This is a genomic window from Geothermobacter ehrlichii, assembly GCF_008124615.1.
Classification (GTDB): domain Bacteria; phylum Desulfobacterota; class Desulfuromonadia; order Desulfuromonadales; family Geothermobacteraceae; genus Geothermobacter; species Geothermobacter ehrlichii.
Genome location: NZ_VNIB01000003.1, coordinates 56,697 through 111,835 on the forward strand (window position 1 = coordinate 56,697; position 55,139 = coordinate 111,835).

The 55,139-nt window shown below is 64.2% G+C and carries 56 protein-coding genes (2 of these 56 cut by a window edge); 37 read left to right on the forward strand and 19 right to left on the reverse strand.

Annotated features, from left to right (window positions below; genetic code table 11):
• The 5 genes from EDC39_RS04245 to EDC39_RS04260 all read left to right on the forward strand — a co-directional run.
• Positions 1–102: the final stretch of a GxxExxY protein gene (locus tag EDC39_RS04245; RefSeq protein WP_148895134.1), read on the forward strand. 282 nt of this gene lie to the left of the window's left edge; only the last 102 of its 384 coding nucleotides appear in the window; the start codon falls outside the window, past its left edge; the stop codon is at positions 100–102.
• Positions 103–160: 58 nt separating this feature from the next.
• Positions 161–568 carry a methylmalonyl-CoA epimerase gene (gene mce / locus EDC39_RS04250; RefSeq protein WP_148895135.1) on the forward strand — a complete coding sequence of 136 codons (408 nt, stop codon included), beginning with the start codon at positions 161–163 and terminating at the stop codon, positions 566–568.
• Positions 569–1,265: 697 nt separating this feature from the next.
• Positions 1,266–1,409: a hypothetical protein gene (locus EDC39_RS15285; RefSeq protein WP_187426643.1), complete on the forward strand. Its 144-nt coding sequence runs from the start codon at positions 1,266–1,268 to the stop codon at positions 1,407–1,409.
• 122 nt (positions 1,410–1,531) lie between these two features.
• On the forward strand, positions 1,532–2,854 hold the full coding sequence (locus EDC39_RS04255) for a hypothetical protein (protein WP_148895136.1): 1,323 nt from the start codon (positions 1,532–1,534) through the stop codon (positions 2,852–2,854).
• Positions 2,855–3,134: 280 nt separating this feature from the next.
• Positions 3,135–4,856, forward strand: coding sequence for an FG-GAP repeat domain-containing protein (locus tag EDC39_RS04260; RefSeq protein WP_148895137.1), 1,722 nt, complete (start codon positions 3,135–3,137; stop codon positions 4,854–4,856).
• 175 nt (positions 4,857–5,031) lie between these two features.
• Here the strand turns inward: EDC39_RS04260 and EDC39_RS04265 are convergent, their stop codons facing one another.
• From EDC39_RS04265 to EDC39_RS04280, 4 genes are read right to left on the reverse strand one after another with little or no spacing between them, the layout of a single operon-like run.
• On the reverse strand, positions 5,032–5,535 hold the full coding sequence (locus tag EDC39_RS04265) for a DUF3106 domain-containing protein (RefSeq protein ID WP_148895138.1): 504 nt from the start codon (positions 5,533–5,535) through the stop codon (positions 5,032–5,034).
• Positions 5,532–5,768: a hypothetical protein gene (locus EDC39_RS04270; protein ID WP_148895139.1), complete on the reverse strand. Its 237-nt coding sequence runs from the start codon at positions 5,766–5,768 to the stop codon at positions 5,532–5,534. The genes EDC39_RS04265 and EDC39_RS04270 overlap by 4 nt, the downstream gene beginning before the upstream one ends.
• Positions 5,765–6,220 carry an anti-sigma factor family protein gene (locus EDC39_RS04275; RefSeq protein WP_148895140.1) on the reverse strand — a complete coding sequence of 152 codons (456 nt, stop codon included), beginning with the start codon at positions 6,218–6,220 and terminating at the stop codon, positions 5,765–5,767. Before EDC39_RS04275 ends, EDC39_RS04270 begins: the two co-directional genes overlap by 4 nt.
• Positions 6,221–6,280: 60 nt before the next feature.
• Positions 6,281–6,928: an RNA polymerase sigma factor gene (locus EDC39_RS04280; RefSeq protein WP_148895141.1), complete on the reverse strand. Its 648-nt coding sequence runs from the start codon at positions 6,926–6,928 to the stop codon at positions 6,281–6,283.
• A gap of 242 nt (positions 6,929–7,170) precedes the next feature.
• Here EDC39_RS04280 and EDC39_RS04285 point away from each other — a divergent pair, with 242 nt between their 5' ends.
• The 4 genes from EDC39_RS04285 to EDC39_RS04300 all read left to right on the forward strand — a co-directional run bounded on the left by EDC39_RS04285 (position 7,171) and on the right by EDC39_RS04300 (position 11,516).
• A complete protein-coding gene (locus EDC39_RS04285) occupies positions 7,171–8,973 on the forward strand; it encodes a M3 family oligoendopeptidase (RefSeq protein WP_148895142.1) in 1,803 nt (600 codons plus the stop codon).
• Between the two features lie 65 nt (positions 8,974–9,038).
• Entirely contained in the window at positions 9,039–9,233 is a 195-nt protein-coding gene (locus tag EDC39_RS04290; protein ID WP_148895143.1) for a hypothetical protein, read from the forward strand.
• A gap of 34 nt (positions 9,234–9,267) precedes the next feature.
• Positions 9,268–10,050, forward strand: a complete 783-nt coding sequence (locus EDC39_RS04295; RefSeq protein ID WP_187426644.1) for a DUF4350 domain-containing protein — start codon at positions 9,268–9,270, stop codon at positions 10,048–10,050.
• 716 nt (positions 10,051–10,766) lie between these two features.
• The gene (locus EDC39_RS04300) at positions 10,767–11,516 is read left to right on the forward strand and encodes a hypothetical protein (protein ID WP_148895145.1); all 750 of its coding nucleotides are present in this window, start codon (positions 10,767–10,769) and stop codon (positions 11,514–11,516) included.
• Between the two features lie 85 nt (positions 11,517–11,601).
• Here EDC39_RS04300 and EDC39_RS04305 read toward each other — a convergent pair whose 3' ends face one another.
• From EDC39_RS04305 to miaA, 8 genes are all read right to left on the reverse strand, one after another.
• Complete coding sequence (locus EDC39_RS04305; RefSeq protein ID WP_148895146.1) at positions 11,602–13,989, reverse strand: peptidase U32 family protein; 2,388 nt, start codon at positions 13,987–13,989, stop codon at positions 11,602–11,604.
• A gap of 214 nt (positions 13,990–14,203) precedes the next feature.
• The gene (gene radC / locus EDC39_RS04310; RefSeq protein WP_148895147.1) at positions 14,204–14,884 is read right to left on the reverse strand and encodes a RadC family protein; all 681 of its coding nucleotides are present in this window, start codon (positions 14,882–14,884) and stop codon (positions 14,204–14,206) included.
• A 73-nt stretch (positions 14,885–14,957) separates the two neighbouring features.
• The gene (locus tag EDC39_RS04315; protein WP_148895148.1) at positions 14,958–15,455 is read right to left on the reverse strand and encodes a ferritin family protein; all 498 of its coding nucleotides are present in this window, start codon (positions 15,453–15,455) and stop codon (positions 14,958–14,960) included.
• Between the two features lie 302 nt (positions 15,456–15,757).
• A complete protein-coding gene (locus EDC39_RS04320) occupies positions 15,758–16,234 on the reverse strand; it encodes a hypothetical protein (RefSeq protein ID WP_148895149.1) in 477 nt (158 codons plus the stop codon).
• Positions 16,235–16,317: 83 nt separating this feature from the next.
• Positions 16,318–17,619 carry a M23 family metallopeptidase gene (locus EDC39_RS04325; protein ID WP_246140177.1) on the reverse strand — a complete coding sequence of 434 codons (1,302 nt, stop codon included), beginning with the start codon at positions 17,617–17,619 and terminating at the stop codon, positions 16,318–16,320.
• A 304-nt stretch (positions 17,620–17,923) separates the two neighbouring features.
• Complete coding sequence (locus tag EDC39_RS04330) at positions 17,924–18,208, reverse strand: hypothetical protein (protein ID WP_148895150.1); 285 nt, start codon at positions 18,206–18,208, stop codon at positions 17,924–17,926.
• Between the two features lie 80 nt (positions 18,209–18,288).
• Positions 18,289–19,593 (reverse strand): glycosyltransferase, encoded by a 1,305-nt coding sequence (locus EDC39_RS04335; RefSeq protein WP_148895151.1) that lies wholly within the window; start codon positions 19,591–19,593, stop codon positions 18,289–18,291.
• Positions 19,590–20,546 carry a tRNA (adenosine(37)-N6)-dimethylallyltransferase MiaA gene (miaA, locus tag EDC39_RS04340; protein WP_148895152.1) on the reverse strand — a complete coding sequence of 319 codons (957 nt, stop codon included), beginning with the start codon at positions 20,544–20,546 and terminating at the stop codon, positions 19,590–19,592. Before miaA ends, EDC39_RS04335 begins: the two co-directional genes overlap by 4 nt.
• Before the next feature lie 89 nt (positions 20,547–20,635).
• Between miaA and pcnB the strand changes: the two genes are divergently transcribed.
• Positions 20,636–21,904 carry a polynucleotide adenylyltransferase PcnB gene (pcnB, locus tag EDC39_RS04345; RefSeq protein WP_148895153.1) on the forward strand — a complete coding sequence of 423 codons (1,269 nt, stop codon included), beginning with the start codon at positions 20,636–20,638 and terminating at the stop codon, positions 21,902–21,904.
• A gap of 5 nt (positions 21,905–21,909) precedes the next feature.
• Here the strand turns inward: pcnB and EDC39_RS04350 are convergent, their stop codons facing one another.
• The gene (locus EDC39_RS04350; protein WP_148895154.1) at positions 21,910–22,431 is read right to left on the reverse strand and encodes a hypothetical protein; all 522 of its coding nucleotides are present in this window, start codon (positions 22,429–22,431) and stop codon (positions 21,910–21,912) included.
• A gap of 497 nt (positions 22,432–22,928) precedes the next feature.
• On the opposite strand from EDC39_RS04350, the gene EDC39_RS04355 reads away from it, so the two are divergent.
• From EDC39_RS04355 to EDC39_RS04370, 4 genes are all read left to right on the forward strand, one after another.
• Positions 22,929–23,606, forward strand: a complete 678-nt coding sequence (locus EDC39_RS04355) for a transposase (protein WP_187426645.1) — start codon at positions 22,929–22,931, stop codon at positions 23,604–23,606.
• A 22-nt stretch (positions 23,607–23,628) separates the two neighbouring features.
• The gene (locus EDC39_RS04360) at positions 23,629–24,552 is read left to right on the forward strand and encodes a homocysteine S-methyltransferase family protein (protein ID WP_148895156.1); all 924 of its coding nucleotides are present in this window, start codon (positions 23,629–23,631) and stop codon (positions 24,550–24,552) included.
• Positions 24,549–26,996 (forward strand): methionine synthase, encoded by a 2,448-nt coding sequence (locus EDC39_RS04365; protein ID WP_148895157.1) that lies wholly within the window; start codon positions 24,549–24,551, stop codon positions 26,994–26,996. Before EDC39_RS04360 ends, EDC39_RS04365 begins: the two co-directional genes overlap by 4 nt.
• Positions 26,997–27,426: 430 nt before the next feature.
• A complete protein-coding gene (locus EDC39_RS04370; protein WP_148895158.1) occupies positions 27,427–28,446 on the forward strand; it encodes a radical SAM/SPASM domain-containing protein in 1,020 nt (339 codons plus the stop codon).
• Between the two features lie 9 nt (positions 28,447–28,455).
• On the opposite strand, the gene EDC39_RS04375 is transcribed toward EDC39_RS04370, so the two are convergent.
• The 3 genes from EDC39_RS04375 to EDC39_RS04385 form a co-directional block, all read right to left on the reverse strand.
• Positions 28,456–28,614, reverse strand: coding sequence for a rubredoxin (locus EDC39_RS04375; RefSeq protein WP_148895159.1), 159 nt, complete (start codon positions 28,612–28,614; stop codon positions 28,456–28,458).
• A 104-nt stretch (positions 28,615–28,718) separates the two neighbouring features.
• Positions 28,719–29,459 (reverse strand): methylenetetrahydrofolate reductase, encoded by a 741-nt coding sequence (locus EDC39_RS04380; RefSeq protein ID WP_148895160.1) that lies wholly within the window; start codon positions 29,457–29,459, stop codon positions 28,719–28,721.
• Positions 29,459–29,863, reverse strand: a complete 405-nt coding sequence (locus EDC39_RS04385; protein WP_148895161.1) for a VOC family protein — start codon at positions 29,861–29,863, stop codon at positions 29,459–29,461. Before EDC39_RS04385 ends, EDC39_RS04380 begins: the two co-directional genes overlap by 1 nt.
• A gap of 219 nt (positions 29,864–30,082) precedes the next feature.
• On the opposite strand from EDC39_RS04385, the gene folK reads away from it, so the two are divergent.
• The 10 genes from folK to EDC39_RS04435 all read left to right on the forward strand — a co-directional run bounded on the left by folK (position 30,083) and on the right by EDC39_RS04435 (position 39,124).
• Positions 30,083–30,577: a 2-amino-4-hydroxy-6-hydroxymethyldihydropteridine diphosphokinase gene (gene folK, locus EDC39_RS04390; protein WP_148895162.1), complete on the forward strand. Its 495-nt coding sequence runs from the start codon at positions 30,083–30,085 to the stop codon at positions 30,575–30,577.
• Positions 30,578–30,580: 3 nt separating this feature from the next.
• Positions 30,581–30,841, forward strand: coding sequence for an eL24 family ribosomal protein (locus EDC39_RS04395; protein WP_148895163.1), 261 nt, complete (start codon positions 30,581–30,583; stop codon positions 30,839–30,841).
• 27 nt (positions 30,842–30,868) lie between these two features.
• Positions 30,869–31,513: a fructose-6-phosphate aldolase gene (fsa, locus tag EDC39_RS04400; RefSeq protein WP_148895164.1), complete on the forward strand. Its 645-nt coding sequence runs from the start codon at positions 30,869–30,871 to the stop codon at positions 31,511–31,513.
• Between the two features lie 425 nt (positions 31,514–31,938).
• Positions 31,939–33,102, forward strand: coding sequence for an ADP-forming succinate--CoA ligase subunit beta (gene sucC, locus EDC39_RS04405; protein WP_148895165.1), 1,164 nt, complete (start codon positions 31,939–31,941; stop codon positions 33,100–33,102).
• A gap of 12 nt (positions 33,103–33,114) precedes the next feature.
• Positions 33,115–33,987 (forward strand): succinate--CoA ligase subunit alpha, encoded by an 873-nt coding sequence (gene sucD, locus EDC39_RS04410; protein WP_148895166.1) that lies wholly within the window; start codon positions 33,115–33,117, stop codon positions 33,985–33,987.
• A gap of 177 nt (positions 33,988–34,164) precedes the next feature.
• The gene (gene hoxE, locus EDC39_RS04415) at positions 34,165–34,695 is read left to right on the forward strand and encodes a bidirectional hydrogenase complex protein HoxE (protein ID WP_148895167.1); all 531 of its coding nucleotides are present in this window, start codon (positions 34,165–34,167) and stop codon (positions 34,693–34,695) included.
• A complete protein-coding gene (locus EDC39_RS04420; protein WP_148895168.1) occupies positions 34,692–36,422 on the forward strand; it encodes a NuoF family protein in 1,731 nt (576 codons plus the stop codon). Before hoxE ends, EDC39_RS04420 begins: the two co-directional genes overlap by 4 nt.
• On the forward strand, positions 36,394–37,110 hold the full coding sequence (hoxU, locus tag EDC39_RS04425) for a bidirectional hydrogenase complex protein HoxU (protein ID WP_148895169.1): 717 nt from the start codon (positions 36,394–36,396) through the stop codon (positions 37,108–37,110). Before EDC39_RS04420 ends, hoxU begins: the two co-directional genes overlap by 29 nt.
• Positions 37,111–37,129: 19 nt before the next feature.
• Positions 37,130–37,675: an NADH-quinone oxidoreductase subunit B family protein gene (locus EDC39_RS04430; RefSeq protein ID WP_222862834.1), complete on the forward strand. Its 546-nt coding sequence runs from the start codon at positions 37,130–37,132 to the stop codon at positions 37,673–37,675.
• A 12-nt stretch (positions 37,676–37,687) separates the two neighbouring features.
• A complete protein-coding gene (locus EDC39_RS04435) occupies positions 37,688–39,124 on the forward strand; it encodes a Ni/Fe hydrogenase subunit alpha (protein ID WP_148895170.1) in 1,437 nt (478 codons plus the stop codon).
• Between the two features lie 179 nt (positions 39,125–39,303).
• On the opposite strand, the gene EDC39_RS04440 is transcribed toward EDC39_RS04435, so the two are convergent.
• The gene (locus EDC39_RS04440; protein WP_148895171.1) at positions 39,304–39,558 is read right to left on the reverse strand and encodes a BC1872 family protein; all 255 of its coding nucleotides are present in this window, start codon (positions 39,556–39,558) and stop codon (positions 39,304–39,306) included.
• Between the two features lie 301 nt (positions 39,559–39,859).
• Between EDC39_RS04440 and def the strand changes: the two genes are divergently transcribed.
• From def to rpe, 6 genes are all read left to right on the forward strand, one after another.
• Entirely contained in the window at positions 39,860–40,375 is a 516-nt protein-coding gene (def, locus tag EDC39_RS04445) for a peptide deformylase (protein ID WP_148895172.1), read from the forward strand.
• On the forward strand, positions 40,375–41,334 hold the full coding sequence (gene fmt, locus EDC39_RS04450) for a methionyl-tRNA formyltransferase (protein ID WP_148895173.1): 960 nt from the start codon (positions 40,375–40,377) through the stop codon (positions 41,332–41,334). The genes def and fmt overlap by 1 nt, the downstream gene beginning before the upstream one ends.
• On the forward strand, positions 41,327–42,094 hold the full coding sequence (locus EDC39_RS04455; protein ID WP_148895174.1) for a DUF116 domain-containing protein: 768 nt from the start codon (positions 41,327–41,329) through the stop codon (positions 42,092–42,094). Before fmt ends, EDC39_RS04455 begins: the two co-directional genes overlap by 8 nt.
• An 80-nt stretch (positions 42,095–42,174) precedes the next feature.
• Positions 42,175–43,008, forward strand: coding sequence for a zinc metalloprotease HtpX (gene htpX, locus EDC39_RS04460; RefSeq protein ID WP_148895175.1), 834 nt, complete (start codon positions 42,175–42,177; stop codon positions 43,006–43,008).
• Between the two features lie 61 nt (positions 43,009–43,069).
• The gene (rsmB, locus tag EDC39_RS04465; RefSeq protein ID WP_148895176.1) at positions 43,070–44,419 is read left to right on the forward strand and encodes a 16S rRNA (cytosine(967)-C(5))-methyltransferase RsmB; all 1,350 of its coding nucleotides are present in this window, start codon (positions 43,070–43,072) and stop codon (positions 44,417–44,419) included.
• Between the two features lie 86 nt (positions 44,420–44,505).
• Positions 44,506–45,168, forward strand: coding sequence for a ribulose-phosphate 3-epimerase (gene rpe / locus EDC39_RS04470; RefSeq protein ID WP_148895177.1), 663 nt, complete (start codon positions 44,506–44,508; stop codon positions 45,166–45,168).
• 6 nt (positions 45,169–45,174) lie between these two features.
• Here rpe and grxC read toward each other — a convergent pair whose 3' ends face one another.
• Entirely contained in the window at positions 45,175–45,441 is a 267-nt protein-coding gene (gene grxC, locus EDC39_RS04475) for a glutaredoxin 3 (RefSeq protein ID WP_148895178.1), read from the reverse strand.
• 316 nt (positions 45,442–45,757) lie between these two features.
• On the opposite strand from grxC, the gene EDC39_RS04480 reads away from it, so the two are divergent.
• From EDC39_RS04480 to EDC39_RS04500, 5 genes are all read left to right on the forward strand, one after another.
• Positions 45,758–46,189 carry a hypothetical protein gene (locus EDC39_RS04480; protein ID WP_148895179.1) on the forward strand — a complete coding sequence of 144 codons (432 nt, stop codon included), beginning with the start codon at positions 45,758–45,760 and terminating at the stop codon, positions 46,187–46,189.
• Between the two features lie 184 nt (positions 46,190–46,373).
• Complete coding sequence (locus tag EDC39_RS04485; protein ID WP_148895180.1) at positions 46,374–48,329, forward strand: FAD-dependent oxidoreductase; 1,956 nt, start codon at positions 46,374–46,376, stop codon at positions 48,327–48,329.
• Positions 48,330–48,401: 72 nt separating this feature from the next.
• Complete coding sequence (locus EDC39_RS04490) at positions 48,402–50,951, forward strand: molybdopterin-dependent oxidoreductase (RefSeq protein WP_148895181.1); 2,550 nt, start codon at positions 48,402–48,404, stop codon at positions 50,949–50,951.
• A 115-nt stretch (positions 50,952–51,066) separates the two neighbouring features.
• A complete protein-coding gene (locus EDC39_RS04495) occupies positions 51,067–51,381 on the forward strand; it encodes a cupin domain-containing protein (RefSeq protein WP_148895182.1) in 315 nt (104 codons plus the stop codon).
• A gap of 7 nt (positions 51,382–51,388) precedes the next feature.
• Positions 51,389–52,552 carry a pyridoxal phosphate-dependent aminotransferase gene (locus EDC39_RS04500; protein WP_148895183.1) on the forward strand — a complete coding sequence of 388 codons (1,164 nt, stop codon included), beginning with the start codon at positions 51,389–51,391 and terminating at the stop codon, positions 52,550–52,552.
• A 55-nt stretch (positions 52,553–52,607) separates the two neighbouring features.
• Here the strand turns inward: EDC39_RS04500 and EDC39_RS04505 are convergent, their stop codons facing one another.
• Positions 52,608–53,012, reverse strand: a complete 405-nt coding sequence (locus EDC39_RS04505; RefSeq protein ID WP_148895184.1) for a CoA-binding protein — start codon at positions 53,010–53,012, stop codon at positions 52,608–52,610.
• A 329-nt stretch (positions 53,013–53,341) separates the two neighbouring features.
• On the opposite strand from EDC39_RS04505, the gene EDC39_RS04510 reads away from it, so the two are divergent.
• Both EDC39_RS04510 and EDC39_RS04515 read left to right on the forward strand, forming a co-directional pair.
• Positions 53,342–54,592 carry an HDOD domain-containing protein gene (locus EDC39_RS04510; RefSeq protein WP_148895185.1) on the forward strand — a complete coding sequence of 417 codons (1,251 nt, stop codon included), beginning with the start codon at positions 53,342–53,344 and terminating at the stop codon, positions 54,590–54,592.
• A gap of 148 nt (positions 54,593–54,740) precedes the next feature.
• Positions 54,741–55,139, forward strand: partial view of a TrmH family RNA methyltransferase gene (locus tag EDC39_RS04515; protein ID WP_148895186.1) — the 5' portion only. The gene runs 129 nt beyond the window's last position; 399 of the gene's 528 nt are visible here — the first part of the coding sequence; it begins with the start codon at positions 54,741–54,743; its stop codon lies off the right edge, out of view.

The window sequence follows — 55,139 nt, forward strand, 5'->3', positions numbered from 1 at the left end:
CTCACATATCTGAAATTGACCAACAAAAAACTGGGCCTGCTGTTGAACTTTGGCGCTCCTGTTTTCAAGGATGGAATCGTTCGACTGGTAAACGGATTGTGATTTTCTCTCGCGCCTCTGCGTCTCCGCGCGAGATGACCAAGCAAAGAAAGGTATTGAGATGACGAAGAAGATCAACCATATTGGCATCGCCGTCAAAAGCCTCGAGGCATCCATTCCCTTCTACCGCGACACCCTCGGCATGGCCTATGAGGGGAGTGAAGAGGTGGCCGAGCAGAAGGTGAAAGTCGCCTTTCTCGCCGTCGGCGAGAGCCGGATCGAGTTGCTGGAGCCGACGGCCGAGGACTCGCCGGTGGCGAAGTTCATCGAGAAGAACGGCGAGGGAATCCATCACATCGCCTACCAGGTGGACGACATCGAGACCGCCCTGGCCGAGCTGCAGCAGCAGGAGGTGCGCCTGATCGACAAGGTGCCGCGGCGTGGCGCCCACGGCACCCGCATCGCCTTTCTTCACCCCAGGGCGACCGGCGGCGTTCTGACCGAACTGTGTCAGGCCGCGGATCATTGACGCTCCAGGCCGCCGAAAAAGACTCGTCTGCGGTGCCGGCCTCATCTCCCGGCCTTCAAGCGGTTGAAGTGTGCCTCTCCCCTCGTAAATTCGGAAATCTTGTTGATTTTTCAGTCACTCGGGCTCGGTCGTTTTCGGCCTTTGGTGGCGATCGGCTTTGACTGGGCGTTCATTCGGTTGGCTGTAAAAAAATGTTTTAAAGTCTTAATTGTCTGAAATATGGCCATTTTTCTGCTTGACAAAAAGGCTGTTCAGGGGCTAGCTTTTGCGAAAATCAGAACAGTGGCTTGTCGTTTCCGGTGCAGGCGGGGGTGGACAGACGTTTTACGTGCCCGTCCGCGATGTCCGGGAGTCGGTTTTTCATGACAATCTGCAAATGGTGCGCTGTTCAAGGGAGTTGACTTTTTTGTTGAAGCCCTTAAACTGATGGTCGTTTTGAACCTCTGTTTTGTGCAGTTGTCGTCTGTCCTGTGGCTGAAAAGGGACAGTGTGGCATGATATCAACACATCCAGGGAGGATTGTTCCCCACGAGCAGAAAGCCCGGACAAGGTCTGATTGCCTGAAAGCGTGCGGTTCAGGCTCCTAAGAGAAAAAAAAACGGCAATTCGTTGCCGCTGGCATTCATGTTGAATAATCAAATGGTGTTTAACCTATGTATTGAATGGCCAGCGAAGGCAGCCGGAAGGAGGTGAGGTAATGAGAAAGAGCTTGCTGGTTCTGGTTGCGGTGCTGGTCAGTCTGGGGTTGACGGCCTGCGCCACTACCAAGGCCAACCAGAAGACAAGGGTCAAATGTCCGGCCTGCGGCTACGAATTCAAGGTTCCCGCCCAGAATCCCTGACGGGACGGGCGATTGACGGTTTGCAGAAAAAAGGTATCAACTTCCGCGTCCCGAAGGAGGGAATGACGGGAGGGGCCACAGGGCCCGAAGTTCAACCCATTTTTTATTCAGGAGGCAAAATCGTGAGCAAGACAGTCAAGGTTCTCATCGCTCTGGCTCTGGCTCTGGTGCTCGCCACCCCGGCCATGGCCGCCATGAAGCTGAACGGCTACTATCGGCTTCAGTTCATCTCCGACAACATCGGTGCCGTCGGCGCCAAGGACGCCCGCACCACCAGCCAGGTCGACCAGCGTCTGCGCATGAAACTGACCAACCAGCTCAACGACTACGTCAAGTTCGTCTACTACGCCGAAATCGACACCCCCTGGGGTCAGGCCGGTTCGACCCCGAGCGGTTCGGCTGAATTCGGTGGTACCGACGGCGCCGACGGCGTCAACCTCGAGACCAAGAACGTCTACCTCGAGGTCGCTGTCCCCGACACCATCTTCACCGTGCGTGCCGGTGTCCAGGGCTTCGCTCTCGGCAAGGACTATGTCGTCATCGGTGACGACATGCCTGGCCTGCGCGTCAACGCCAAGGTCAACGACAATGTGAAGCTGGTCGCCTTCTACAGCAAGTTCTTCGAGGACGGCAAGACCCAGTGGGACGACGAGGACTTCTACTCCATCGAGGCCATGGTCAAGGCCAGTGACGCCGCCAAGTTCGGTGTGGCCTTCGCCTGGTACGACAGCAACGGCCTGAACAACCGCGGTACTGCTGGTGGTCTGTTTACCAGCCTGCCCGCCGGTTACGACAACGCCGACATCTACTACATCGTGCTCGACGGCGACCTCGATCTCGGCGTGGCCAAGCTGGCCGCCCAGTTCGCCTATGACTTTGGTACCGTCGAAGGCACCGGCGTGACCGACATCGACCTGTCCGGCTACATGGCCACCGCCAAGGTGACCGGCAAGGCTGGTGGTGCCGACCTTGGCCTGCGCCTGACCTTCTACAGCGCCGACGACAACGCGACTGACAACGACGTCGAAATCTTCGCCGGCGACATCACCGGCGGTGCCTACGAGTTCTACAAAGAGAACCTGCACATCTTCTTCACCGACAAGTACTACAACAACACCGCTGGTGGCCGTCTCGCCCTGACCCAGGCTGCCTACAACGGCAACGGCCTGTTCGCCATCAATGCCACCGCCAACGTCAAGCTGCCTGCCGGCTATGACCTGAAGGCCGGCGCCGGCTACTTCATGGCCGTGGAAGAGAACGGTGCCGCCGACGACGATCTCGGCTTCGAAATCGCCGCCGACTTCGGCCGCAAGCTGGCCGAGAAGGTCGACGTCCGCCTGATCGGTGCCTACGCTGTGCTTGGCGACTTCTTCAACACCACCACCAACAGCAACGATCCGGATGACATCTTCCTGACCAAGGCCGTGATCAACGTCTCCTTCTAAGCAGACGCCGATCCGTCCGCAGGACGAAAAGCCCCGGGCCTCTGTGCCCGGGGCTTTTTTCTATGGTGCGCCCGGAAGAGGGCGGGGCGGGGGGCACAACGGAGCAAGGCGGACTCCCTGTCAACCTGCTCCTGTGATAAGGTTATGTTCTTTCTTGGTGCGCTTGGCGTTTTTGTGGCCTGCGACCCATGGTTTCCGGTTTTTTCCGGACGGCTGTTGCGTTAAAGTAAGCGCTTGAGCCACTAAATTCTCCCTTGCGGGAACCCCAGGAGTGTCTGCCATGAAATTGCGTCTTTTCCCTTTGCTTCTGTTTCTGTCTCTCGCGCTTCCGGCCGTGGCGCAGCAGCTGCCCGGGCGGCTGCTCGACCGCCTGGCGCCGGTCGAGGGGGTGGTGGTCATGCGTGTCGGCGACGAATACCTGATCGACCGTGACGCCACCCAGGGGGTGCAGGCCGGCGACCTGTTTGCCGTGGTGAAACCGGGAGCACCGGTAGTCCACCCGGTGACCGGCGAAATCATCGGCAAACTGGACGAAACCCTCGGCTACCTGCAGGTCAGCCGGGTTCGTTCCGGCTATTCCTACGCCCGTCCGCTGCCCGCCGGTCTCCAGCTCGACAAGGGCGCGACCATCCGCCGCTTTGACGGTGTCGATGCCGTGCTGGTCGACCTGCGCGGTGATGGCGACGGCGTCTATCGACAGCTGGTGCGGCAGTTGCCGCAGTTCAACTGGCAGGGGTATCGGACGACGCCGTTAACGGCCGAAAGCGGAAAACCGCTGCTGATTTTCCAGCTTGCCGGTGATGGTCTGAGCGTGCAGACGGCTGCCGGACAGATGCTGGTTCAGGTTGCGCCGGCCGAGATCGGCCTGCAGGCCAAATCCGTGTCGCAACCGGCTGCTCCGGCCGTTGCCGCACCGACGCCGGCAGCCTCTGCTGCCGGGACGGCCCTGATCCCGGGAGCGGCGACGGTTGCTCCAGCCGCGTCCCGGGGGGGAGTCCTGGTGATGCAGCAGCAGCGTCAGGGGATCTGGCGCGGACCGTCCCTGTCGGGAGAGGCGGTCGCCCTTGCCGGAGGAGATTTCGACGGTGACGGGGCCAACGAACTGGCCCTGCTTTTCGCCGACGGACTGACCGTCTACCGTCTGTCGGCGGGCAAGTTGCAGGCTCTGGGTCAGGTCAGGCTTCCGCGTGATGGTGTCCCGCTGTCGCTCGACGCGTTCGATCTGGACGGAGACCGGCGCCAGGAGCTCTATCTCGGCCTCGGTTTCGAGGACGGTGTCGGTACCCGGATCATCGAGTATGTCGATGGCGGCTTTCAGTTGCTGCCGGACATTTCCCCCTGGCTGGTGCGGGCCATTCGCCGGGGCGACGGCAGCCGGATGCTGGCCGGGCAGCGTGGAGGACAGGGGATGCGGCTGACAGCCGGCAACGTCCATGTCATGAATCGCCGGGGAGGGGTTCTTGCGCCGGGAGAAATGCTGGGCGTACCGCCCAAAACGTCGATATTCAACGTTCAGCCGCTCGACGACGCCAAAGGAGGTGCGTTGTGGGCTGCCATCGGCATCGATGACCAGCTGCAGATCTTTGCCGCCGACGGGCAGCGGCTCTGGGAAGGGAACGAGACGGTCGGTGGCCATCGTGCCGGAGTCGAGCGCCGGGATCCCGACAGCATCCAGGGAAATTTCCGCCAGACGGTCTACCGTTCCGCCCGCCTGGACCTTGGGCCCGATGGCGTGTTGCTGGTGCCTGTCAATGAGGGGTTGCGCTTCCTTTCCCAGCAGCGAAAGTATTCGAAGAGCCGGGTGGTGGCCTATGCCTGGGACGGTTTTTCCCTGCGGGAGGTCTGGAAGACGCCTGACGAGTCGACCTACCTGGCGGATTTCGCTCTGTTCGATGCCGACAACGACGGCAGGGACGAGCTGGTAACGGCGATTGTCACCGGCAGTGGCTGGTTCTCGCTGGGCAAGACCCATTCGGTTTTCCAGGTGTATGAACTACCTTGAAAAGAGGGGGAAAAAGGGCCTTTCTTGGGGGCGTTGCTGAACGGAAGGGTTTCAGCAACGCCCTTTTTTCGTCATGGTCCGGATAGAGGCGGTTCTGAAGGTCGGTTGCCGGAAGAGCCGGAGGAACGTCCGGTGTCCGCTTGCGGCAGTCGGCGGCATGGAGCGGCTCGCGATATCAGCGATGGCTGCGGCGCGGGCGGTTGAAGTAGCGCCGGTGCAGCTCCTGGCGTCGCTGCAGTCTCTGTTCCGGAGGCAGGTTGCGCAACTGCCGCAATTCCTTGCGCAGTTCCCTTCGTTGTTCGGGTGGCAGGGAACGGAAACGCCGGTAGAGGCGGCGCAGCTTTTCCTTCTGCTCCGGCGGCAGCCGGCGGAAACGTTCGAAACGTTTCAGGAGCTGCCGGCGCTTTTCCGGAGGTAGCCGGCGCAGCCACTGCAGCCGCTTGCGGATCTGCTGCTGGCGCTCCGGCGGCAGCTGCTTGAACTGGCGATAGCGCTTGCGCAGCAGCTCCTTCTGTTCCGGGGTGAGCTGTTGCCAGCGTTTCAGCGCCTGGCGGAAAGCGGGAGACTCGGTGTCGGTCAGTTGCGGCTTCGAACCGGGGGGGGCGGTGGCGGTCGCCGGCTGGCCGGCGGCAAGCAGCAGGGCCGCTGTCAGTATGAGCAGAATCCGGGACGTCTTCATTGTTTTTCCTCCTCCAGAGCCTGGACGGTCTCGAGGTCTTGCAGCAGGTCGAGCAGCTCCAGCAGTTCGATCTGGGCGATCACTTTTTTGTCTTCGTCGCTCAGTTGCGCTTCGCTTTCCGGCTGTTTCCGGTTGGTGGGTGCCTTCTCATCACCGGCGCCTGCGGCTGTCGGCAGCAGCAGAAGCGGCAACAGCAGAAACAGCGGCCATCGCCTAGCAGGTCCGGTTTTCATCCCAACTCCTCCAGATCCTGCAGCAGGTCAAGGTCCTGCAACAGCTCAAGATCCTGCAACAGGTCGAGTTGTTCGAGAACGTCGATCTCGACCAGAATCCGGGGTGAGGTCTTTTGCGGGACAGGTATCGTCCCCGGTTTCCAGAGGACCAGCAACAAAGAGAGGGCGGCGACGGTGCCCAGGGCCAGCGCCGGCAGCGGCCCGGGCAGCCAGCGCCGCTGGCGGCGCTGCCCGACCGAGTCGACCACCCGGCGGGCGAATCGTTTTTTTTCTTCGTCGGAGAGCCTGATCCGGTCACCGATGAGGGCCAGGTCGGCCGCGATTCGCTCCAGTTCCTCCCGGCATGCGGCGCAGGACGCCAGGTGCCGCTCGACGGCGGCGGCCCGGTCCGCACTCAGTTCCCGGTAGTGATAGAGAAGCAGGTCGTGTTGCCGACAGTCCTTGCTGTTCATCGTCTGTCCTTTCTCGACTCCCGTTTCGTTCACGCGTCGCAGCCGGCGTGCTTGCGCGCATCAGGCACCCTTCAGGTCGCCGAGGCTGGTCCGAAGGGTCTGTACGGCGCGGTGCAGGTGCGCTTTGACCGTGCCCTCGCTCAGCCCCAGGGCAGTTGCGATCTCTTTCAGCGGCAACCCCTCGTCGTGCCGCAGGGTGAAGACGGCCCGCTGCTGGGGCGACAGCTGTTGCAGGGCCTGGCGCAGCCGACGGACGCTTTCCCTGGCCTGCAGCTCTTCGTCCGGCCCGGGCCCGGGATCGGCCGCCAGCTCGACCGGATCGCTCCCCTCGTCGTCGGCTCCGCGAAAGAAAAAAATCCTGCGTTTCAGCTTTTCCCGCCGCAGATGGTCGATGGCCAGTCGGCTCAGGGTCCGGTAGAGCCAGGTGGCGAGGCTGCTGTCGCCGCGAAAGCTGCCCAGGGAACGGTGCAGGCGCAGGAAGGTTTCCTGGGCCAGGTCCTCGGCCAGATCACGGCTGCCGGTCATGCGCCAGCCCAGATTGATCAGGGGCTGGATGTGGCGTTCGACCAGCCGGGCGAAGCTTTCGTCGTCGCCTTCCCTGGCTCGCTGCAGCAGAATCTCTTCGTCACGGTCGACCATGGAGCGAGAGTAGCCGTCGACCGGGATGCTGTCAACGATGGCCACAGCAGGGGCAGACCGGGTGACCATGGCGTCTGGGGCTTCGGCATATCGGGCAGCGTTTCATGGTGCAACTCCTCGGCGATCGTTCCTCCTGTCATTTGAGACGAGCCGGCTGGCAAAAAGTTTACCGATGGTTGAAGAAAAAGGTGGAGAAAGGATTCGGCCACCGGCGATTGACAGCGTCGGAGCAATCCGTAAACTTGGGACGTTTCGCTGCCGACAGGTGTTGTCGCGGCGGTCTGCAAACCAAATTCAACGGGAGAGTCGACATGAAACAGGACGGGCAAGCGTGGGACCTTTCGCCCCTCTATGCCTCGCCGGAGGATCCGGCGCTTGAAGAAGATCTGAAGGAGGCGCTGCAGCTGGCCGGCTGTTTCCGGCACGATTTTCGTGGTCGTATCGCCTCCGACAACCTGAGCGCTGAACTGCTCGCCGCTGCCCTGCGCGCCAGCGAGCAGCTGCAGACACTGCTGCTGAAGCCATGCCTCTACGCCCAGCTGCTCTTCGCCGCCAATTCCGGCCCGGCGGCGCACAAGGCGCTGGTCGCCCGCACCCGCGAGGTCTGGAGCGAGGTCAGCGAGCAGACCCTCTTTTTCGAGCTGGAGATCCTGCGTATCGACCAGGAGCTCTATCAGCAACTGATCCGCGATCCGGAGGTCGCCCCCTACCGGCACCACCTCGACCGCTTGCGGGCGCAGGCGCCCTACACGCTCAGCGAACAGGTCGAGCAGGCGCTCAAGCGCAAGGACCTGTCCGGCCGCGAGGCCTTTGTCCAGCTCTTTGACGAGCTGACCGCCGGCCTGCGTTTCCGCTTTCTGATGCCGGAGGAGGAGGCCGAGCGGGAGGTGACCGGCGAGGAGCTGCTCAGCCTGCTTTATCATCCGGAGCGGCAGGTGCGGGAACGGGCCTTCGCCACCTTCCTGCAGCGGCATGCCGAGCAGGAGCTGGTTCTGACTGCCTGCTTCAACAACATCCTGCTCGACCACGGCAAGGAGGCCGAGCTGCGTGGCTACCCCGACCTGATGACCCCGACCCATCTCGAGTGTGAAACCTCGCCGGAGATGGTGGAACGGATGATGGCGGTCACCGAGGCCAACTACGGCCTGGCCCGGGACTATTTCGAGCTGAAGAGGCAGCTGCTCGGATACGACGAGCTGAAGAATACCGACATCTATGCCCCGGTCGGAACGACGAGTCGCCGGTTCGCCCTCGACGAGGCCAGACAGCTGGTACATGAGGCTTTCGCCGGCTTTTCGCCCCGCATGGCCGAACTTGCCGATGCCTTCTTCTTCGAGCGGCGCATCGACGTGCCGCCGCGGCCGGGCAAGACGGGCGGCGCTTTCTGCATCGGGATGTATCCCGGCTGCCCGCCCTACGTCCTGCTCAACTTCACCGGCACCCTGCGCGATGTCTCGACCCTGGCCCACGAGCTGGGACACGGGGTGCACTTTGCCCTGGCGCAGAAGCAGAATCTCTTTCACTACCAGGCACCGCTGCCTTTCGCCGAGACGGCCAGCGTCTTCGGCGAAATGCTGCTGACTCGTCACCTGCTGGCGCGGGAAAGCGATCCGCAGGTGAAGATCAGCCTGCTCTGTGCCAAGCTGGAGGAGATCATCGCCACCACCTTCCGGCAGAACGTGCTGACCCGCTTCGAGCAGAAGGCGCATGCCGCCCGCAGCGAGGGGCTGCTGTCGGCCGACGATCTCTGCCGGCTCTGGTGGGAGGAGAATGCCCGGCTGTTTGGTGACAGGGTGAGCATGATCGAGCCCTACCGCTGGGGCTGGAGTTATATCAGCCACTTCATCCACGCCCGTTTCTACTGCTATTCCTACGTGTTCGGCGAGCTGCTGACTCTCGCCCTCTACCAGCGCTACCTGGAAGATGGGCGCGACTTCGTTCCCCGCTTTCTCACCCTGCTGGAGAACGGCGGCAGCGACCGGCCGGAGAATCTGCTGCGTCCCCTGGGCATCGACCTGGCCGACGCCGGATTCTGGCAGCAGGGCTACGACCTGGTGGCGGAGCTGCTCGGCCAGCTGCGGGAACTGATGGCCGGACGGAACCGGCAGGTCTGAGCTGCGCGAATCGGCACGGGCGGTTATACTGGAAGCTGACCCTGTTACCGCAATGGAGGAGCCGGATGAAAAAGGAAAACGAAATGGCACGCACCGGCTGCGAGGGACCGCAGGCGCATGACGACCACCTCTGCCGGCTGATGGAGCGGGGGCTGGCGGCGGAAATCGACCGCCTGACCTGCGAGGCCAACTTCACCTGCCGCAACTGCGGCGCCTATGCCTCGCAGGCGGAATGTCTCTGCAATCCCGAGCCGCTTTGACCCTGTGCGATCTTCTGTCTCGAGGAGATACGACGTGCCGTTCAGGTTGACCTTGTTCCTCTGTCTTTTGATGCTGCCCCTGTCCCTTCGTGCCGCGCAAAAGCCGGTGGTCTGGTTTGACCAGGCCCATGGCCAGGCGTTTCGCATCGACCGGCAGGGGCCGCTGCATCTGACCGATTTCGCCCGCCTGCTCATCGAGCAGGGGAGTGTCGCCGAAACCAGCCGGCAGCCGCTTGACAGCGGCATGCTCGACAAGGCCGAGGCGCTGGTACTGTCGGGGGCCTTCCGGCCCTACAGCGAGGCCGAGATCGACGCGGTGATGGATTTTCTGCGGCGGGGCGGCCGTCTGGCGGTGATGCTGCATATCGCACCTCCCGTCGGGACCCTGCTGCACCGGCTGGGAGTCGATTTCTCCAACGGGGTGATCCGCGAACAGGACCGGATACTCGGCGGCGACCCGCTCAACTTCCGGGTGGTCGACCTGGCCGCTCATCCGGTGTTGGCGGGTTTGCGCGGCTTCAACATCTATGGCGGCTGGGCACTGACCAATACCGGTTCCGGCTGTCGCATCATAGCCCGCACCGGGCCGCGGGCCTGGGTCGATCTCGACCGCAACCGGCGGCTCAATCGTGGTGACGCCATGCAGAGGTTCGGGGTGGCGGTGGCCGGCACACTCGGCAAGGGGGGCTTTATCATTTTCGCCGATGACGCCATCTTTCAGAACCGTTTTCTGGCGGCCAACCGCCGGCTGGCCGTCAATCTGGCCCGTTGGCTGTTGGGGAAGCCGACGCAGAACAGGCAGGTGGCGCAGCGTTGAATGCCGTTTCAGCACCTTTAAAAGGACGCTGCTGCTGCGAAATCTTGGATGTCTTGCAATCCGGTCAGCGCACAAACGAAAAGGCCCGCCGTCAGGCGGGCCTTTTCGTTTTACAAAGGAGGAGAGATGAGACTAAAAGCCGTGGTGGCTGATGAAGCGTGTCCAGCCGAGCTTTCTGCGAGCCCGGGCCGAGAACTGAATCGGACAGGCCACCTGGTGATGGTGGCTGCGTCCGCTTTTTTTGCCCAGAAAATAAAGTCTTGAAAAAATGCGCATTTAGTCTGTCTTTCGTCAAGGTTCATGGTGATGGTAAGACCACTGGCCCAGGCTGTCAACCGTGTGAAATCTGTAAAAAAATGTTTTAAATGAAAAAATAGCGTCAACCTGTTTGAAATGTTTGAAAATAAATTTGTCGATCAAAAAATTATTTTTTGTTCATTTATTGGTGCGAAACGGCGTCATGCGTCCAAAACCCCAAAACTACCACCCATTTCGGGATTCGGCTGCCGGAACGGGCCCATCTGCCACGTTGCCGCTTCGGTGCTCGGCGAGGTGAGATCCACGCCTGCGCCCGAATCGGTCGGTCGCCTTGCAACTGGACCCGTTCCGGCACCCTCGGTCCGCAAAAAATGGTGGATTTGGGGAAACGGTGATCTCTTGCGGCAAAAGCGGGGGCGGGGTAAGCTGGTGAAAACCGTTACGGGCAGGGTGCGAGGATGGAGCAGGAAAAGCCGCAATCGGGGGAAGGACTGAGGGGGATCGCCGGACTCTATACCCGGCAGGAAATAAAGAAATTCGTCTCCGGTTACCTGCTGCTGCTGGCGGTGGTCGAGGGACTGATCTTCTTTTTCTGCTGGGTCAGCTATCTTGGCGACGGCCAGACGGCCTTTCCCTGGAAGGCCTACCTGATCGCCTCCTTTCTCGTGCCGGTGGCCATCTCCTTTCTGCTGGGCGTTGTCGCCTATGGATTCGGCAGGTACCTGATGCCGGGCGAAGAAGCACCGGCAGACGGTGAAGTCGACCGGCCGCCGAACCGTTTCGAGGAGGCGATGCTCAGCCTGCGCCAGGTGCCCTTTCTGGTCGCCCTGCTGCTGCTGGTGCTGGCCGGTGGCCTGGTCTACAAGCTGGACGCCATTGTCGCCTTTGTCGCCCGGGCCGGTGGCGAGGCGGCCCGTTATCTCTTCATCCTGGTGCTGGTCGTTCTCGGGGTGGCCGGCGTGGTCGCCCTGGTCTGGATGATCCTCAGCTATCGCCTGCGCTGCCGGCGGCTGGCCTATCTGCACCAGTTCCGGCTCGAGGTCATCGAGCGCACCGGCATGGTGCTGCTCGAGGATGAAACCCTGGTCGACCGGGACGGTCAGGTGGTGGAGCGTCCCGGGCAGTCGGAGATGTCCGCCTCTTTTTCGCGCGACGAACTGACCCTGCTGCCCCGGCTGCCGGGTCGCAGCCGCGACGGAGAGCGGTAAATCGTTTTGCAAGGCCCGCCCAGGACCTCAGGTACGGTCAGGTTTTCTCCAGGTTTTCCCGCAGGTCTGGCGGCATCTGCCGCACTTATTCCATCCCGAACTCGTAGTTGAAAGCCGAGGTTCCCGGCAGCTCCCTGGGGCGGCGCAGGGCGTTCAGCACCTCCTTGCCGCGGGGAGAGAAGGGGCCGATGTGGCTGAGGTCGGCGGTCCAGTTGCGGCAGCCGAGCCGGGCCAGCTCGTCGAGATGGCCGGTCAGGGAAAAGTCGGTCTGGCTGCTCAGGACGGTCAGTCCGTCCTGCTGCTGGACGCTGAAGCGGTCACCGCGGTCGGAGGTGAGGCTTCCCTGCTTTTGCAGTGTCGGCAGCGGGATGCGCGAGGTGAGCAGGGGGATGCGGGCGTAGACCGTCAGGTCGCAGGCAAGCCCCGTCTTTTTGCCGGCCAGCCGGGCGAGATTGTCGCGATCGTCCTCCACGGCGTACATCCCTTCGGCCAGACCGAGTTCGCGCCAGGCCCGGGCCGCTTCGCTGTTGAGGATGAAGAGCCGGTAGCTGCCGAACAGCCGGGCCTGCGGCCGGTCGGCGAACAGCTCGATGTGGCCGAGGTTGTGCAGCCGGAAGTTGACGAAGCCATGGGTCAGCAGGCGTTCAATCAGCTCCTCGATCCGTGCCCGGTCCCGGTCGAAAAGAATGAAGGGCAGATCCCAGACCAGGCTTTCCTTCCGGCGGGCCCAGCGACCGCCGGAAAGCACGTCCTGTACCTGGCTTTCGCGCAGCGGCAGCACGACCCGGTCGACATGGTCCTGTCCCAGCACGTGCAGGTCACGACTGTGGCCGATGACCAGGGTGATGCGGACCGGCCCTCTGTCCGGCCGGTCGGCATCCCGTTCCGGCAGCAGATCGTCGATCGCCTGCCGGCGGTGCACCTGCGCGAGTCGTTGCCGCTGCCGACCGAAGGCCTGCTCCAGCTCAGCGTAGAATTCGCGCCGGATCGCCTTGAGACGGCTGGGGGGAATGACCACCGGCGGCAGCTTACTGCAGCTCAGGCCGGCCAGGGCAAAGGGGGCGTTGCCGGTGGCGCGAAAGATCCTGTCCAGGATTGCGGGCGAGAGCGGGTTTTCGGTCGCGACGCTGCTTTCCACCTGCCAGGTCCGTTCCAGCTCGACCGGGCCGACCGTCGCCCGCACGGCCAGACTGCCGTTGTCCGGCATCCGGATGTGCAGCTTCAGGGGCGCCGCCTTGGCCCGGACCTGTTCCAGCCGGCGGCGACAGGCGGCTTCGCTCAGGCTGAATGCCTGGCGGGACGAGACCTTGAAGACGGCGTCCCCCTTGCGGAAGCCGGCAAAGGGGGTGGCCAGCCAGACCTGACTGCCGGCGGGGACGTTCTGCACCTGGCGACGGCCGATTCGCAACCGGCGGACGGTGAAGGCCCGACCGGGCTGGTCGCTGGCCGGCTGGACGCGCACCCGGTCGCCGATCTGCAGGGGATCGCGGGTGGTGAAGGCGATGGCGTCCGGCCGGGCGGCGGTGATTTCTCCCAGCCAGCGGCCGGTGGCGCCGTGCCGGTGCCGGCTGGCGATGTCGGCAGGATTGTCGCCGGCGAGAAAACCGCGGGTCGGGGTCCGGCCGAAGGAGTCCCGCAGCAGTTCGCGCGCTTCGGCAAGGGCCTGCTGACGCCTTTTGCCGGTAGTGTCGAGCACCATCCGGTAGGCGCGCACCACGTTGTGCACGTATTCGGCGCTCTTCATGCGTCCTTCGATTTTCAGCGAGCAGATGCCCGCCTGTTCCAGCTGCGGCAACAGGTCGATGGCGGAAAGGTCGTTCGGCGAAAAGAAATAGCCTTCCTTCCCCTTGTGCCGGTAACGCCGGCGGCAGGGCTGGGTGCAGCGGCCGCGGTTGCCGCTCTGACCGCCGAGGTAGGAGGAGAAGAAGCACTGGCCGGAGAAGGAGAAGCAGAGGGCGCCGTGAACGAAATGTTCCAGCTCCAGGCGGGTCTGTCGCCGGATGGTCCGGATCTGTTCCAGGGTCAGCTCGCGGGCGAGGACGGCGCGGGTGAAGCCCATGCGTTCGAGCATGCGCACGCCGGCGGCGTTGTGGATGGTCATCTGGGTCGAGGCGTGCAGTTCCAGGCCGGGGAAATGGGTCTTGGCCAGCCGCCAGACGGCAAGATCCTGCAGGATGAGGGCGTCGACGCCGATCTCTTCCAGGGCCGCCAGGGTGTCGACCAGTTCCGGCAGTTCCGCTTCCTTGACCAGGGTGTTGAGGGTGATGTAGAGGCGGCGGCCTTCGGCGTGCAGGTAGCCGGTCATCCGTTCGATGTCCCGCAGGCTGAAGTTTTTCGCCTTGGCGCGGGCCGAAAAGGCCTTCAGCCCGGCATAGACGGCGTCGGCTCCCGCCTCGACGGCGGCGAAAAAGGCCTCGAGACTGCCGGCCGGGGCGAGCAGTTCGGGTCTCTTGCTGGTGTTCTGTGTAGTCATGCGGTTGCTTGTGATTTCATTGAACGGAAGATGGAGAGGGGCAGACTCGGAGAGAAAGAGAGATGGTTATTCTCCCGTTTTCTTTGCTCTGCGTCCTCTCCCCCTCTGCGCCTCTCCATTGAGAACCATGGTCTTGCCACGAAAAAACCGGGCTCTGACCGCCCGGTTTCACCTCGGTTCAATCTAGCATGGCTGTCATCGTACGGGCAAGGCGCTACAGCCCCCGGTCGGCGAAACTGACGTAGTCGCCGTTGCCGATGATGATGTGGTCGAGCACCCGGATGCCCATCATCTCGCCGGCCTGGCGCAGACGGGCGGTCAGTTCGATGTCTTCGCGACTCGGCGTCGGATCGCCGGATGGATGGTTGTGGATGAAGAGGACGGCGGCGGCCGATTCGCGGATGACGGGGGCGAAGACCTCGCGCGGATGGACGATGCTGGCGGTCAGGCTCCCCTCGCTGACCTGGATCTCCCGGATGACCCGGTTCTTGGCGTCGAGCAGCAGGGTGAGAAAGACTTCCTTCTTCCGGTCGCGCAGCCGCTCGTGGTAGTGCCGGTAGACATCGAGCGAACAGCCGTAACGTGCGCCGGGACGCAGCGGATCGGCGGCAAAGCGACGAGCCAGCTCGAAGACGCCGAGCAGCTCGGCGGCCTTGGCCGGCCCGATGCCCTTCTGTTGCTGCAGTTCGCTGCTGCCGGCCTGTCCCAGCGCCCGCAGGGAGCCGAACCGGTTCAGCAGCTCGCGCGCCTGGTCGAGGGCGCTGCTGCCGCTGGCGGCGTCGCCGGTGCGCAACACCAGGGCCAGCAGCTCGGCGTCGGAGAGCGCCTCGGCGCCCCGGCGCAGCAGTTTTTCGCGTGGCCGCTCATCCTCGGGCCAGTTCTTTATGGAGCGCATCCATACCCTCCCGTCCGCAGGCTGTCGCGGACAGGAAGGATTCTAGCAGTTGCGCCGTACGGGTCAAGCCCGACTATTCGCGAACGTAGGTGTCGATGTCGGTTTCGTGCACCATGCCCATGGTGCGGGCGTATTCCGATTCGATCAGGTCGTGGTGCTGCCGCGTCTGATCGGCGGCCCGTTCCAGAATCTGCCGGGCGACCGGATCGATCACCCTGGCGGCGGTCATGCGCAGCTGCCGTTCGATTTCCTTCTCTTCATGCAGGGCCAGCTCGCGGGCATGCCGGTCGTGCAGGTCGGCGGACGGCGCGTTCTTCAGTTCGGCCATCAGCCGCGAATCGCTGGCCGGGGGCGTTTCGATGAACTGCTCGAAGGTTCCAAGGTCGTCCCCGTAGTAGAGATGGAAGAACTGCCGCATGTTGTCGCGCACCTCGTCGGCGAGACGCGCGAAGACCTGCCGGCCGGAGGGGTGCTCGGCCCTGCGGCTCGCTTCACGGTATAAACCGTAAAGATCCTTCTTGGTTTTCAGGATTATCCGGATGGCTTCCTGGACCTTCATTTCCTGCGGCATGGCACCTCCTTTCCCGGCAGGGCCGGAATGTAAGGGTTCTCTTTCATTATGCCGCAGGATGGGGTGGGGGCAAGATGTCAGGCCATTAGTTTGCTTTCACCCGCAGGCTGCTGAAAAGGGCCTGTTGGCGGTGTCATCCTCATCTCCCGGCATTCGACGTACGATTAACAGTACGCCTCATGCCTCGACATTTCGGATGCCCTGCATCCGGACCTTGTTGAGCGGCCTGGCTGGTCGGCAAGCGCGAAGAAGGGACTGCAGGCGGGTCGTCCGACCCGCTTGCAGATAGATTTCGGAGGGTGTTACTTGAGGGCCTTGCCGCTGAAGACGCCGAGCACCTTCTGCTCGCGGGCGGACAGGTTGGCGCCGAAGCGGATCATTTTCTGCTGGATGGCGTTCAGGTCGCGGCCCTCGGCCAGGGCTTGGTCGATCCGGTCGCGGCTGTGACAGCCGGTGCAGCGCAGCTGGATGATCCGGTTGACCTCGGCGAACTGGTCGTCCTTCCAGTAGGCGGTGAGCATTTCCCGTTCCCCTGGCGTCAGGCTGGCGCCGCGGGCGGTCATCTTCTCGAGTATGACGCCGATGTTGATGCGGCGGCTCAGGGCCCGGTCGATGCGTTCGCGGCTGTGGCAGACGGTGCATTTTTTCTCGATGACCTTCTGAAAGGCGACCATTCCCCGGTCGGTGCTCAGGGCTCCGAGGTGCTGGGACTGGCCGACAGCGAAAGCGGGCGCCGCGGGCAGAAGGGTCAGCAGGGCAAAGAGAAGGGGGTAGCGCATGAAGATTCTCCTTCCGCAAATCGGTCCAAGGATGATTCCATGCTAGCAATGGAGCGTTTCGCCGGTCAATCCGTCCGCCGCGATCAGGATCCAGCCAGCTTGCGGGAAATGTTGTTTTTGACCCAGTTGCGGTCCCACCATTCGACCGGGTTGACCGGCAGGCCGTCGACCAGCAGGCCGAAGTGCAGGTGGTCGCCCCCGGCCAGCCCGGTGGCGCCGGTGCGGCCGATCTCCTGCCCCTTGGTGACTTCGTCGCCGACATTGACCTCGATGTTGCTCATGTGGCCGTAGAGACTCATCAGCCCGAGACCATGGTCGATGATGACGCACTGGCCGTAGATGCCGAACTCCTCGGCCAGCACCACCGTGCCGCTGTTGGCGGCGACCACGGGGCCGCGGGCGACCGAGGCGATGTCGACGCCGAGATGCACCTGGCTGTCGATCTTGCGTCCCCGGTAGAGATAGGTGCGCTCGGTGGCGAAGGGTTCGCGATTGCTCCCCCTGGGACGCAGGAAGGCGCCCTGCCACAGGGGCGAGGGGGCGGTTTCGGCGGCGATCTCCTTCAGCCGGTCCCGGTTGGCCCGGCGCAGTTCACGGTTGACCTTGAGAAAGAGCGCCACCAGGTCGTCGGTGTCCGGGAACTGGTCCTGGAAGTCTGGCATCTTGGTTTCGAGAAACCGGTCGCTGACGTTGATACGGGTCCGGTTGCGCGGCTTGCGGTTGAGATGGTGATAGAAGCCCGATCGCCGTTCGTTGCCGGCCCGGTCGACGGCGACCACCCGGAAGGTCAGATTCTTCGGATCCTGGTTCCAGGGCGCTGAAAAGAGGCAGAGATAGCGGCCGTCCTGTTGTCGGAAGGCGGGGAAGAAAAGTTCTCCGACCTCGACGCCGGTTCGCTCGACCTCTTCGCTGAGGGTGTAGACGATCAGGCCGCTTCCTCCCTGGTTGAGGTTGTGGCTGCGGCTGACCACCGAAATGGTGGGCGGTCTGCTGTCGAAGAGCAGCGAAAACTCCTGCACCGAGGTGTTCCCCTGCCCGAAATGGTAGATGGCGGTGTCTGTCGCCTCGACCCGGATCTGCAGCGGGGCGTTCTTCAGTTTCAGCCCCTTGAGGGAGAGTTTCTGCTGCAGATGCCGTGTGCCCGGGGCGAAGTCGCGTTCCAGCAGGACCAGTTCGCGATCGTTCTGCCGCAGGCTGACCCGGACCCGTTTCAGGCCCGAGTCGGCATCGTCGACCACCAGCAGCAGCGGGCGGCGTACGGAGACTGGGCCGCCGTCGGGAGTCAGGCTGGCGACGGGGCCGCCGGTATCGCGAAAGTAATAGATGCCACCGGCGACCAGGCCGATGAGAACCACCAGAAGCAGAATGACACTCGATGTACGCAAGATGACAACTCCTGAACGCGCTGATTGGATTGAGCAGCAGACTGTTGAAAAACTATCGCGGTTGGCGATACAGCGTTGAAAATGGTCTCCAAATGCTCATTTGCTGGCGTGTAAACTGCGTTTTGTCGGCCGTTTTCACCTTGTCTCGCCAGCCCTCATCACGTTTTTTCAACACCCTGCCAGGGACCGTCCGACCTGCCGGCCGAACGAAGGTCAGACGCCGGGTTCCTGTTGTCGGGCCCAGCCGTCGATGATGTCGCCGGTCTCCGCCGGCAGGTCGAGAAAGCGCAGTCCCATCCCCGGCTCATGGGGGGATGCCGCCCGATAGAGGCGTTTCCAGACGACTTCGCACTGGCAGAGAGCCGCGCCTTCGAGCGGCGGGGGAAGCGGCAGCTCGACCGTGACCCTGGTGTCGGGTTCGAGGGGGTTGACTGTAGCGATGATAGATGCCGCCGCGGCTCAGGTTCTTGCCGTAGCCGAAGAAGACCTTGCGGCCTTCTTCGAGGCGAACCTTGCGCACCAGCAGAGGAGCTCGCAGATTGCGTCGCTTGTCGGCCTGTACCGGCTTCTCTTCCCGATGCTCGTTCATGGGAGAGCCTCCCCGTCTGGGCGTTGGCAACGGCCGCTCGGTTGCGCGGTTTGCGCTCTTTCGCCGGGGCTCGTGGCATTTCATTTCCAGCTAGCCGGCGGACTCGGCGCAAGCATAGCATATTTTCGGTCCGGCGGCGTCTCTTTCTCCCCGTCGTTCTCGAGGCGGCGCAGCTTCTCGAGCAGGGTGGCGGTGTCGCCGTCGCCGTCCAGACCGGCGGCGGCCAGCAGGTCGCGGACTGCCGCCTCGGGGTCGGCGACCGGATGGGACGCCGACAGCAGGCGGATCAGCCGCCAGGTTTTCAGGGCGTCGAACCAGTCGTGAAAGGCCTTGCGCAGCCGCTCCGGACGGCGATGCTGGCGGCAGAGCCGCGGCCAGACATCGGTCCATCCCTCGCGTCGGAGAAACTCCGCCGCTTCGGGCGCTCCGGCGGTCAGTGCGTCGAGGACGGCGGCGGGCGGGGTTGCGGCCGTCGGTTCGAAATCGAGCAGCAGGCGCAGCTGGCGGAAGGCGGCCGGGGCCGGGAAGAGCAGGGCCGGCTCGCCGCGGGCCAGCCGGGCGACCTTCTCGCCGGTACCGAAGGGCACCCGTTGCGAGGTCCGGGATGAAGGATGGACACAGGTTCCGCCCAGGGGACGGACGCCGCTGGTCTTGGCCAGCTGCTGCAGAAAGTAGAAATCTTCGCCCGCCTTGCGCCGGTTCATGCCGCCGGCGGCGATGTAGGCGTCGGCCCGACAGGCGAAGGCGCTGCCGATGCTGTGGTAGGCGTAGGAGGAGCCGGCCAGGCGCAGGCCGAGGACATAGTGGCGCAGGTAGAGTTCGTACAGGTCGATGGCCCGCTGTTCCGCTTCGCCGGCCGCCGGCTGATGCCGGAAGGGGAGGGTGGCGCCGCCGGCGGCATGGGTGGCGAAATGCCGGCGGAGCGCCGGCAGGTAGGTGTCTTCGACCAGGGTGTCGGCGTCGAGGCTGACCAGGATGGCGGCGGGGCCGCGCAAACGTTCGAGGGCCAGGTCGAAGCCCGTCTTGCGGGCCAGGCCGACTCCGGCGTCCCTGGCCGGAAACAGCGTCCCTTCATCGGTGGCGTCGACCCAGGCCAGGTGCGGCAGCATCTTTTGGTTTCGATGCAGCCAGTCGAGGGTGGCCAGGTTGTCCTCCTTCAGGCGCTCGTCGGCCGACGGCGGCTGGTTGACCACGACCACCACCAGCCAGTCGCGCAGTTCCTTCTCCGGATTGGCCGCCAGGCCGGCCAGGGTGGCCGGCAGGTGGTCCGACTCGCCGCAGGCGGGAATGACCACCGCGCCGTCGAGATGGTCGGCGGTCGACCCCTCGAGCCGCCAGGGCCCGATGAGCAGGCGCTTGCGATAGCGGGACAGGTCGATGCTCATCGCTGGCGCACCAGGACCGCGCCGGCGGCGCGCCAGCCTTCCTGTTCCAGCAGCTCGGCAATGGTCCGTTCCGGATCGTGTTCGCCGTTGACCCAGTGGATGGCGATTCCCTGCCGCTCCATGCGCCGGAACCAGGTTTCCTGCCGCTTGGCGAAGCGGCCGATGTCGCCGGCCAGCCGCTGCAGCATGTCGTTGTAGCTGGTCTGCCCCTGCAGAAAACGGGCTATATGGCGGTATTCCAGGCCGTAGTATTCGAGCCGCTTCCAGTCGACGCCGTTGGCGTGCAGCCGGCGGACCTCGTCGATCATGCCCTGTTTCAGGCGCTGTTCCAGGCGCAGGCGGATGCGGTGACGCAGTTTCCGGCGGTCCCAGCGCAGGCCGAAGACCAGCGGCCGCATGGCCGGCCAGGGAGGCAGGCTGTCGGTGGCTTTCGCTTCGCCTTCGGCGATTTCGATGGCGCGGATCAGTCGTTGCCGGTCTTCAAGGTCGGTGGTGTTGTGCTGGTGCGGCTTCAGTTTCTGCAGCCGTTCGCGGAGCTGTTCGTCGGTGCAGACGGCCAGCTCCCGACGCAGATGGGGATTTTCCGGCACCTCGACCAGGCGGTAGCCGCGCAGCGCCGCGTCGAGGTAGAGCCCGGTGCCGCCGACCAGCAGGGGGAAGCGCCGGCGTTGCCGGATATCCTCCCAGGCGGCGAGAAAGGCGCGCTGAAAGTCGAAAACGCTGAATTCCTCGCCGGCATCGCGGATGTCGATCAGGTGGGCCGGAACCTCCCCGTACTCTTCCAGGTCCTTGCCGGTGCCGAGATCCATGCCGCGAAAGACCTGGCGGGAGTCGGCGGAGATGATTTCACCGCCAAGCTCGCGGGCGAGAAAGACGCCGACCCGGGTCTTGCCGGTGGCAGTGGCGCCGAGCAGGGCGAGCAGACGGCATTCTTCTCTCGTTTCGGACGACATGCGGCTACTCTAGCGTTTTGCGGCCGACCGTTCAATCGTTGAAGCCCCTTCCCTGGCGACCGACTTTCTGGTAAAAAGGCGCAGCTGCGATGAAGAAGGAAGAGCCCCCCACATACGTTCCGCCCGAAGAGCCGATCATCCTGCCGCGCGCCGAGCACCCGATTTCGCGTCGGCAGATCGATGAAAACTCCCTCAAGGTCCTCTATCGTTTGCACCGCAACGGCTACAAGGCCTATCTGGTCGGCGGCGGCGTGCGGGATCTGCTGCTGGGCAGACAGCCGAAGGATTTCGATGTCGGCACCGACGCCACTCCGGGGCAGGTGAAGAAGCTCTTTCGCAACTGCTTTCTGGTCGGGCGTCGCTTCCGGCTGGCGCATATCCGCTTTGCCGGCGGGGCGCTGGTCGAGGTGGCCACCTTCCGGCGCGAGGCGACGCCCGAGGACGTGCCGGACGATTTGGCCAGCAATCCGCACTATGCCGAGAACCTGTTCGGTACTCCGCGCCAGGACGCCTTCCGGCGCGATTTCACCATCAACGCTCTCTTCTATGACATTGCCGATTTCAGCGTCATCGACCATGTCGGCGGCCTGCGCGACCTGCGGGAGAAGCGGATCCGGGTGATCGGCGACCCCCTGGAGCGTTTTCGCGAAGATCCGGTGCGCATGCTGCGCGCTCTCGAGTTCGCCGCCCGTCTCGGATTCACCCTCGATCCGGCCGCCGAAGAGGGCATTCGCGCCCGGGCGGCGCTGCTGGCCGAGGCGTCACCGGCCCGGTTGCGGGAAGAGCTGATGGAGTTGTTCCGCCAGCGGGTGGCGGCAGCGGTTCTGCCCGAGTGCGAACGTTTCGGTCTGCTCGAATATCTGATTCCCGGCTACCGGCTGACCGACGGTACCAGGCGGCTGCTCGCGGCACTGGACGAGCGGCCGGAAGAGGGGACGGCCGTGGCGGAGCCGCAGGTTCTGGCCGCGCTCTACCATCAGCGATTCTTTGACAGCCTGGGTGACGGGCGGGAGATGAATCTGGGCGAGGTCATCGGCCGGGCCGGCCATCTGCTGCGTTCGCATTGCCAGCATTTCCGCATCGCCAACGGCATCCGGCATCAGGCGGCCGAATTGCTGATCGGTTGCTACCGGCTGCGGCAGGGGGTGGGCCGCCGGGGGCACCAGCGTTTTTTGCGCCATCCGGCCTTTCCCCAGGTGCTGCAGTTTTTCGAGCTCTGCTGTCGGGCGGGACTGGACGACCGGGAGCTGCTGCAGGCCTGGCGCACGTCGACCGAGGCGTCGGCACGCACCGCGGGCAAGCGGCGCCGCCGGCCGCGGCGACGACCGCGCCGCAAGCCGCATCATCCGGCAACCTGAGAGCGTCAGTTCTTTCGGTGACGGGCCGACAGGGCCAGGGTCCCCCTGTCGTTGCCGCCGGCCGAACCGACCAGGGTAATGCGGGCGTTCGGAAAGTCCCAGCGCCAGACCGGTAGTTCGAGGATGCTGCCGTCGTTTCTCTGTACCAGGCGGCTCAGGTCGGTCCCCGGGCCGAGGCGCTGCAGCAGCAGCCGGTGGAGTCTGCTCATGGCTGTGGCGGGAAAGCGGCCGATCAGCTTGTCGAGCCGGTCGTCGCGAAAATAGAGCCGCAGGCTGATGTCGATCCCGTCGATGCTCAGGTAGTCGATGGTGGCGACGGTGAAATAGGTGCCGGGGGGATTGCCGGCCGGCAGGGTTTCGGTGAACTGAAAGGGTCTGACCAGGGCGGCGTCGTCGAGGCTCATGCCCGGTTGGTAGCCCGCCAGGTTCAGGTCGTAGGTGACGAGTGTTTCTTCGGCCGGAACGGCCGGCGCCAGAACCGTCAGCAGCAGCAACGCCGCTGCGACGGCAAGCAGGGTGGTTCTCATCGATGGTCCCCCTCCCGACCCCGTGCCGGGGTCGACTTATCTTCCTCTGGTTCTCTGCCCCGCCGGCTGTTCGCCCGGCGAGATTGTTGCGGAATGTACCCGATGTCCGTTTCGGCTGTAAACAGGTTTATCTTTATCCAGGAAAAGCCCCGGCCTTGCGGACCGGGGCTTTGTTGCTCATGCCGGCACATTGACTGCCGGTTCCCCACATGGGGGTTTTTCCGGGTTGCCCCGGTTTTTGTTTGTGTCATTTCATCGCTGTGGGGCTTTCCTGTCCGGTGGCTCAGAGATGCTCATCACATCCACCTCCATCTGACTTGGGTTACGATTTCACTATACCAAAAATGTGCCACGAAAAAAGGCGGTGGGCCGAGAAAAAGAACCGGCCGCGGCTTTCTTCCTCATCCCTCGGCCGGGCGGGACGGCAAGCGGGAAAAGTCGGGGGGCCTGCACAAAAACGGGGGACAGCTCCCATCTTTTGTGCTAGATTCGCCGCCATGCCGAGAGCCGCGCGCATCATACTCGAAGGCTATCCCCATTACATCCTGCAGCGGGGCCATGATCGCAGGCCGGTTTTTCACGACGTCGGCGATTACCTTGCCTTCATCGGGCAGCTGAGGCGTTTTCGCGATCAGTATCGGCTGGCGATCTGGGCCTGGTGCCTGATGCCGGATCATGTCCACCTGCTCGCCGTTCCCCGCGACGGCGAGGGGCTGGCCAAGGGGATGGGGAGCGTCAGCCTGGTCCACGCCCAGTACCTCAACCGCAAGTATGGCGGCAACGGCCGGATCTGGCACAATCGCTATTTTTCCTGTGTCGTCGACGGGAAGGAGCGGGTGCGGACGGCCGTCGGCCATATCGAACTCAATCCGGTGCGTGCCGGCAAGGTTCGGCGGCCGGAAGAATGGCCCTGGTCGAGCGCCCGCTTTCACCTGCTCGGCAAGCGGGATCCGCTGGCGACCGCCTTTCCCGGTTACCCGGGGCCGGAGGTGTGGCGCGACATTCTCGCCGCCCCAAATCCGGACGCGGCCGACGCCCTGCGCCGGGCGACCCGTTCGGGGCGGCCGTTCGCCGGCGAGGAGCTGATCGCCGAGCTCGAACGCCGGACCGGCCGCCGGCTGCGGCCGGGCAGGCCGGGGCGGCCGCGCAAGCAAAAGGCAGGGAGCTGTCCCTGATTTTCGTTCAGGAGATTATCGTATGTCTTTCGTCGATCATCCGATACTGATCTTCGACGGTGCCTGTGGCACCAACCTGCAGCAGATGGTAATTCCGCCCGAGGCCTGGGGAGGCTGCGAAGGCTGCAACGAGGCCCTCAACCTCTACGGACCGGAATTCATTGTCCGACTGCATCGCGAGATGCTCGATGCCGGGGCGATGGTGGTCGAGACCGACACCTTCGGTGCCTCGAGCCTGGTGCTGGCCGAATACGGCCTGCAGGACCGGGTGAAGGAGATCAACCGGCTGGCGGTCGAGAACGCCCGCCAGGCGATCGCCGGGCGGGCCGGGCGCTATGTCGCCGGTTCGGTCGGTCCCGGCACCAAGCTGCCTTCCCTGGGGCATATCGAAGTGGCGGAGCTGGCCGCCTCGACCCGCGAGCAGATCGAGGCGCTGCTGGAGGCCGGCGTCGACTGCCTGATCATCGAGACCTGCCAGGATCTGCTGCAGACCAAGACGGCCCTGGTGGCGGCCTTCGAGGTGCTGGAGGCGGGCGGGCTCGAGCTGCCGGTTCTGGTTTCGGTGACCATCGAGCAGCAGGGAACCATGCTGGTCGGCAGCGATATCGGCGCCGTGGTGGCGACCCTGGAGCCCTTTCCGGTCTTTTCCCTCGGCCTCAACTGCGCCACCGGTCCGCAGGACATGGCCAGCCATGTGCGTTATCTGAGTCGCAACTGGCCGGCGCGGATCTCCTGCATCCCCAACCAGGGGCTGCCGGAAGTGGTCGACGGCCGGACCGTCTATCCGCTGGAGCCGGCCGAATTCGCGGCGCAGATGCACCGGTTCGTCACCGAGGAAGGGGTCAGCGTCGTCGGCGGCTGCTGCGGCACCAGCCCGGAGCATATCCGGGCGCTGGCCGACAGACTCGCCGGTGTGACGCCGAAACAGCGGGAGGTGTGCCGATGAAAGCCCAGGTTGCCAGTCTCTACCAGGCGGTCGATCTGCAGCAGGAAATTCCGCCGCTGCTGATCGGTGAACGCTGCAATCCCAACGGCTCCAAGGCCTTTCGCGAGGCGCTTTTGAGCGAGGACTGGGACGCCTGCCTGAAGATCGCCCTCGACCAGGAGGCGCGCGGCGCCCAGGTGCTCGATCTCTCCGTCGCCTATGCCGGCCGCGACGAAAAGCGCGACATGATCACCCTGGTGAAGAAGTTCGCCGGAAGCTGTCGCGCGCCGTTGATGCTCGACTCGACCAGTCCCGATACCCTGGAGGCGGTGCTGCCGCTCTATCCCGGGCGGGCGATCATCAATTCGATCAACCTCGAGGATGGCGGCAAAAACCTCGGCCGCATCTGCCGGCTGGCGAAGAAGTACGGTGCGGCGGTGGTCGCCCTGACCATCACCGAGGAGGGGATGGCCCTCACCTGCGAGCAGAAGGTGGCGGCGGCCAGGCGCATCTACGATCTCGCCGTCAATCGCTACGGCTTGCGGCCGCAGGACATTCTCTTCGACCTGCTCACCTTCACCGTCGGCTCCGGCGACGAAAAGATGGTGGGGGCGGCGATCGAAACTCTCGAGGCCATCCGCCGGGTGAAGCGGGAGCTGCCCGGCGTCAGCTTCACTCTCGGGGTGAGCAACATCTCCTTCGGGCTGCGGCCGGCGGCACGCAAGGTGCTCAACTCGGTCTTTCTGCACGAGGCGGTCGAGGCGGGACTGAACACCGCCATCGTCGACGCCGCCAAGATCATCCCGTTCAACGCGATCTCCGAACGGGACCGCGAAGTCTGCCTCGACCTGCTCTACAACCGGGACCCGGACAGGGAAGAGTCGCCCCTGATGCGCTTCATCGCCCATTTCGAGCAGGCGGCGGAAGAGGAGGAAGACGGTGCGGATGAACGGACCTTCTGCGAGGAGGAGCTGCGGCGCAAGGTTCTCAGGGGGGAGCGGGAAGGTCTCGAGGATCTGCTCTGCGAGCTGCGCGGCCGCTGGCGGCCCCTCGACATCATCAACAACCTGCTGGTGCCGGCGATGCGCGAGGTCGGCGAACTGTTCGGTCGCGGCGAACTGCTGCTCCCCTTCGTTCTGCAGTCGGCCGAGGTGATGAAGCAGTCGGTCGCCCTGCTCGAACCGCACATGGAGAAGGTCGAGGGGGAGAGCCGGACCAGCCTGCTGCTCGCCACCGTCGCCGGTGACGTGCACGACATCGGCAAGAACCTGGTCGACATCATCCTCTCCAACAACGGCTACAAGGTCTACAATATCGGCATCAAGGTGCCGGCCGAAGAGATCATCGCCAAGGCGAAGGAACTCAGGCCCGACGTCATCGGTCTGTCGGGACTGCTGGTCAAGTCGGCGCTGCTGATGAAGGAGAACCTGGCCCAGTTCCGGGCCGCCGGCCTGAACCAGCCGGTACTGCTCGGCGGCGCCGCCCTGACCGCCCGTTTTGTCGCCGAGGAGTGCGTTCCCAACTACCATGCGCCGGTGGTCTATTGTGCCGATGCCTTCGCCGGGCTGAAGGCGATGCGCGAGTTCGAGGCCGGAACGCTGGTCGCGACCCGGGTGGAGGCGCGTGACGCCGATCCCGGCAGTCGGCCGGGGCCACGGGCAGCGGAGATCGACCGGGAGGTGGCCGTTCCCGAGCCGCCCTTCTTCGGCAGCCGTATCGCCGAGGCGATCGACCCGGAGGAGCTCTTCACCTTCGTCAACGAGCAGGCGCTGTTCCGTGGCCGCTGGGGCTACCGCCGCGGCAAGCTCTCGGCCGAGGACTACCGGCAGCTGGTGCAAACGGAGGTGCTGCCCGCCTACGAGCGCATCCGCAGCCAGGCGCTGGCCGAAGGACTGCTCCAACCCCGGGTGGCCTGGGGCTATTTCCGCTGCCGCAGCGAGGGGGACGAACTGGTGCTGGAACATGAGGGACGGGACTACCGCTACGCCTTTCCGCGCCAGGGATTCCCGCCGCACCGCTGCATCAGCGACTTCTTCCGCAGCGCCGACGAGGGCAGCGACGTCGCCGGGCTGTTCGTCGTCACCCTGGGGGAGCGCCTGGCGGAGAAGACCCGGGCGCTCTACGAGGCCGACAGCTACAAGGACTATCTGCTCTGGCACGGCTTCGGCGTCGAGCTGACCGACGCCCTGGCCGAGTACTGGCACCGGAAGATGCGCTTCGAGCTTGGCATCGCCCAGGACGAGCCGGAGACCGTCGACGGCTACGTGGTGCAGCGTTACCGGGGCAGCCGGTTCGGGTTCGGCTATCCGGCCTGTCCCGATCTTGAACTGCAGCGCCCGACTTTCGAGCTGCTGCAGCCGGGGCGCATCGGCGTCAGCCTGACCGAAAACTGTGAGATGGTGCCGGAGATGACGACGTCGGCGCTGGTGGCGCATCATCCGCAGGCGAAGTATTTTGCGGTGTAGGGAGAGGGCGGCGGTCACAAGATCGCCTGTGGCGTTGCGTCTGCCAGCGGCGCCTGGCGGGGCGCGATGATTTTTTTGCGACCTTCGGTCGGTTGACGTGGATTCCGGGGTTGCGCCCCCGGACGACGCCGTCCTCTTTTGCTGGCCCAAAAGAGGACGCAGAAAAGGGCCCTACGCCTGCGGCGGGCATAGCTGTTGCGCAGGTTCGGTGGGTCGAGGTACCGTTTGTCCCGTCAAAGGAGCGACAGCTCTTCGGGGCAGCAGAAGCCGGCTTGTTGGGCGGCGGCGTTGATAAGGGGTGCCGTTGTTCGCGACAGAAATAGAAAAGAAGCGTTTTTGCTTCCTTTTTTCGCGCTGAAAAAAGGAAGGCGCCTGGCGGGGCACGACCCGCCGGTTTTCACCTTGTCCCCGGTTTTTCCCCGATCCGACTATGGCCAGCCCCCCTCTGATCTGCACCCGTCCCTTCGAGTGGTTCGAAATCCATCCCGACGGCTCGGTCTTTCTCTGCTGTCCCGCCTGGCTGAAGCGTCCGGCCGGCAATCTGTTGCAGCAGCCGGTCGAAGGAATCTGGAACGGGCCGGTCGCCATCGAGTTGCGCAAGTCGATTCTCAACGGCAGCTTCCACAACTGCAGCGCCAGGCGTTGCCCGCATCTGAAGCGGGCCTCAGGCGTGCTGCGACCGCTGACCGCCCTCCCGCCGGGGCCGGTACAGGAGGCGCTGGCGGCAGGGGAGAGCCGGCTGACCTATCCGCCCCCCCGGCTCAATCTCTGTTTCGACCGGGCGTGCAATCTCGCCTGTCCCAGCTGCCGTTCTGGCCGACACCGCCCCGACACGGCCGAACGGCGGCAGGTGGCACGCATCCTGGATCTGGTGCGGGAGCAGCTGCTGCCGACGGCGGTGGACGTAACCCTGAGCGGATTCGGCGAGCCCTTTGCCGCCCCGGGCTACCGGACTCTGCTGCACCAGATCGACCGGCAGGCCTGTCCGCGCCTGGAGCGGCTTTTTCTGCACAGCAACGGGCAGTTGTTCACGCCTGAAAACTGGCGGGCGCTGCCGAACCTGCATCCGCTGCTGGCCGGGGTGGAGATTTCCGTCGACGCTGCGACCGCCGGGACCTACGCGGTCAACCGGCCGGGAGGCGATTTCGACCGGCTGCTGCGCAACCTGGCCTTTATTGCCGGTCTCGGCGTACCGCTGAAGCTGAGCATGGTCGTGCAGGCGAACAACTTTCGCGAGATGTCGGATCTGGCCGGGCTGGCGCGGCGGCTGGGCGCGCGCTGCTATTTCAGCGCCCTGGTCAACTGGGGCACCTTTTCCCGGCGGGAGTATGCGCGGCGGGCGGTGCACCTGCCGGGACATCCGGAGCATCAGGCGTTTCTGCGCCTGCTGGACACCCTGCGTGCCCTGCCGCACGTCGATCTGGGCAATCTGCCGGCGAAGCTGGTCTGAGAAGGAGAGTCAGTCGAGCGGATCGAAGGCGTCCTTGCCGAGATAGCACAGGGGACAGCACCAGGTGTCGGGCAGGGCGTCGAAGCCGGTGCCGGGTGGAATGTCGCTCAGCGGGTCGCCTTCGGCAGGGTTGTAGATGTAGCCGCAGTTGGTGCAGATATAGCGCATCGTTTGCTCCCTACGGTCGCAAGGCGCGTGGCGCCGGGTGCCAGGTGCCGGGAAAGGCTCTGTCCCGATGTCTTGAGCCCTGAGACAGTCGGCAATCGGCCGGTTCAGATGATTCCGTCGAGATATTTTTTGATGTCCGCCCGGATCGGCATGATGTAGGCGCTGGCGCCGCGCGCCTTGACGAAGTGCAGGGCGCGTTTGGTGAACTGGCGGTTCCATTCCAGGGTCGGTTCGAAGTCGGGCGGAAAGAAGCCGTTGTTCTTGTTTTCCCAGTAGGCCTGGCTCTTTTCGGTCAGCACCGGAGCGATGCCCCACCAGACGTCGAGGCCGATCAGCAGGTCGGCCCAGATCTCCATGAAGCGCAGGTCGAAGAAGGGCTGGGTAAAGAAGCCGTCGGCGCCGGCCTGCAGCTTGGCGTGAACGTAGTCGAGTTCCGCCTTGACGCCGCTGCGATAGGGGTCGAGGCCGGCGTAGACCTTGACTCCGGGCAGTTCCCGCTTCAGTCGGGCGATGAAGTCGGTGACCGGCGTGCGGTAGGTACGGTGCAGCATGTCCTGCGGCGGATCGCCGGAGATGGCCAGCACCGCCGGGCAGCCGCTGCGGCGAATGGCGGCGAGAAACGGCCAGTCGGCCTGCAGGTCGAAGTCGATTGCGCGCAGATGCGGGATGACCCGTCCGACCTGCGGGGCGATGATTTCCCCGGCTTCCCAGGCGCGCAGGGGAAACTGCAGCAGGTCGGGAATGTTGATGGTCTTCACCTGGGGAAAGTGCTTCCGTACGGTGGCCAGATCGCGCTCCAGAACCTCCCTGGAGCGGGGAACCAGTTCAATGGCGAGGTCGCCCATCAGCTGTTCTCCTGGTCGGCGGCACTGAGGATCAGCAGATAGCCGTCGGGGTCGTGCAGCCAGAATTCCTTGCGGTCGTGTTCGTCGTCTTCGAGCTCGTAGAGCAGGTGCAGCCGGTGGCGCCTGATGGCCCGTCCTGTCGCTTCGATGTCGGGAATGTCCAGTTCCAGGGTCATGCCCACCCCCTTGGCGTGGCGGTCGATGTTCTGGAACAGGGCCGGATGGGAGGCCTCGAGATGCCGGCTTTGGCGAAAGAGGATGGCGGTATCCCCCTGCGGCAGCATGAGCAGCGGCGGAAAGCGGTCTCCCGGCTCGAGCCAATGCAGGCGCAGGCCGAGGATTTCGCGGTAGAAGGTCTCGGTGCGCTCCAGGTCGTGGACCGCCAGAGTCAGAATGAATCCCATCGGCTGCTTCCTCCGGTTGTGTTTGTAGCATGCGCGCCCGCGGACTGGCAACCGTCTCCCATCCACCACCTCCTTTCGGAATTCGGTCGCCGTTACCGATTCATCGGCGGCGTTGCCGGCGCCGCTTGAGCGGCGGATGGGGGACAATGCCGCCGGTTGACCCTTTTTCAAGCGCTGTGATTTAATGGAGCAGCGACTTTCAAGGGGCGTAAGTACCGCATGGCGACCGTTTATCTGGGGCTCGGGTCCAATCTCGGGGCCCGCCTCGACAATCTGCGCCGGGCCCGGTCCGCGTTGCGGCGGTTGCCGGCGACGACACTGGTGACGGTGTCCGGTTGTTACGAAACCGAGCCGGTGGGAGGACCTTCCGGGCAGCGCAGCTACTACAACGCGGTCGTCTGCCTGTCGACAGCTCTGGCGCCTCGCGATCTGCTGGAGCGGACCCGGCGGATCGAGGAAGCGTGCGGACGGGTCCGCACGGAACGCTGGGGACCGCGGACCCTCGATATCGACATCCTGCTTTACGACGATCTGGTCAGTGACGATCCCGAGCTGATCCTGCCGCATCCGCGGCTGCATGAACGCGGCTTTGTGCTGGCACCGCTGGCCGAAATGGCTCCCGATGTCCGCCCGCCGGGGCTCTCTTTTACCATCGAGCAGCTCTGGCGGAATCTTCCCCGTCCGGGTGGGGTGGTCCGGATCGGAGACTGGTGACCGATGATTCGACTCCTGCTGCTGGCCATTTTCGGCTTTCTGTTCTATGTTATCTGGACGGCCCTGGTGCGCATCGTTCGTGCCGGCCGGGGCGCTGACGTCGAATCGCGACCGGAAAAGACGGTGGCCGGCGAGGAGATGGTCCGGGACCCGGTCTGTGGGACCTACGTGCCGCGCAGCGACGCGGTGCAGGCGCGCATCAGGGGGCGCCTCGCCTTTTTCTGCAGTACCGAATGTCGGGACGCCTACCGCCGACAGAAATGACCAAGCACAGCGAAAGGGAGACGAAAGATGAAATTCTTTATCGATACCGCCGAAGTCGACGAAATCAGGGCGGCCTGTGAACTGGGGCTGGTTGACGGTGTTACCACCAACCCCTCGCTCATCGCCAAGAGCGGCCGCGATTTTCGGGAAGTGATCAGTGAAATCTGCGGTCTGGTCGACGGGCCGGTTTCGGCCGAGGTCATCGCCCTCGACGCGCCGGGCATGCTTGCCGAGGGGCGCGAACTGGCGAAGATTGACGACAAGATCGTGATCAAGGTGCCGATGACCGAAGAAGGCCTCAAGGCGACCAGCCAGTTCACCGCCGAGGGGATTCGTACCAATGTCACTCTCATCTTTTCGCCGCTGCAGGCCCTGCTGGCGGCCAAGGCGGGAGCGACCTTCGTCTCGCCTTTCGTCGGCCGACTGGACGACATCGGCCACGAGGGGATGGAGGGCGTCGACCAGATCCGTACCATCTACGACAATTACGGCTTCACCACCGAAATCATCGTCGCCTCGGTGCGCAGCCCGATGCACGTGCTGGCGGCGGCCATGGTCGGTGCCGACATCGCCACCATTCCCTTCAAGGTGATGCAGCAGCTGGCCCGGCATCCGCTGACCGACATCGGCATCGAGAAGTTTCTCGCCGATCACAGAAAGAGCGGGAAGTAGCCCTTTCGCCGCCGGGACAGGCCCGTTGCCGGATCTCTGCTAGACTCGAAAGGTCTGATGGCGGGGAGGCCGCAACGGGCTTTTCTCTGCTCCCGGCAGGCAAAAAAATGGTCAGACCATCTTGACGCAAAGGAAAAAAAGGATTAAAACCCTGCCGTATACCAGTTAAATCATTATTACAACATTGTTTTGTATAGGTTCCGACACCTGGCCGAGACGACCTGAGGGTCGATGGTTCATCAGATTCGTCTGACCAGAGGCGGATTCGGGGATGAGATGTCATCAGGCCAGGACGGCCGACGGGGAGAGCAGCATCGTTTGAAAAGGCGGCGGCATGGCGCACGGACCATGCCGGTTGGTTTTCTAGGTGCCGGCCCCATGACCGGAGCAATCATTCCAACCCACTTGAGTCAGGTGAGGAGCCTATGAACATTCACGAGTATCAGGCGAAGGCGATCCTGCGGAATTTCGGCGTGCCGGTTCCGGAGGGACACGTGGTCTACAACAGCAATTCCGCCCGCGACTGGGCGCGGCGTCTGGGCGACGGCCCCTGGGCGGTCAAGGCCCAGATTCACGCCGGCGGCCGCGGCAAGGCGGGCGGCGTCAAGATCGCCAAGACTCCGGACGAGGTCAAGGAGATTGCCCGCAGCATGTTCGGCATGACCCTGGTCACCCACCAGACCGGTCCCGAAGGCCGGGTGGTCAAACGGGTGCTGGTCGAGGCCGGCTGCAATATCGCCGACGAATTCTACGTTTCCTTCCTGGTCGACCGCGCTACCAGCCGGGTCACCATGATGGCCTCGGCCGAAGGTGGCATGGACATCGAAGAGGTCGCCGCCAAGACCCCCGAGAAAATCTTTTTCGAGTCGATCGATCCCCTGACCGGACTGACCGGCTACCAGGCGCGCAAGGTCGCCTTCAAGCTCGGTTTCGCGCCGCCGCAGGTCAAGCAGGCGGTCCCCCTGTTCCAGAGCCTCTACAAGACTTTTGTCGAGGCTGACTGCTCGCTGCTGGAAATCAATCCGCTGGTACAGACCAAGGAAGGCAACCTGCTCTGCCTCGACGCCAAGCTCAATTTCGACGACAACGCCCTCTTCCGTCATCTGCGCATCCGCGATCTGCGCGACTACGATGAAGAGGATCCGATGGAGATCGAGGCCTCGCAGTACGATCTCTCCTACATCGCCCTTGACGGCAACATCGGCTGCATGGTCAACGGCGCCGGCCTGGCGATGGCGACCATGGACATCATCAAGCACTATGGCGGCGAGCCGGCCAACTTCCTCGATGTCGGCGGCGGCGCCACCATCGAGCGCGTCACCGAGGCGTTCAAGATCATTCTCTCCGACGAAAAGGTGAAAGGCATTCTGGTCAACATCTTCGGCGGCATCATGAAGTGTGATGTCATCGCCACCGGCATCATTACCGCGGCCAGGCAGGTCGGCGTTTCGGTGCCGCTGGTGGTTCGCCTGGAAGGGACCAATGTCGAGAAGGGCAAGCAGATGCTGGCCGAATCGGGGCTGAACATCGTCAGTGCCGACGGCATGGCGGATGCGGCGGAAAAGATCGTCAAGGCTGTCAACGGCTAAGGAGAGAAAGCGATGAGCATTCTTGTCAATAAGGATACCAAGGTCATTACTCAGGGCATCACCGGCGCCACCGGGCTCTTTCACGCCCAGGGCGCCCGCGAATACGGCACCCAGATGGTCGGTGGCGTCACTCCCGGCAAGGGTGGTACCACCATCGACGGCTTTCCGGTATTCGATACCGTCGAGCAGGCGGTGCGCGAAACCGGCGCCACCGCCTCGGTGATCTACGTTCCGCCCATTGGTGCCGCCGACGCCATCATGGAGGCGGTCGACGCTGGCATCGAGCTGGTCATCTGCATCACCGAGGGCGTGCCGGTGCTCGACATGGTGAAGGTCAAGCGCTTCATGGAAGGGAAAAACAGCCGCCTGGTCGGTCCGAACTGCCCCGGCGTCATCACCCCGGAAGAGTGCAAGATCGGCATCATGCCCGGCTACATTCACAAGAAGGGTCCGGTCGGCGTCGTTTCCCGTTCCGGCACCCTGACCTACGAGGCGGTCTGGCAGCTGACCACCCGCGGCATCGGCCAGTCGACCTGTGTTGGCATCGGCGGCGATCCGGTCAACGGCACCAGCCATCTCGAAGTGCTGAAGATGTTCGAGGAGGATCCCGAGACCGAGGCGGTGATCATGATCGGCGAAATCGGCGGTGACGCCGAGGAGCAGGCCGCCGAGTTCGTCCGCGACCACATGAGCAAGCCGGTCGCCGCCTTCATCGCCGGTGCCACCGCCCCCAAGGGCAAGCGCATGGGTCATGCCGGCGCCATCATCTCCGGCGGCAAGGGCGATGCGGCCAGCAAGAAGGCCTTTTTGCGCGAGTGCGGCATTTCGGTCGCCGATTCGCCGGCGGAGATGGCCGAAGCGCTGCTGAAGGTCTGGCAGCCCTGAGGTTTCGTTCCGGATAGTCCAGACAACGCAAGGCGCCGGCCGAAGGTCGGCGCCTTCTTTTTTCCCTTCCCGTTGCTCGTCTTTTTTCTAAGCCCCTGACATCCCCCGGTCGATAGAAGATCGAACAGCTTCCGCCAAAGCAGGCCGGAAGCCGACTGTCGAGCCAGGAGAGAGCGGATGAGCAAACCCCTGACCGTTTCGTCCCGCGATGAAGACGGCCATGCACTCAGGTTTCGGCTGATCGACAGATCGCTGAAAAAGGTTCAGTACCGGCAGGATGCCCTGATCGAGGTGCTGCACGCGGCGCAGGAGGCTTTCGGCCATCTGGACGAGGAGATCCTCGACTATGTGTCGCTGCAGCTCAGGCTGCCGCCGAGCTGGGTCTACGGGGTCGCCACCTTCTACAACTTCTTCACCCTCGATCCGCAGGGCGACCATACCTGCGTCGTCTGCCTCGGCACCGCCTGCTACGTCAAAGGCGCCGGCGAGATCGTCGCCCGTCTGGAAGAGGAGCTGGGGGTGAAGGCCGGTGGGACGACCGCCGACGGCAGGCTGAGCCTGATGACGGCGCGCTGCCTGGGCAACTGCAGCCTGGCGCCGATGCTGACCCTCGACGGCGAGGTGCTCGGCAGGCAGACGGCGACCTCGGCCTTTGAGACGGTCGACAGACGGCTGAACGACCGTGAACCGGTGAAGGAGGAAGGATGAACCCGGCGGATCTGGCGGCAGTGGCCGAGCAGGAGCGCCAGCGCCAGCGACAGCTGCTGCTGCGGATTTTTCTCTGTTACAGCACGCCCTGTCTTTCTGCCGGGGCGCAGCAGGTGCGAGGCGCGCTGGAAGAGCTGATCCGGGAGCGCGATCTGGCCGTCCGGCTGGAGATCGTGGCGACCGGCTGCATGGGGCCTTGCAGCCGGGGACCGCTGCTCCGGCTGCGCCGGGCCGACGGCGACGAGCAGATCTTCGAGCGGGTGACGCCGGAGCTGGCCCGGGCAATTCTGCTGCAGGCGCTGGAACTGGCGCCGCCGCAGGTTGCGCCACTCGATCCGGACCTGCCCTTTTTCACCCGCCAGACCCGGGTGGTTCTGGCCAACAGCGGCTGGATCGATCCGGAGCGGCTCGAGGACAGCATCGCCCATGGCGCCTACGCGGCCCTGGCGCACGCCCTGCACGAGATGACCCCGGAAGAGGTCTGCGCCGAGATCAAGCAGAGCGGGCTGCGCGGCCGCGGCGGCGGCGGTTATCCGACCGGGGTCAAGTGGAACCTGGTGCGCAAGGCGCCGGCCGAGCGGAAATTCGTCGTCGCCAACGGTGACGAGGGCGATCCCGGAGCCTACATGGACCGTACGATCATGGAGTCGGATCCGCACCGGGTGCTCGAGGGGATGGCCATTGCCGGCTACGCGGTCGGTGCCGAGCAGGGCTACATCTATGTGCGCGGCGAATATCCGCTCGCCGCCAGCCGTCTGGCCGCGGCGATCCGGCAGGCCGAACGGCGCGGCCTGCTGGGCAGTCGCATCCTCGACAGCAACTTCAATTTCCGCATCGACCTGCGCATCGGCGCCGGGGCGTTCGTCTGCGGCGAGGAGACCGCCCTGATGAAGTCGATCATGGGCCGGCGCGGCCAGCCGGTGCCCCGTCCGCCCTATCCGGCGCAGAAGGGGCTGTGGGGATTTCCCACCCTGATCAACAATGTCGAAACCTATGCCAACGTCGGCCCGATCATCAGCCGCGGCGCCGAATGGTTCGCCGCCATGGGCACCGGCAAGAGCCGGGGGACCAAGGTGTTCGCGCTATGCGGCGAAGTGGTCAATTCGGGACTGATCGAGGTCGAGATGGGCATCCGCCTGCGGGACATCGTTTTCGAGATCGGCGGCGGTCTGCCAGACGGCGGTCGCTTCAAGGCGGCGCAGACCGGCGGTCCGAGTGGCGGCTGCATTCCGGCACAGCACCTCGACACGCCCGTCGACTACGAGAGTCTGAAGGAGCTCGGCTCGATCATGGGCTCCGGTGGCCTGATCGTCATGGGCGAGGGCAGCTGCATGCCGGACGTGGCGAAGTTCTTCATGGATTTCTGCATGGACGAAAGCTGCGGCAAGTGCGTTCCCTGCCGTGTCGGTACCGTCGAGATGCGTCGCCTGCTCGGCCGCATCACTGACGGCAGCGCCACCATGGAAGATTTCGCCACCCTGGAGCAGCTCTGCGAGCTGGTGCGGGAAACCAGTCTCTGCGGTCTCGGCATGACCGCCCCCAATCCGGTGCTCAACACGCTCAGGTACTTTCGCGACGAGTACCTGGCCCACATCGTCGACCGGCAATGCCCGGCCGGTGTCTGCAACCTCGACCGAATTCCCCTGCTCAAGCTGCCCGAACATGCCCATGTCCTGACCCTGTTCAAGGAGAGAACCGATGCCGGTCATCACCCTGACGATCAATGATGAACTGGTCAGTGCCCGCTCCGGCCAGTCGCTGCTGGAGGCCATCCGCGATCATGGCATCGACCTGCCGACCCTCTGCCACCTCGACGGACTGAGCGCCCGCGGCGGTTGCCGTCTCTGCCTGGTGGAGGTGGCGGGCAGTCCGCGTCTGTTGCCGGCCTGCACCACCGAGGCGGTCGAGGGGATGGTCGTCACTACCCACAACGAGCGGATCGACCGCTACCGGCGGATGATTCTCGAGCTGACCTTCGCCGAGCGCAACCACACCTGCGCCGTCTGCGTCAGCAACGGCCACTGTGAGCTGCAGGCCCTGGCGGCCGAACTCGGCATGGATCGCGTGCGCTACGACTATCTCAATCCCGACCTCGGCCTCGACACCAGCCACCGGCTCTTCGGTGTCGACCACAACCGCTGCCTGCTCTGCCTGCGCTGTGTCCGGGTCTGTGACGAGGTCGAGGGGGCGCATACCTGGGACGTTGCCGGTCGCGGCATCGCCAGCCGGGTGATCACCGATCTCAACCGCCCCTGGGGACAGAGCGAAAGCTGCACCGAATGCGGCAAGTGCGTCGAGGTCTGTCCGACCGGCGCCCTGTTCGACAAGGGAGCGTCGGTCGGCGAAATGGAGAAGGAATCGCGTTTTCTGCGGCGTATTCTCGACGGGCGCGAGAAGCGCCAGTGGCGTCGCTGAAGGGAGGGGACAGAAGCCGATGACAACCGACAAGCGCAAGATCCGCCTGGCCACGGCCTGGCTCGGAGGCTGTTCCGGCTGCCACATGAGCTTTCTCGACCTCGACGAGCTGCTGATCGAGCTCGCCGGGCGGGTCGATCTGGTCTACGGGCCGCTGGTCGATGCCAAGCAGTTTCCCGAGGAGGTCGATCTGACCCTGGTCGAGGGGGCGGTCACCAACGTGGACAATCTCCAGCTGGCACGCATCATTCGCAGCAACAGCCGGGTTGTGGTCGGCTTCGGCGATTGCGCCGTCACCGGCAACGTCACCAGCATGCGCAACCGGATTCCGGTTCGTGATCTGCTGACCGCCGTTTACCGCCAGGCCAGGGCGCCGATCGGCGAGGAGGCGCTGAAGGATCTGCCGGCGCTGCTGCAGCAGGCGCTGCCCCTGCATCAGGCGATCGCCGTCGATGTCTGTCTGCCCGGCTGTCCGCCCTCGCCGGAGCGGATCGCCGCCGTCGTCACCGCCCTGCTCGACGGCGAGCCGGTCGCGCTCGATGCTGCCATGCGAACCTTTGGCTGAGGACTGGGAAACATGTCGCGAACCGTCACCATCGAACCGATCACCCGCATCGAAGGCCATGCGAAGATCACCATCCTGCTCGATGAGCAGCAGCAGGTGGCCGATGCCCGCTTTCACGTCACCGAATTTCGCGGCTTCGAAAGATTCTGCATCGGCCGCTCCTTCTGGGAGATGCCAGGCATCACCGCCCGGGTCTGCGGCATCTGTCCGGTCAGCCATCTGATCGCCTCGAGCAAGGCCGGCGACGCCATCCTCGGAGTGCGCACCCCGGAGACGGCGGTCGCCCTGCGGCGGCTGATGAACTACGGACAGCTGGTGCAGAGCCACGCCCTGAGTTTCTTTCTGCTCTCCGGTCCCGACCTGATACTGGGCATGGATGCCGATCCCGCCAGCCGCAACCTGGTCGGCCTGATCCGCGAGCGGCCCGAGCTGGCCCGCGCCGGCATCCGTCTGCGCAGCTTCGGCCAGCAGTTGATCCGCGCCCTCGGCGAGCGCAGCATCCATCCATCCTGGTCGGTTCCCGGCGGCGTGCGCCGTCCCCTGGCGGCCGCCGAACGGGATCGCCTTCTTGGCCGGCTTCCCGAAATGTACCGGACCGTCGATCGGGCGCTCGATCTGATGAAGGAGACCCTCGACCGTTTCCACGACGAGCTGCCGGCCTACGGCGATTTCCCCAGCCTCTTTCTCGGCCTGGTAGGTCCGGACGGAGGGCTGGAGCACTACGACGGTCTGGTGCGGGTGATCGACGCCGAGGGCAGGGTGCTGGAGGCCGGACTGGAACCGGAACGCTATGAAGAGATCATTGCCGAGGCCGAACAGCCCTGGACCTATCTGAAGTTCCCCTACTACCGCCCCCTGGGGCTGGAGGACGATCGCGGCATGTACCGGGTCGGCCCCCTGGCTCGTCTCAACGTCTGCGACTTCGCCGGGACCCCGCGCGCTGACCGGGAGCTGCGTCAGTTCCGGCATTACGGCGGCAGCGGCCGGCCGGTGACCGGCAGCTTCTACTATCATTACGCCCGGCTGATCGAGATTCTGTTTTCCCTGGAACGGATCGAGGAGCTGCTGGCGGACGGGATTCTGGTCGACCATCACATTCGCAGCCGGGCCGATGTCAACCAGAATGTCGGCATCGGCGTCAGCGAAGCGCCGCGCGGCACCCTGTTTCACCGCTACCGGGTCGATGACGACGGCATTCTCGAAGATGTCAACCTGCTGATCGCCACCGGCCAGAACAATCTGGCCATGAACCGCACCGTCCGCCAGCTTGCCCGGCATTTTATCCGCGACGGCAGGCTGGAGGAAGGCCTGCTCAACCGCATCGAGCACGGGATCCGCACCTTTGACCCCTGCTTGAGCTGTTCCACCCACGTGGTCGGCCAAATGCCCCTGCTGGTCGAACTGCGCGGACCCGGTGGTGAGCTGCTGGAGCGGATCGAACGGCGCTAGCGCGGCTTCTCGCCGGCACGATCGAAGACCGGGATTTCAGGCTGGCATGAAGGGAGTCGCTGCTGGATCCGTGTGCACCTGCCGGCAGCGGCTGTTTCCAGGCTGGGGCAGGCCGGTGCGGTCTGCCGACAGCGGCAGGAAGAGCGGTTTGCCGGCGGTGCCGGGCGGGCTTGGGAGGATCAGTTGCGCCTGCGGGCCTGCAGAGCCGCCCGGCAGATGGCGATGGCCGGGGTTTCACCGCGACCGGTGGCGATGGTCGAGCCGGTCTGCGGTTCGTAGACCACGTACTCGTAATGCCCCTTCGCGTCCTGCCCCTGGTAGCGGAAGCGGACTGCGAGGCGGCGCATCACCTGCCTGGCGGCGGTGATGCTGCGGGCCGGGTTGTTGGGATTGGACGGATCCCAGAGCCCGGCCGAAATCAGTTGTTCACGCATCTCTCTCTCCATCATTGACACAAGCAATCGGCCAGAAGGACCCGCGGCGGCTGTCGCTCAGGTTGGGGTGGTCCCGTCTGCCGGCAATCCGGAAGACTATAGTCAAAATCGTATACGCTGGCAAGGGGGCGCTGCCGGCCCAAGTCCACCCATTTCGGGATTAGGCGCCGTAAACAGGTGGTGGATTTGGGACCGCGACGGCGGTTGACTTGGCGCCTGTCGGAAACGTAGGATAAAAAGGTTGAACCCGAAGGGAAAATCCAGGATACGGGCCGGAGTACGGCCCGTTGCGGGAGCCGTCATGGCCTTGTTGAAAATCCACAGACATCCGGACCCGGTGCTGAAACAGGTGGCCGAGCCGGTGACCGAATTCGACGCCGGGCTGAAGCAGCTGGCCGAGGACATGCTTGAAACCATGTACGCCGCGCCTGGAGTCGGTCTGGCCGCGCCCCAGGTCGGGGTGTCGCGCCGTCTCATCGTTCTCGACTGCGGCCCGAAGGAGGAACGCCAGCCGATCGTGGCCGTCAATCCGGAAATCCTTTCCGGCGAAGGTTCCTGCTGCGAGGAGGAGGGCTGCCTGTCGGTCCCCGGCTACTATGCCAGGGTCGAGCGTCAGGCCCGGGTGAGGGTCCGCTTTCAGGACCTCGACGGTAAAAGCCGGGAGATGGACGCCGACGGGCTGCTGGCCATCTGCTTTCAGCACGAGATTGATCATCTCGACGGCATTCTCTTCGTCGATCATCTCTCACCGCTGAAGAAAAGCCTTTTTCGCAAGAAGTACCAGAAAATTCTCGAGCAACTGGAGGAACAGCTCTGATGCAGCCGGCCGATCTGCGCACCGTTTTCATGGGGACCCCCGACTTCGCCTGCCCGACCCTCCAAGGCCTGCTCGCCGCCGGCTGCAACCTGGTCGGTGTCTTCACCCAGCCCGACCGTCCGAGCGGGCGCGGCCGCAGGCTGACCCCGCCACCGGTCAAGCTTCTGGCCGAAAAGCATGGTATTGAGGTCTTTCAGCCGGAGCGACTGCGGCGTCCGGAAGCGGTCGGGCAGCTGCAAAAGCTGCGTCCCGATCTGGTGGTGGTGGTCGCCTACGGCCAGATCCTGCCGAAATCGGTGCTGGAGATTCCCCGCTACGGCTGCATCAACGTTCATGCTTCGTTGCTGCCGAAATACCGCGGTGCCGCTCCCATCAACAAGGCGATCATCGATGGCGAGTCCGTCACCGGGGTCACCACCATGTTCATGGACGAGGGGCTCGACACTGGCGACATGCTGGTGAAGATGAGCCTCGAGATCGGACCGGACGAAACCGCCGGGCAGCTGCACGACCGGCTGGCGCAGCTCGGGCGCGCGGCGATGGAAGAGACTCTGAAGCGGCTCTGCGCCGGCACCCTCGAGCGGATTCCGCAGAACGATGCCGAAAGCTGCTACGCACCCATGCTGAAGAAGGAGGACGGCGAAATCGACTGGCGGCAGCCCGCCGCCCGGCTGCACAACCTGGTGCGGGGGCTCGACCCCTGGCCTTCGGCCTATACCTGGCTCGACGGGGCGCTGCTCAAGCTGGCCGCCACTTCGGTGGAGGAGGCGGATGGCGAACCGGGGACCCTGCTGGCCGCCGAAAACGACGGGCTGGTGATCGCCTGCGGCGAAGGCGCGCTGCGGGTGCGGCAGCTGCAGCTGGCCGGCAAGCGGCGCATGCCGGCGGCCGATTTTCTCCGCGGCTGCCCGCTGACGCCGGGAATCCGTTTCGGCCGGAACCGGACAACGGATGACTGAGGCAGACTTCAAACCGCGCAAGCGGCTCTTCATCCTGCTCATGGGCGGAGCCAGCCTGCTGGTGCTGGTGCTGGCCTTTCTGCTCTGGTATGTGCCGTCGGTGGGGCTGGCCAATATCCACCCCCTGCTGCCGACCCTTTTCGGCGGTCTGCTGGCGCTGGTTTCCCTGCTGGTGCTGGGAGGCCTCGGCCTGCTGGTGCTGACTCTGCTGACCGGCCGCGATCTCTTCTTTTCCGAACGGCTGCGCAAGATCGTCATCCGCTACATGTTTCCGGCGATCATCAATCTCGGCAAGCTGCTCGGCATCGACCGGGACACCCTGCAGCAGTCGTTCATCGCCCTGAACAACCAGCTGGTGCGGGCCAAGAAGCTGCGGGTACCGCCGCAAAAGGCGCTGATCCTGCTGCCGCACTGCATTCAGCTTTTCGACTGCGGCATCAAGATCACCGGCGACATCGGCAAGTGTGTTCGCTGCGGGCGCTGCGACATCAGCGGCCTGGCGGAGGTGGCGCAGCAGCGGGGGATCGATATCGCCGTCGCCACCGGCGGCACTCTGGCGCGCAAGATCATCGTCGACAAGCGCCCGACCTTCATCCTGGCGGTGGCCTGCGAACGCGACCTGACCTCCGGCATCCGCGATTCCTATCCCTTGCCGGTCATCGGCGTGCTCAACCACCGTCCCAACGGTCCCTGCTTCAACACCCACATCGTGCTCGACGAGGTGCGGCAGGTGCTGGACGAGCATGTTCTGCCGGCATGATCTTGATTTTCGGCGCAGCAAACCCTATCTTTTTTCTGCCACTGCATTCCAATCCGAAAAAAACGACGAGGTGAACCCTGATGAATACACTGAAGACCGTCCTGCTGATGACCCTGATGACCCTGCTGCTGGTCGCCCTCGGCGGCGCCATCGGCGGTCAGGGCGGCGCCACCTTCGCCCTGGTCATGGCCGGCGTAATGAATTTCGGCAGCTACTGGTTCTCCGACCGGATCGTCATTGCCATGTATCGCGGCCAGGAGGTGCACAGCGGCCCGCTGTACGAGGTGGTTGCCGAACTCTGCCAGCGCAACGGGTTGCCGATGCCGCGGGTCTACATCCTGCCGCAGTCGACCCCCAACGCCTTCGCCACCGGCCGCAATCCCGAACATGCCGTGGTGGCGGCCACCGAGGGCATCCTGCAGATTCTCTCCCGCGACGAGCTGATGGGCGTGATGGCGCACGAACTGGCGCATGTGCAGAATCGCGACATCCTCATCGGCTCCATCGCCGCCACCATTGCCGGCGCCATCTCCTGGCTGGCGCACATGGCCCAGTGGGCGCTGATCTTCGGCGGCGGCCGCGACGACGAGGACAGCAATCCCCTGGCGATCATCGGCATGATGATTCTGGCGCCCATCGCCGCCATGCTGGTGCAGATGGCCATTTCCCGTTCGCGGGAATACCAGGCCGACGCCACCGGTGCGCAGTACTGCGGCAATCCCCTGAGTCTGGCCAACGCCCTGCGCAAGCTGGAGGCCGCCAACCGGCGTCTGCCCATGCCCCAGGTCAACGAGGCGACGGCGCACATGTTCATCGTCAATCCCCTCAAGGGAAATGGTATCGCCACCCTCTTTTCCACCCATCCGCCGATGGAGGAGCGCATCCGCCGCCTGGAGAGCATGGTTCTCGGCTGAGGGGCCTTCGGCACCGGATTCGCCGTTTTTCGACCCGTTTTTCTTGCAAAGGCTTCGCGCCATGTCCCGACCCGAAACCGACCCGCGCCACCTGGCCCTGGAGATCCTGCTGCGGGTCGAGCGGGGGGGCTATGCCGACCTGACGCTCGACGAAATCCTGCGCCGCCATCCGCACATCGATCCGCGCGACCGCGGGCTGCTGACCGAACTGGTCTACGGCGTTTTGCGGCGGCGGGGACGGCTCGACTACGTTCTCGCCCGGCAGTGCCGGAAGCCGCTGGCCAGGCTTGAAGAGAAGGTGCTGCAGATCCTGCGGATCGGCGTCTACCAGCTCCTTGAGCTGAAGCGGATTCCGGATGCCGCCGCGGTCAACACCAGCGTCAACCTGGCCAAACGACTCGGCCTGCAGCGGGCCGCCGGCTTCATCAACGGGGTGTTGCGCGGTCTGTTGCGCACCCAGCCCGAACTGCAGTGGCCCGATCCAGGGGCGCAGCACCTCTCCTTTCTGGTCCATGCCTGTTCGCTTCCGGAGTGGCTGGCCCGAAGCTGGCTGGACGCCCATGGTTTCGACACCGCCCGCCGGCTGGCCGAAGCCCAGCTGCAGCCGGCGCCGCTGAGTGTTCGCTGCAACACCCTGGTGCAGTCGCCGGAGGCGTTCGGCCAGCTGGCATCTTCACTTGGGCTGTCCTGGTCGCGATGCCGGTTCGCTTCGGAAGGGTTTCAGTTCGAGAGCCGGCGTGCTTTCGAACTGCTGCCCGCCGGCAGTTTTCAGCCGCAGGACGAAGCGAGCATGCTGGTGGCGCACCTGCTGCAGCCCGAACCGGGTGAGACGCTGCTCGACGCCTGCGCCGCGCCGGGCGGCAAGACCACGCACCTGGCCGCCCTCGGCGGCAACCGGCTCGAGATCCACGCCCTCGACCTGCATCCGGCGCGGGTCGAGCTGATCCGGCGGGGAGCCGAACGCCTGGGCTGTCGGGGGATTCGGGCCCGGGTCTGGGACATGACCCGGAAACCGGACTGGCTCGCAAGCGGCAGCCTGGATGCGGTGCTGGTCGATGCGCCCTGTACCGGACTGGGGGTGCTGCGCCGCAATCCGGAGATCCGCTGGCGGCGCCGGGCCGGAGATCCGGCGCGGATGGCCGAGCTGCAAAGGATTCTTCTCGACCGGGCCGCCGAGCTGGTCCGTCCCGGCGGCCGCCTGCTCTATTCAGTCTGCACCACCACTCCGGAAGAGACGGTGCAGGTGGTTGACCGGTTTGCCGCGGCGCACCCGGACTTCGTTCTCGAGGATCTTCGGCCGCTCTTTCCCGACTGGGCGTCCCTGTTCGACCAGCAAGGCCGTCTGGCGACCTGGCCCGGCCACCCGGAGCTGGACGGTTTCTTCGCCGCCCGTTTCCGGCGCATACCCTGATGCCTGTTTCGGGCCGCCGGATTCAGGTTCAATTCCCGGCCCGGTCATGATACATAGAAGAAGCATTCCCTCCCAGGAGCCAGTCAATGATCAAGATCGCCCCTTCGATTCTTTCCGCCGATTTCGGCCGCCTGGCCGAAGAGGTCAAAGCCGTCGACGCCGCCGGCGCCGACTATATTCACGTTGACGTCATGGACGGCCATTTCGTCCCCAACATTACCATCGGCCCGCTGGTGGTCGAGGCGGTGCGGCGGGCGACGGACAGGCCCCTCGACGTACACCTGATGATCGAACGGCCCGATCTCTACATTCCCGAGTTCGCCGGTGCCGGCGCCGATATCATTACCGTGCATCAGGAGGCGGTGCCGCATCTGCACCGCACGGTGCAGATGATTCGCAGTCTGGGAAAGAGAGCTGGCGTCTCCATCAACCCGGCGACGCCCGTCGCCAGCCTCGAGGTGATTTTGGAAGAGATCGACCTGGTTCTGGTGATGTCGGTCAATCCCGGTTTCGGCGGCCAGGCCTTTATCGACAGTGCGCTGGAGAAGATCCGCCAGTTGCGCGAGATCATCGACCGGCGCGGTCTGACGGTGGAGATCGAGGTCGACGGCGGAGTCAAGCCGGACAACTGCCGGCGGGTGGCCGCTGCCGGCGCCGACGTGCTGGTGGCGGGAAGTGCCGTGTTCGGGGCAGCAGACTACCGGGCGACGATCGCGGCCATGAAGGAGAAGGCGGCCGGCGCGCGGTAACCGGGGTCAGTTTGTGCGATAGCGGTCGAGCAGGGGATCGAGTTCGCCACGCTCGTCGAGGGCGAACAGTTCGTCGCAGCCGCCGATCAGCCGGCCGTCGATGAAGATCTCCGGAACGGTCGTTCGGCCCGAACGCTGCCGCATCTCGGCTTCACGGTCCGGATCGTCGGTGACGTCGTATTCGATGAAGGGTACTCCCTTGATGCGGAGCAGCTCCATGGCCCGGAGGCAATAGGGGCAGTAGTTCTTGGTGTAGATTTCGATACCGTTCATCCGTGCAAGGCTCCCGATTCGTGGATGTTTGTGGATGACATTCAATGGGCAGATTGCCGACAAAAAGGCTGATTTATCGAGGGGCCGGACGCGGGAGGCGGAATTTCGGGGCAAAAGAGGTAAGTTCAGCCTGGATGCCAGGTGCCGGGGAAAGAGGACAGCGCCGCGGGCCCCCTGTCTGCTGTCTGGACATGACCTGAATCCACGAGCGTGGCCCCGCCGGGCAACAGCCGCTTTTCACCCGGCGCACTGCCGGCTGGATTCAGTTACGAGAATTGATTTTACTCGGGATGAAACGACTTGCAAGGGGGAAAAGATGTATCGATCCACTGTCGCTTTTCTGATGTGCTGTTCCATTCTGCTGGCGGGATGTGCGGGGCTGGGTGATTTCTCCGGGGCCGGCAAGGGGCAAAGCGCATTCGGGCTGCTCAGCGACGATTTCGTGCAGCGGCTGCGCTGGCAGGATTATGTCGGTGCCGCCGTCCATCTCACTGAACCGAACCGCCAGGATTTCCTCGATCGCTTCCAAAAGGACCGGGATCTGAAGATCACCGATGTTCGCCTCGAATCGCTGGTTTTCACCAAGCAGGGGACTCTGGCCGACGGCGAGCTGATTGTCGAATATTACCGGCTGCCCTCCCTGACGGTGAAGACTGCCCGTTTTCCCGTCCGCTGGCGTTTCTACGGCCCTGACGATCCGACGCCGGTCGGCTGGAAAATCACTCTGTTAAGTCCGCATCTCCCCTAGTGTTCCGCCGGTATACAAGGCCCAAAAATAGCTTGATTTGGGTTTCGACCCTGTGGTAATTAACTGCATACTGTATACAGAATCAGGGGAAGGCGGCAGTAGTGACTGCAGGCTCTTTCCCTTTTTTCAGGCAGTTTGACGCTCCCTGCCCGGCGGGGGTGCGGTTGACATCCGGAGGTAGATTTTGTCTCAGGTCGTTTTTTCCAGCTGGGGAAGGCAGATAGTCGACAACCGGCAGGGTGGCGAGGCGGATGCCGCTTCGCTGAAACTCAAGCTGCCGGAAAACTATCTCGACGAAGGTCCGGTCAGCGCGTTCATGGGCTGGGATGGCCTGGTGGTCTTCGACCGCGATGTCGATGTTGTCGCCATGGCCGCCGAGTACATGAAGCGGGTGCAGGAAAAATACTGCTGCGCCAAGTGCACGCCCGGCAAGAAGGGGACCCGCGTTCTGCAGGACACCCTGGCCCGCATCGTTTCCGGGCATGGTGAAGAGGCCGATCTGGCGATCATCGAGTCGCTGGCCGACCTGCTGCAGAACTGCAAGTGCACCCTCTGCATGACGGCGGTGACGCCGGTGCTCGACACGGTAAAGTATTTTCGCGAGGACTATCTCGCCTACATCCGTCGCGAGCGCAAGCCGAATCCGGCCAGGGTCTATCACGACAAGCTGACGGCGCCCTGCACCGATCGCTGTCCGGCCCACATCGACATCCCCTCTTATATCGAGGAGATCAAGAACTACCGCTTCGAGGAATCCCTCGACGTGATCCGCCGCAACATGCCGATCCCGGCGGTCTGCGGCCGCGTCTGTCCGCATCCCTGCGAGTCGGCCTGCCGGCGCGCCCTGGTGGATGAGCCGATCAGCATCATGGTGCTCAAGCGGGTTGCTTCCGACCACGAGTGGATGCACCACAAGCAGCCGCCGATGCAGCCGGCTCCGCCCAAGGACAAGACCGTCTGCGTCGTCGGCGGCGGTCCCGCCGGTATCAGCTGCGCCTACTACCTGGCACTGGAGGGCTTCAAGGTGACCGTGCTCGACATGCTGCCCGAGCCGGGCGGCACGGTCGCCGTCGGCATCCCCGACTACCGCATGCCGCGTCACCTGCTGCGGCGCGAATACGAGATCATCCAGAACCTCGGGGTCGAGATCCGCTTCAATACCAAGCTCGGCCGGGATGTCTCGCTGCGCGAGCTGAAAGAGAAGTACGATGCCGTCTTTCTCGGCGTCGGCGCCTTCAAGTCGAAGCCGATGGGCGTCGAGGGCGAGGACAAGGGCTACGAAGGCTTCTCCGAAGGGGGGATCAACTACCTGCGCGCGGTGGCGCTCGGCCAGCCGATCAAGACCGGCAAGCGGGTGGTGGTGGTCGGCGGCGGCAACACCGCCATCGACTGCGTGCGGGTCGCCCTGCGCGAGGGCGCCGAGGAATCGATCCTGGTCTATCGTCGGACCCGCAAGGAGATGCCGGCCGAATACTACGAGGTTGACGACGCCGAGGAGGAAGGTGTCAAGTTCGAGTTTCTGCGCAACCCGACCCGGCTGGTGGCCGAAAACGGCAAGATCGTCGGCGTCGAGGTGGTAAAGATGGAGCTGGGCGAACCGGACGAGTCGGGACGTCGCCGGCCGCAGCCGGTGCCCGGCAGCGAATATGTCATTCCCTGCGACATGGTCATTCCGGCCATCGGCCAGGATCCCGATCTCTCGTTCCTGGCCGAGGACGATCTCGGCATCGAGACCACCCGCTGGAGCACCATCGTCACCCGCGGCGGCGTGCTGATGACCGACTGCGAGGGCGTTTTCGCCGGCGGTGACTGCGAAATCGGACCGATGACGGTCGTCGCCGCCGTCGGTCAGGGCCGCCGGGCCGCACGCGCCATGGCCCGTTACCTGGAGACGGGCCGCGCCTACCTTGACGAGGAGGACGCCATGGAGGACATCGTCAACAATCTCGGTGTCTTCAACAAGGACGAGAATCCGGGGCTGGCCGGTGGCACCCACCGCGAACATCAGCCGAAGATTCACGGCGCGGAGCGGGCCAGAACATGGGACGAGATCGAACTTGCCATGCCGGAGAGCCAGGCGGTGCGCGAAGCCGAACGCTGCCTGCGCTGCTACCGGGTCGGCATGCTGGCCGTCGGCTGAGGCGGGCGACGGCGAACCAGCGGTCGGAGATGTTGAGGTTTCCAACCGGTTGACGTGAAGGTGACTGCATCCATGATCAAACTGACGATCGACGGAAAAGCTGTTGAAATAGAAAAAGGGGCGACCATTCTGGCGGCGGCGGAAAAGGCCGGCATCACCATCCCGACCCTCTGTTTTCTGAAGAAGGTTTCGCCGACCGGCGCCTGCCGGGTCTGCGTGGTCGACATCGAAGGGGTGGAAAAGCCGATGGCCGCCTGTCACACCCAGGCGGTGGACGGCATGGTGGTGACCACCCAGAGCGAGCGGCTGCACGCCATCCGCAAGCAGATCGTCGAGCTGCTGCTGGTCAACCATCCCCTCGACTGTCCGGTCTGCGACGCCGGCGGTGAATGCCAGCTGCAGGACATCACCTACGCCTTCAACGTCATCCGTCAGTCCTTCGAGGCCGAGGATGTCAATCCCGACACCATCGACCGCTGGCCGCTGATCCAGCAGGTTCCGAACCGCTGTGTCATGTGCGAAAAATGCGTCAAGGTCTGCCACGAGGTGATCGGCTCCAGCGCCCTTTTCGTCAACGACAAAGGGGACCGGGCCTTTATCGACAAGAAGCTGGAGCTCTGCGAATTCTGCGGCAACTGCGTGCAGGTCTGTCCGACCGGCACCATGATCTCCAAGACCTTCAAGTTCAAGGCGCGGCCCTGGGAGCTGCGCCGTACTGCGTCGGTCTGCACCCTGTGCAGCGCCCAGTGCGAGATCGATCTGCACAGCAAGCGGGGCGAGGTCTGCCGGGTCACCTCGGAGGACGGGGTGACGGTCAATGACGGCAACCTCTGCATCGGCGGCTTTTTCGGCTATGGATTCATCAACAGCGAACGACGGCTGATGGCGCCCCGGGCCCGTTCCGGGAACGAGTTCAGAACGCTCGACTGGGACGAGGCCGTCGCCCTGATGGTGGACAAGGCCAGGGCTGCCGGCGGTGCGGCCAGCGCCGGGCTGGGTTCGGCCCGGCTGACCAACGAGGAGAACTATCTCTTCCAGAAACTGTTCCGGGTCGGTCTGAGCAGCAACAACATCGATTCCGAGGCCCGTTTCGGTTATTTGCGCGGCGTCGAGATTTTGCGGAGGCAGCTTGGTCTCGGCGGCGCCAGCAACCGTATCGACCGCATCGGTCGTTCGCAGGCGGTTCTGGTCTTTGGTGCCGATGTCACCACCGAGGCGCCGGCCATCGACTGGCAGATCGAGCTGGCCTGCCGCAAGCGGGACGGCAAGCTGGTGCTGGCCAACATGCGCCAGGTCAAGCTGTCGCGCCATGCCAACGTCCAGCTGGCTTACCGGCCGGGCAGCGAAGTCGAACTGGCCCAGGCCCTGATCCGGCTGATCGTTGAGCGCGGGCTGGCCGATCGCGACTATCTCAACCAGTACCTGCAGGCGCCGGAAGAACTCGAATCGCTGGTCGCTGCCATCGACCTCGAGCAGGCCATCAGTGCCACCGGCGTTTCCCGTGAGCTGCTGGAGGAGGCGGCCGAATATCTCGGCAGCGCCGAGTCGGTGGCCATCGTCTTTGGAGCCGATGTGCTCAAGGGCCTCAATGCCGAGGCGGCGACCGGCGCGCTGGCCGACCTGGCGCTGGTTTCCGGCGCCCTGCGCGGCGACATCGGCGGCCTGTTCCCGGTCGACGAGAAGGGGAACATCCAGGGCGTGATCGACATGGGGGTCGCTCCTGAGCTTCTGCCCGGTCAGAAGGACTACGCCGCCGCCCGTTCGGAGTTCGAAAAGGCCTGGAAAACGAGCCTGCCCGAAGGCGGCCGCGACGCCGCCGGCATTCTGGCCGGCATCGAAAGCGGCGAGATCCGTTTCCTCTATCTGGCCGGGGTCAATCCGCTGGTCGCCTTCCCCGAAGCGGGACGCTGGCGCCGGGCTTTGGAGAAGGTCGATTTTCTGGCGGTGCAGGACATCCTCGCCTCCGAGCTGACCGAGATGGCCGACCTGGTCTTGCCGGCGGCCAGCTTCGCCGAGAAGTCGGGCAGCGTCACCAGCATCGACGGCCGGGTCGGCTATCTGCAGCCGGCCATCGGCGCACCGGGCGAGGCGCGTCCCGATGGCTGGATTTTCGCTGCCCTGCTCGGCGCCCTGACCGGCCAGGCGGCGCCTTCGGAAAGCGTCCTGCAGCAGGAGATCCGCCAGCTGTGCGGCATTCACGAGGATGTCTGCTTCGCCGGCAACGGTCGCAAAAGCTGCCTGAAACTGCCTTGGCGGCCGGAAAACAGGAGCCTGAAGCTGGCCCGGGGGGCCGGTGCCGCTCCCGGCGAGGGGCCGCTGTTGCTGGTCGGCAAGCATTTAGCTCATTTCGGGACCACCACGACCGCCGCCGCCGGACCTTGCCAGGTGGTGGCCGAAGGGTTTGTCGAAGTGAACCCGGACGACCTCAAGACCTTCGGTCTGAGCGAGGGCGGAGCCGTCACCCTGACCACGGCGCTCGGCGCGGTGAAAAGCCGGGTGCGGGTCAATGCCGGCCTGCCGCAGGGACTGCTTTTCGCTCCCTACCACTTTGCCGACACGCCGGTGATGCAACTGGTGCCGGCCGGCAGCAACTGCGTGCCGGTGCAGGTGAGCAGGGGCTGAACGGAGCCGACGAGGTTTTTCCCACAAGGAGGAAATTTCAGGGTAGAATCGAGGCGCCCGGTCGATGGACCGCGGCGCCTTTTTGCTTCATTAGCGTTCCGAGCGGAGGACAACAATGGAAACCGTCAGTTGTGACTACAGGGAGCTGATCGCCTACAGCGAGCAGAAGGCCAACAAGGTGGTGCTGGCCGAGCTGGCGCATTCCCGCACCACCCTCTGGTGTTTGCGCCCGGGACAGCGGATCGAGCCGCATGTCCATGCCGGCGATCATGTCTGGGTGGTACTCGAAGGGAGCGGCGAATACCTGGGAGCATCGTCGCGTCGTCCCATCGCGCCCGGCAGCGTGCTGGCGGTGCCGGCGGGCGAGGCGCACGGGGTGGTCAACTCCGGCGACACCGGTCTGGTATTTCTGAGTATTTCCGCGGGGTAGGAACGCCATGACCGAGATACCTTTGTCGCGACGCTCCACCCGGGTGACTCCCTTTCTGGCCATGGAGGTAATGGAGCGGGCCAAGGAGCTGGAGGCCGCAGGAAAAGAGATCATCTACCTCTGTCTAGGTGAACCGGATTTTCCGACGCCGGAGCCGGTGGTACAGGCGGTGAGCGAGGCGCTTCGGGCCGGCGAGACCAGCTATACGCATTCTCTCGGTCGGCTCGATCTGCGGCAGGCGATCGCCGAACACTACCACCGTCGCTACCGGGTCGAGGTGGCGCCGGAACAGATTCTCGTTTCCGCCGGCACCAGTCCGCTGATGCTGCTCCTCTTTGCCGCTCTGCTCGAGGCCGGCGACGAAGTGATCCTGCCCGATCCGAGTTACGCCTGCTATCCGAATTTCATCACCTTCTACGATGCCGTTCCCCGCTACCTGCGCACCCGGCCGGAGGACGCCTTCCAGCCGCGGCCGGAGGATGTGCGTCGGGCCATCACCGAACGGACGCGGGCGGTTCTGATCAATTCTCCCTCCAACCCCGCCGGATCCGTCATGCCGGCGGCCTGGCTGGAAGAGCTGGCCGATCTGCCGGTGCCGATCGTTGCCGACGAAATCTATCACGGCCTGACCTACCAGGGGGAGGAACGGTCGATTCTGGAGTTCACACAAGACGCCTTCGTCCTCGGGGGTTTTTCCAAGACCTATGCCATGACCGGCTGGCGCCTCGGCTACCTGATCTGCCCGGCACAGGTGGTGCGCACCCTGCAGAGCCTGCACCAGAACTTTCTGATCAGCGCCAACAACTTCGTACAGGCGGCCGGCATCGCCGCCCTGCGACACTGTGACGGGGATGTGGCCCGGATGCGGCAGGCCTACGACCGTCGGCGCCGGCATCTGCTGGCCCGGCTGCCGGAGCTGGGACTAAAAGTGGAGCGGCCGCCGGTCGCCGCCTTTTACGTACTGGCCGATGCCCGGCACATCAGCGGCGATTCCCAGGCGCTGGCGATGGAGATTCTCGAGCAGACCGGAGTCGCCCTGACCCCCGGCATCGATTTCGGTCCGGCGGCCGAGGGTTTTCTGCGCTTTTCCTACGCCAATTCCATCGACAACATCGACCGGGCAATCGACCGGCTCGGGGACTATTTCGGCCGGCGCGGCTGGCTGCCCTGAGGGAGCGGATAGCATTCGACACGGCCCGTCCTGGGCAGGACGGGCCGTCATGGGTTCAGTGCTCGTGGTAGCCCAGTACCACCAGGACGCAGGAGCCGTCGGCGATGACGTTCAGTCCGGCGTCGCGGGCCGCGGCGACGGCGTCCGGGTGTTCGGCCCCAGGCTGCATCCAGATGTTTTCGATGCCGTGACCGATCGCCAGCTCGACGACCTTTTGCGTTACCTGCGGTGGGGTGATGATCGAAATGCTCTTGACCTCGGGAGGGAGCCGGTCGACCGAGGCGACGCAGGGTTGTCCCTCGATCTCCTTCTCAGCCGGGTGGACCGGAATCGCCCTGCGTCCGTTCTGCAGGTAGCAGCGCAGGACCTTGTTGCCGTATTTTTCCGGTTTGGTCGAGGCGCCGACGACGCCGAAGGCCGGCGAGGCAAGAAAGCGTTCAATCTGCTGGTCGATGGTCATACCGTTCTCCTTTGGGTGAATCATGAATCCGTTAGCTTATCACCGGCGGATAGCACACGACATTGACGTACCTGCGCTTCTCAAAAAACACCGGTGAACCTTTGGGTGCCCTAAGATTTTTGAAAATCTCATTCAGGCCAGGCACCTGCACTATCTATTCGGCATGAGCTCACGGATTCAGGATAAATTTCATCCATTCTACTGCCCGGCGATCTGGCAGACAACGCCGGCCAAAAAATTTTCCCTTAATTCGCCGTACATTTGGTCGATAAGTAGAGCAGAAGGTCGTCCTGCCTCATGGTGAAGCCGCACGAAGGAGAAGGTGCGAAGTGGGATTTGTCCTGGTCGACAGCCTCGAGGAGGGGATGGTCCTCGCTGAAGATCTCTTCAACGAAAAGGGCCAGTTCATCCTTGCCAAGGGGGCCATTCTCGACAGCCGGCACATCGACGCCCTGAAGCGGTTCGGCGTGCTGGAGGCGGATATCGTCGGGACCTCGCAGTCCGAACTGGACGGCGGCGAGCTCGATCCGAGCCTGATGGAGAGCGCCCGGGCCTACCAGCGCGAACGTTTCCGGCTCTGCGACCTGGAACATGAGGGAATAAAGGCGGTTTTCGAGCTGGCGGTGGAAAAGACCGCGCGCCACCTGCAGGCGGGCTGGCAGCCGCCGGAGGCAGTAGCCGAGGTCGAGGTTCCGGCCGGACTCGACTGGTCGGCCAAGCCCTCGTCCGAATCCCTGGTTCGCGGCAAGGTCCGCATGGCGGCACTGCCCGATGTCTACAGCAAGATCGTTGCGGCGATCAATACTCCCAACTGCGCCGTCGAGCATCTGGCCGAAATTGTCAGCAAGGACAGCAGCATTTCCGTTCGCCTGCTCAAGCTGGTCAACAGCGCCTATTACGCCCTGCCGAAGAAAATCAATTCGATCAGCCGCGCCATCACCCTGCTCGGTACCAGGGAGCTTCTCAGTCTGGCGCTCGGCATCACCATCGTTCGGAAGTTCAGCAATCTGAACGATGAACTGGTGTCGATGGAGGTCTTCTGGAAACATGCCATCCGCACCGGGCTGTTCGCCCAGCAGATCGCCCGGCGCAAGGGACTGAAGGAGACGGAGTCCTTCTTCGTCGGCGGCCTGCTGCACGACATCGGGCGACTGGTGATGCTGGTGGAAATGCCCGAATACTACGCCAGCGCCCTGAACGACTATTACCGCAACGGCGAAATTGCTCTCTATCAGGCCGAACGTCAGACCCTCGGCTATGACCATGCCCAGGTCGGTCGTCTGTTGTGCGAGCGCTGGCATCTTCCCTTCAACCTGGCACAGATGGTCGGCTGGCACCACAAGCCGCAGGGAAGCCGCTTTGCCCTCGAGTCCTGCATCATCCATCTGGCCGATTTCATGGCCCAGGCCATGGGGCTGGAGATGCCGCTGCCCGGCCGCCTTCCTCCCCTGCATCCCCGGGCTTGGGAAGTGGTGGCGCCGGATCTTGCCATGTTGGCCGTCTCAACCCAGCATGTTGAACACAGCTTCCGTGAAATCGCCGGCAATTTTCTCGGCGAGGAGCCCCGTCCGGCAATCTAGCTCACTTCTCTTTCCTGTCCTCATGCCGTTTTTCAACATTCTGCCAATCGTGCGTGATGGCCTGCAGGGTCGTTCCGTCAGGAACAGATTGCCGGTCGGCGGCGAGGTCGCAGCTGACAGGGATAGGGCATTGCGTTAGGATGCCGGCATGGCCAAGAAACGATTTCGCGACGCTCTTGAGCGCTACCGGCGCGAGCTGCAGCGCAATCTGCTCGCCCGACCCGGAGTGCACGAATTCGTGCTGGTGCTCGACGGCCTCAAGGCGGGTTACAACGTCGCCAAGATCCTGCGCTCGGCCGAGGTGTTCGGTGTCCGCCGGGTCTATTTGGTGGACATCGGTCCCTTCGATCCGGCTCCGGCCAAGGGGGCCCTGCGCAAGGTTCCGCTGCGCCTGTGCGCTTCCTTCGCCGAGGCCCATGCCGAGCTGAGTGACGAGGGCTATGCCTTCTTTCTGCTCGGTCCCGACGCCGAAAGTCCTCTGCACGCGGCGGAGATTCCGACGCGAAGCGCCTTCATCCTCGGTCACGAGGAATTCGGTCCGCGGCTG

Coding starts and splice junctions, on each gene's coding strand:
- mce (WP_148895135.1), top strand. CDS start 161: ATGACGAAGAAGATCAACCATATTGGCATCGCCGTCAAAAGCCTCGAG.
- EDC39_RS15285 (WP_187426643.1), top strand. CDS start 1,266: ATGAGAAAGAGCTTGCTGGTTCTGGTTGCGGTGCTGGTCAGTCTGGGG.
- EDC39_RS04260 (WP_148895137.1), top strand. CDS start 3,135: ATGAAATTGCGTCTTTTCCCTTTGCTTCTGTTTCTGTCTCTCGCGCTT.
- EDC39_RS04265 (WP_148895138.1), bottom strand. CDS start 5,535: ATGAAGACGTCCCGGATTCTGCTCATACTGACAGCGGCCCTGCTGCTT.
- EDC39_RS04270 (WP_148895139.1), bottom strand. CDS start 5,768: ATGAAAACCGGACCTGCTAGGCGATGGCCGCTGTTTCTGCTGTTGCCG.
- EDC39_RS04275 (WP_148895140.1), bottom strand. CDS start 6,220: ATGAACAGCAAGGACTGTCGGCAACACGACCTGCTTCTCTATCACTAC.
- EDC39_RS04280 (WP_148895141.1), bottom strand. CDS start 6,928: ATGGTCACCCGGTCTGCCCCTGCTGTGGCCATCGTTGACAGCATCCCG.
- EDC39_RS04285 (WP_148895142.1), top strand. CDS start 7,171: ATGAAACAGGACGGGCAAGCGTGGGACCTTTCGCCCCTCTATGCCTCG.
- EDC39_RS04290 (WP_148895143.1), top strand. CDS start 9,039: ATGAAAAAGGAAAACGAAATGGCACGCACCGGCTGCGAGGGACCGCAG.
- EDC39_RS04300 (WP_148895145.1), top strand. CDS start 10,767: ATGGAGCAGGAAAAGCCGCAATCGGGGGAAGGACTGAGGGGGATCGCC.
- EDC39_RS04305 (WP_148895146.1), bottom strand. CDS start 13,989: ATGACTACACAGAACACCAGCAAGAGACCCGAACTGCTCGCCCCGGCC.
- radC (WP_148895147.1), bottom strand. CDS start 14,884: ATGCGCTCCATAAAGAACTGGCCCGAGGATGAGCGGCCACGCGAAAAA.
- EDC39_RS04315 (WP_148895148.1), bottom strand. CDS start 15,455: ATGCCGCAGGAAATGAAGGTCCAGGAAGCCATCCGGATAATCCTGAAA.
- EDC39_RS04320 (WP_148895149.1), bottom strand. CDS start 16,234: ATGCGCTACCCCCTTCTCTTTGCCCTGCTGACCCTTCTGCCCGCGGCG.
- EDC39_RS04330 (WP_148895150.1), bottom strand. CDS start 18,208: ATGAACGAGCATCGGGAAGAGAAGCCGGTACAGGCCGACAAGCGACGC.
- EDC39_RS04335 (WP_148895151.1), bottom strand. CDS start 19,593: ATGAGCATCGACCTGTCCCGCTATCGCAAGCGCCTGCTCATCGGGCCC.
- miaA (WP_148895152.1), bottom strand. CDS start 20,546: ATGTCGTCCGAAACGAGAGAAGAATGCCGTCTGCTCGCCCTGCTCGGC.
- pcnB (WP_148895153.1), top strand. CDS start 20,636: ATGAAGAAGGAAGAGCCCCCCACATACGTTCCGCCCGAAGAGCCGATC.
- EDC39_RS04350 (WP_148895154.1), bottom strand. CDS start 22,431: ATGAGAACCACCCTGCTTGCCGTCGCAGCGGCGTTGCTGCTGCTGACG.
- EDC39_RS04355 (WP_187426645.1), top strand. CDS start 22,929: ATGCCGAGAGCCGCGCGCATCATACTCGAAGGCTATCCCCATTACATC.
- EDC39_RS04360 (WP_148895156.1), top strand. CDS start 23,629: ATGTCTTTCGTCGATCATCCGATACTGATCTTCGACGGTGCCTGTGGC.
- EDC39_RS04365 (WP_148895157.1), top strand. CDS start 24,549: ATGAAAGCCCAGGTTGCCAGTCTCTACCAGGCGGTCGATCTGCAGCAG.
- EDC39_RS04370 (WP_148895158.1), top strand. CDS start 27,427: ATGGCCAGCCCCCCTCTGATCTGCACCCGTCCCTTCGAGTGGTTCGAA.
- EDC39_RS04375 (WP_148895159.1), bottom strand. CDS start 28,614: ATGCGCTATATCTGCACCAACTGCGGCTACATCTACAACCCTGCCGAA.
- EDC39_RS04380 (WP_148895160.1), bottom strand. CDS start 29,459: ATGGGCGACCTCGCCATTGAACTGGTTCCCCGCTCCAGGGAGGTTCTG.
- EDC39_RS04385 (WP_148895161.1), bottom strand. CDS start 29,863: ATGGGATTCATTCTGACTCTGGCGGTCCACGACCTGGAGCGCACCGAG.
- folK (WP_148895162.1), top strand. CDS start 30,083: ATGGCGACCGTTTATCTGGGGCTCGGGTCCAATCTCGGGGCCCGCCTC.
- EDC39_RS04395 (WP_148895163.1), top strand. CDS start 30,581: ATGATTCGACTCCTGCTGCTGGCCATTTTCGGCTTTCTGTTCTATGTT.
- fsa (WP_148895164.1), top strand. CDS start 30,869: ATGAAATTCTTTATCGATACCGCCGAAGTCGACGAAATCAGGGCGGCC.
- sucC (WP_148895165.1), top strand. CDS start 31,939: ATGAACATTCACGAGTATCAGGCGAAGGCGATCCTGCGGAATTTCGGC.
- sucD (WP_148895166.1), top strand. CDS start 33,115: ATGAGCATTCTTGTCAATAAGGATACCAAGGTCATTACTCAGGGCATC.
- hoxE (WP_148895167.1), top strand. CDS start 34,165: ATGAGCAAACCCCTGACCGTTTCGTCCCGCGATGAAGACGGCCATGCA.
- EDC39_RS04420 (WP_148895168.1), top strand. CDS start 34,692: ATGAACCCGGCGGATCTGGCGGCAGTGGCCGAGCAGGAGCGCCAGCGC.
- hoxU (WP_148895169.1), top strand. CDS start 36,394: ATGCCGGTCATCACCCTGACGATCAATGATGAACTGGTCAGTGCCCGC.
- EDC39_RS04430 (WP_222862834.1), top strand. CDS start 37,130: ATGACAACCGACAAGCGCAAGATCCGCCTGGCCACGGCCTGGCTCGGA.
- EDC39_RS04435 (WP_148895170.1), top strand. CDS start 37,688: ATGTCGCGAACCGTCACCATCGAACCGATCACCCGCATCGAAGGCCAT.
- EDC39_RS04440 (WP_148895171.1), bottom strand. CDS start 39,558: ATGCGTGAACAACTGATTTCGGCCGGGCTCTGGGATCCGTCCAATCCC.
- def (WP_148895172.1), top strand. CDS start 39,860: ATGGCCTTGTTGAAAATCCACAGACATCCGGACCCGGTGCTGAAACAG.
- fmt (WP_148895173.1), top strand. CDS start 40,375: ATGCAGCCGGCCGATCTGCGCACCGTTTTCATGGGGACCCCCGACTTC.
- EDC39_RS04455 (WP_148895174.1), top strand. CDS start 41,327: ATGACTGAGGCAGACTTCAAACCGCGCAAGCGGCTCTTCATCCTGCTC.
- htpX (WP_148895175.1), top strand. CDS start 42,175: ATGAATACACTGAAGACCGTCCTGCTGATGACCCTGATGACCCTGCTG.
- rsmB (WP_148895176.1), top strand. CDS start 43,070: ATGTCCCGACCCGAAACCGACCCGCGCCACCTGGCCCTGGAGATCCTG.
- rpe (WP_148895177.1), top strand. CDS start 44,506: ATGATCAAGATCGCCCCTTCGATTCTTTCCGCCGATTTCGGCCGCCTG.
- grxC (WP_148895178.1), bottom strand. CDS start 45,441: ATGAACGGTATCGAAATCTACACCAAGAACTACTGCCCCTATTGCCTC.
- EDC39_RS04480 (WP_148895179.1), top strand. CDS start 45,758: ATGTATCGATCCACTGTCGCTTTTCTGATGTGCTGTTCCATTCTGCTG.
- EDC39_RS04490 (WP_148895181.1), top strand. CDS start 48,402: ATGATCAAACTGACGATCGACGGAAAAGCTGTTGAAATAGAAAAAGGG.
- EDC39_RS04495 (WP_148895182.1), top strand. CDS start 51,067: ATGGAAACCGTCAGTTGTGACTACAGGGAGCTGATCGCCTACAGCGAG.
- EDC39_RS04500 (WP_148895183.1), top strand. CDS start 51,389: ATGACCGAGATACCTTTGTCGCGACGCTCCACCCGGGTGACTCCCTTT.
- EDC39_RS04505 (WP_148895184.1), bottom strand. CDS start 53,012: ATGACCATCGACCAGCAGATTGAACGCTTTCTTGCCTCGCCGGCCTTC.